The 56,590-nt window shown below is 74.8% G+C and carries 54 protein-coding genes (2 of these 54 only partly in view); 13 read left to right on the plus strand and 41 right to left on the minus strand.

Features of this window, described 5'->3' with window-relative positions; genetic code table 11:
- The 6 genes from HDA33_RS09335 to HDA33_RS09360 all read right to left on the minus strand — a co-directional run.
- Positions 1-83, minus strand: partial view of a CsbD family protein gene (locus HDA33_RS09335; RefSeq protein ID WP_158493652.1) — the beginning only. Its footprint begins 121 nt before the window's first position; the window shows 83 of its 204 coding nt (coding positions 1-83); the start codon lies at positions 81-83; its stop codon lies beyond the left edge, outside the window.
- Between the two features lie 244 nt (positions 84-327).
- The gene (locus HDA33_RS09340) at positions 328-2,883 is read right to left on the minus strand and encodes an ATP-dependent Clp protease ATP-binding subunit (protein WP_184172738.1); all 2,556 of its coding nucleotides are present in this window, start codon (positions 2,881-2,883) and stop codon (positions 328-330) included.
- Positions 2,884-3,065: 182 nt separating this feature from the next.
- Positions 3,066-3,368, minus strand: coding sequence for a histone-like nucleoid-structuring protein Lsr2 (locus tag HDA33_RS09345; RefSeq protein WP_158491927.1), 303 nt, complete (start codon positions 3,366-3,368; stop codon positions 3,066-3,068).
- Between the two features lie 167 nt (positions 3,369-3,535).
- On the minus strand, positions 3,536-3,769 hold the full coding sequence (locus HDA33_RS09350) for a hypothetical protein (RefSeq protein ID WP_158491928.1): 234 nt from the start codon (positions 3,767-3,769) through the stop codon (positions 3,536-3,538).
- A gap of 1 nt (position 3,770) precedes the next feature.
- Entirely contained in the window at positions 3,771-5,294 is a 1,524-nt protein-coding gene (gene lysS, locus HDA33_RS09355; protein WP_184172740.1) for a lysine--tRNA ligase, read from the minus strand.
- Positions 5,295-5,372: 78 nt separating this feature from the next.
- Positions 5,373-6,362 carry a 2-hydroxyacid dehydrogenase gene (locus HDA33_RS09360; RefSeq protein ID WP_158491930.1) on the minus strand — a complete coding sequence of 330 codons (990 nt, stop codon included), beginning with the start codon at positions 6,360-6,362 and terminating at the stop codon, positions 5,373-5,375.
- 178 nt (positions 6,363-6,540) lie between these two features.
- On the opposite strand from HDA33_RS09360, the gene HDA33_RS09365 reads away from it, so the two are divergent.
- Together HDA33_RS09365 and HDA33_RS09370 are read left to right on the plus strand one after the other, a co-directional pair.
- Complete coding sequence (locus tag HDA33_RS09365; protein WP_246416929.1) at positions 6,541-8,550, plus strand: MDR family MFS transporter; 2,010 nt, start codon at positions 6,541-6,543, stop codon at positions 8,548-8,550.
- Positions 8,543-9,088, plus strand: a complete 546-nt coding sequence (locus tag HDA33_RS09370) for a MarR family transcriptional regulator (protein WP_184172742.1) — start codon at positions 8,543-8,545, stop codon at positions 9,086-9,088. Before HDA33_RS09365 ends, HDA33_RS09370 begins: the two co-directional genes overlap by 8 nt.
- 98 nt (positions 9,089-9,186) lie before the next feature.
- Here HDA33_RS09370 and HDA33_RS09375 read toward each other — a convergent pair whose 3' ends face one another.
- The 9 genes from HDA33_RS09375 to HDA33_RS09415 all read right to left on the minus strand — a co-directional run bounded on the left by HDA33_RS09375 (position 9,187) and on the right by HDA33_RS09415 (position 18,845).
- Positions 9,187-11,250 (minus strand): M13-type metalloendopeptidase, encoded by a 2,064-nt coding sequence (locus HDA33_RS09375; RefSeq protein WP_184172744.1) that lies wholly within the window; start codon positions 11,248-11,250, stop codon positions 9,187-9,189.
- 152 nt (positions 11,251-11,402) lie between these two features.
- Complete coding sequence (locus HDA33_RS09380; protein ID WP_158493656.1) at positions 11,403-11,885, minus strand: SRPBCC family protein; 483 nt, start codon at positions 11,883-11,885, stop codon at positions 11,403-11,405.
- Positions 11,886-11,932: 47 nt separating this feature from the next.
- Positions 11,933-12,622, minus strand: coding sequence for a DNA-3-methyladenine glycosylase (locus HDA33_RS09385; protein ID WP_184172746.1), 690 nt, complete (start codon positions 12,620-12,622; stop codon positions 11,933-11,935).
- On the minus strand, positions 12,619-13,632 hold the full coding sequence (panC, locus tag HDA33_RS09390; RefSeq protein ID WP_184172748.1) for a pantoate--beta-alanine ligase: 1,014 nt from the start codon (positions 13,630-13,632) through the stop codon (positions 12,619-12,621). Before panC ends, HDA33_RS09385 begins: the two co-directional genes overlap by 4 nt.
- 69 nt (positions 13,633-13,701) lie before the next feature.
- Positions 13,702-14,400: a DUF3618 domain-containing protein gene (locus tag HDA33_RS09395; RefSeq protein WP_184172750.1), complete on the minus strand. Its 699-nt coding sequence runs from the start codon at positions 14,398-14,400 to the stop codon at positions 13,702-13,704.
- Positions 14,397-14,864 (minus strand): phage holin family protein, encoded by a 468-nt coding sequence (locus tag HDA33_RS09400; RefSeq protein ID WP_184172752.1) that lies wholly within the window; start codon positions 14,862-14,864, stop codon positions 14,397-14,399. Before HDA33_RS09400 ends, HDA33_RS09395 begins: the two co-directional genes overlap by 4 nt.
- Positions 14,861-15,664 carry an ATP synthase subunit B family protein gene (locus HDA33_RS09405; RefSeq protein ID WP_158491936.1) on the minus strand — a complete coding sequence of 268 codons (804 nt, stop codon included), beginning with the start codon at positions 15,662-15,664 and terminating at the stop codon, positions 14,861-14,863. The genes HDA33_RS09400 and HDA33_RS09405 overlap by 4 nt, the downstream gene beginning before the upstream one ends.
- 246 nt (positions 15,665-15,910) lie before the next feature.
- Complete coding sequence (locus tag HDA33_RS09410; protein WP_184172754.1) at positions 15,911-18,160, minus strand: alpha/beta fold hydrolase; 2,250 nt, start codon at positions 18,158-18,160, stop codon at positions 15,911-15,913.
- A gap of 226 nt (positions 18,161-18,386) precedes the next feature.
- Positions 18,387-18,845, minus strand: a complete 459-nt coding sequence (locus tag HDA33_RS09415) for a DUF3806 domain-containing protein (RefSeq protein ID WP_184172755.1) — start codon at positions 18,843-18,845, stop codon at positions 18,387-18,389.
- Between the two features lie 285 nt (positions 18,846-19,130).
- Here HDA33_RS09415 and HDA33_RS09420 point away from each other — a divergent pair, with 285 nt between their 5' ends.
- Together HDA33_RS09420 and HDA33_RS09425 are read left to right on the plus strand one after the other, a co-directional pair.
- Positions 19,131-19,610 (plus strand): low molecular weight protein-tyrosine-phosphatase, encoded by a 480-nt coding sequence (locus tag HDA33_RS09420; protein ID WP_184172757.1) that lies wholly within the window; start codon positions 19,131-19,133, stop codon positions 19,608-19,610.
- 64 nt (positions 19,611-19,674) lie between these two features.
- Positions 19,675-20,532 (plus strand): fructosamine kinase family protein, encoded by an 858-nt coding sequence (locus HDA33_RS09425; RefSeq protein WP_184172759.1) that lies wholly within the window; start codon positions 19,675-19,677, stop codon positions 20,530-20,532.
- A 118-nt stretch (positions 20,533-20,650) separates the two neighbouring features.
- On the opposite strand, the gene HDA33_RS09430 is transcribed toward HDA33_RS09425, so the two are convergent.
- The 14 genes from HDA33_RS09430 to HDA33_RS09495 all read right to left on the minus strand — a co-directional run bounded on the left by HDA33_RS09430 (position 20,651) and on the right by HDA33_RS09495 (position 34,312).
- Complete coding sequence (locus HDA33_RS09430; protein WP_184172761.1) at positions 20,651-21,586, minus strand: Rossmann-like and DUF2520 domain-containing protein; 936 nt, start codon at positions 21,584-21,586, stop codon at positions 20,651-20,653.
- Positions 21,583-23,385 carry a PH domain-containing protein gene (locus HDA33_RS09435; protein WP_184172763.1) on the minus strand — a complete coding sequence of 601 codons (1,803 nt, stop codon included), beginning with the start codon at positions 23,383-23,385 and terminating at the stop codon, positions 21,583-21,585. The genes HDA33_RS09430 and HDA33_RS09435 overlap by 4 nt, the downstream gene beginning before the upstream one ends.
- Entirely contained in the window at positions 23,382-23,894 is a 513-nt protein-coding gene (locus HDA33_RS09440; RefSeq protein WP_184172765.1) for a PH domain-containing protein, read from the minus strand. The genes HDA33_RS09435 and HDA33_RS09440 overlap by 4 nt, the downstream gene beginning before the upstream one ends.
- Positions 23,875-24,408, minus strand: a complete 534-nt coding sequence (locus HDA33_RS09445; RefSeq protein ID WP_184172767.1) for a DUF3180 family protein — start codon at positions 24,406-24,408, stop codon at positions 23,875-23,877. The genes HDA33_RS09440 and HDA33_RS09445 overlap by 20 nt, the downstream gene beginning before the upstream one ends.
- Positions 24,405-25,064, minus strand: a complete 660-nt coding sequence (folK, locus tag HDA33_RS09450) for a 2-amino-4-hydroxy-6-hydroxymethyldihydropteridine diphosphokinase (protein ID WP_184172769.1) — start codon at positions 25,062-25,064, stop codon at positions 24,405-24,407. The genes HDA33_RS09445 and folK overlap by 4 nt, the downstream gene beginning before the upstream one ends.
- Positions 25,061-25,441 (minus strand): dihydroneopterin aldolase, encoded by a 381-nt coding sequence (folB, locus tag HDA33_RS09455; RefSeq protein ID WP_184172771.1) that lies wholly within the window; start codon positions 25,439-25,441, stop codon positions 25,061-25,063. Before folB ends, folK begins: the two co-directional genes overlap by 4 nt.
- Complete coding sequence (folP, locus tag HDA33_RS09460; RefSeq protein WP_184172773.1) at positions 25,438-26,352, minus strand: dihydropteroate synthase; 915 nt, start codon at positions 26,350-26,352, stop codon at positions 25,438-25,440. Before folP ends, folB begins: the two co-directional genes overlap by 4 nt.
- A 26-nt stretch (positions 26,353-26,378) precedes the next feature.
- Positions 26,379-27,074, minus strand: coding sequence for a GTP cyclohydrolase I FolE (gene folE, locus HDA33_RS09465; protein WP_221432990.1), 696 nt, complete (start codon positions 27,072-27,074; stop codon positions 26,379-26,381).
- Between the two features lie 17 nt (positions 27,075-27,091).
- Complete coding sequence (gene ftsH, locus HDA33_RS09470; RefSeq protein ID WP_184172775.1) at positions 27,092-29,182, minus strand: ATP-dependent zinc metalloprotease FtsH; 2,091 nt, start codon at positions 29,180-29,182, stop codon at positions 27,092-27,094.
- A gap of 245 nt (positions 29,183-29,427) precedes the next feature.
- Complete coding sequence (gene hpt, locus HDA33_RS09475; protein ID WP_017488941.1) at positions 29,428-29,979, minus strand: hypoxanthine phosphoribosyltransferase; 552 nt, start codon at positions 29,977-29,979, stop codon at positions 29,428-29,430.
- Positions 29,980-30,030: 51 nt separating this feature from the next.
- Complete coding sequence (tilS, locus tag HDA33_RS09480) at positions 30,031-31,215, minus strand: tRNA lysidine(34) synthetase TilS (protein ID WP_184172777.1); 1,185 nt, start codon at positions 31,213-31,215, stop codon at positions 30,031-30,033.
- On the minus strand, positions 31,202-32,377 hold the full coding sequence (locus HDA33_RS09485; protein WP_158493671.1) for a zinc-dependent metalloprotease: 1,176 nt from the start codon (positions 32,375-32,377) through the stop codon (positions 31,202-31,204). Before HDA33_RS09485 ends, tilS begins: the two co-directional genes overlap by 14 nt.
- Positions 32,378-32,489: 112 nt before the next feature.
- Positions 32,490-33,863: a D-alanyl-D-alanine carboxypeptidase gene (locus HDA33_RS09490; RefSeq protein ID WP_184172779.1), complete on the minus strand. Its 1,374-nt coding sequence runs from the start codon at positions 33,861-33,863 to the stop codon at positions 32,490-32,492.
- Entirely contained in the window at positions 33,860-34,312 is a 453-nt protein-coding gene (locus tag HDA33_RS09495; protein ID WP_221432991.1) for a helix-turn-helix domain-containing protein, read from the minus strand. The genes HDA33_RS09490 and HDA33_RS09495 overlap by 4 nt, the downstream gene beginning before the upstream one ends.
- A 100-nt stretch (positions 34,313-34,412) precedes the next feature.
- Here HDA33_RS09495 and HDA33_RS09500 point away from each other — a divergent pair, with 100 nt between their 5' ends.
- The 3 genes from HDA33_RS09500 to HDA33_RS09510 all read left to right on the plus strand — a co-directional run bounded on the left by HDA33_RS09500 (position 34,413) and on the right by HDA33_RS09510 (position 36,861).
- Positions 34,413-35,297, plus strand: coding sequence for a vWA domain-containing protein (locus HDA33_RS09500; protein ID WP_184172783.1), 885 nt, complete (start codon positions 34,413-34,415; stop codon positions 35,295-35,297).
- Between the two features lie 164 nt (positions 35,298-35,461).
- Positions 35,462-36,049 carry an inorganic diphosphatase gene (locus tag HDA33_RS09505; RefSeq protein ID WP_184172786.1) on the plus strand — a complete coding sequence of 196 codons (588 nt, stop codon included), beginning with the start codon at positions 35,462-35,464 and terminating at the stop codon, positions 36,047-36,049.
- A gap of 179 nt (positions 36,050-36,228) precedes the next feature.
- Entirely contained in the window at positions 36,229-36,861 is a 633-nt protein-coding gene (locus tag HDA33_RS09510; RefSeq protein ID WP_184172788.1) for a hypothetical protein, read from the plus strand.
- 37 nt (positions 36,862-36,898) lie between these two features.
- Here HDA33_RS09510 and HDA33_RS09515 read toward each other — a convergent pair whose 3' ends face one another.
- The 5 genes from HDA33_RS09515 to HDA33_RS09535 all read right to left on the minus strand — a co-directional run bounded on the left by HDA33_RS09515 (position 36,899) and on the right by HDA33_RS09535 (position 41,561).
- Entirely contained in the window at positions 36,899-37,372 is a 474-nt protein-coding gene (locus HDA33_RS09515) for a hypothetical protein (RefSeq protein ID WP_184172790.1), read from the minus strand.
- Positions 37,373-37,413: 41 nt separating this feature from the next.
- Complete coding sequence (locus HDA33_RS09520) at positions 37,414-38,256, minus strand: HAD family hydrolase (RefSeq protein ID WP_184172792.1); 843 nt, start codon at positions 38,254-38,256, stop codon at positions 37,414-37,416.
- A gap of 115 nt (positions 38,257-38,371) precedes the next feature.
- Complete coding sequence (serS, locus tag HDA33_RS09525; RefSeq protein WP_184172794.1) at positions 38,372-39,667, minus strand: serine--tRNA ligase; 1,296 nt, start codon at positions 39,665-39,667, stop codon at positions 38,372-38,374.
- A 188-nt stretch (positions 39,668-39,855) separates the two neighbouring features.
- On the minus strand, positions 39,856-40,539 hold the full coding sequence (locus tag HDA33_RS12760; protein ID WP_338104323.1) for a PKD domain-containing protein: 684 nt from the start codon (positions 40,537-40,539) through the stop codon (positions 39,856-39,858).
- Positions 40,540-40,817: 278 nt separating this feature from the next.
- A complete protein-coding gene (locus HDA33_RS09535) occupies positions 40,818-41,561 on the minus strand; it encodes a DUF6318 family protein (RefSeq protein ID WP_184172796.1) in 744 nt (247 codons plus the stop codon).
- Positions 41,562-41,915: 354 nt separating this feature from the next.
- On the opposite strand from HDA33_RS09535, the gene HDA33_RS09540 reads away from it, so the two are divergent.
- Complete coding sequence (locus HDA33_RS09540; protein WP_184172798.1) at positions 41,916-43,094, plus strand: diacylglycerol/lipid kinase family protein; 1,179 nt, start codon at positions 41,916-41,918, stop codon at positions 43,092-43,094.
- Positions 43,095-43,212: 118 nt separating this feature from the next.
- On the opposite strand, the gene pheA is transcribed toward HDA33_RS09540, so the two are convergent.
- Complete coding sequence (pheA, locus tag HDA33_RS09545) at positions 43,213-44,166, minus strand: prephenate dehydratase (RefSeq protein ID WP_017488721.1); 954 nt, start codon at positions 44,164-44,166, stop codon at positions 43,213-43,215.
- Positions 44,163-44,489 carry a rhodanese-like domain-containing protein gene (locus HDA33_RS09550; protein ID WP_184172800.1) on the minus strand — a complete coding sequence of 109 codons (327 nt, stop codon included), beginning with the start codon at positions 44,487-44,489 and terminating at the stop codon, positions 44,163-44,165. The genes pheA and HDA33_RS09550 overlap by 4 nt, the downstream gene beginning before the upstream one ends.
- A 124-nt stretch (positions 44,490-44,613) precedes the next feature.
- Here HDA33_RS09550 and HDA33_RS09555 point away from each other — a divergent pair, with 124 nt between their 5' ends.
- Positions 44,614-46,038, plus strand: a complete 1,425-nt coding sequence (locus tag HDA33_RS09555; protein ID WP_184172802.1) for an amidase — start codon at positions 44,614-44,616, stop codon at positions 46,036-46,038.
- A gap of 48 nt (positions 46,039-46,086) precedes the next feature.
- On the opposite strand, the gene HDA33_RS09560 is transcribed toward HDA33_RS09555, so the two are convergent.
- The 3 genes from HDA33_RS09560 to HDA33_RS09570 are packed head-to-tail and all read right to left on the minus strand — an operon-like array spanning position 46,087 to position 49,988.
- Complete coding sequence (locus HDA33_RS09560; protein WP_184172804.1) at positions 46,087-46,650, minus strand: DUF4190 domain-containing protein; 564 nt, start codon at positions 46,648-46,650, stop codon at positions 46,087-46,089.
- A 42-nt stretch (positions 46,651-46,692) separates the two neighbouring features.
- Positions 46,693-48,810 carry a PIG-L family deacetylase gene (locus HDA33_RS09565; RefSeq protein ID WP_184172807.1) on the minus strand — a complete coding sequence of 706 codons (2,118 nt, stop codon included), beginning with the start codon at positions 48,808-48,810 and terminating at the stop codon, positions 46,693-46,695.
- Positions 48,807-49,988, minus strand: coding sequence for an acyl-CoA dehydrogenase family protein (locus tag HDA33_RS09570; RefSeq protein ID WP_184172809.1), 1,182 nt, complete (start codon positions 49,986-49,988; stop codon positions 48,807-48,809). Before HDA33_RS09570 ends, HDA33_RS09565 begins: the two co-directional genes overlap by 4 nt.
- Before the next feature lie 161 nt (positions 49,989-50,149).
- Between HDA33_RS09570 and HDA33_RS09575 the strand changes: the two genes are divergently transcribed.
- Both HDA33_RS09575 and pgm read left to right on the plus strand, forming a co-directional pair.
- Positions 50,150-50,596 (plus strand): Fur family transcriptional regulator, encoded by a 447-nt coding sequence (locus HDA33_RS09575; RefSeq protein ID WP_184173910.1) that lies wholly within the window; start codon positions 50,150-50,152, stop codon positions 50,594-50,596.
- A gap of 48 nt (positions 50,597-50,644) precedes the next feature.
- Positions 50,645-52,363 carry a phosphoglucomutase (alpha-D-glucose-1,6-bisphosphate-dependent) gene (pgm, locus tag HDA33_RS09580; protein WP_184172811.1) on the plus strand — a complete coding sequence of 573 codons (1,719 nt, stop codon included), beginning with the start codon at positions 50,645-50,647 and terminating at the stop codon, positions 52,361-52,363.
- Positions 52,364-52,552: 189 nt separating this feature from the next.
- On the opposite strand, the gene HDA33_RS09585 is transcribed toward pgm, so the two are convergent.
- Positions 52,553-53,467: a VOC family protein gene (locus HDA33_RS09585; protein WP_184172813.1), complete on the minus strand. Its 915-nt coding sequence runs from the start codon at positions 53,465-53,467 to the stop codon at positions 52,553-52,555.
- A gap of 212 nt (positions 53,468-53,679) precedes the next feature.
- Here HDA33_RS09585 and HDA33_RS09590 point away from each other — a divergent pair, with 212 nt between their 5' ends.
- Both HDA33_RS09590 and HDA33_RS09595 read left to right on the plus strand, forming a co-directional pair.
- A complete protein-coding gene (locus tag HDA33_RS09590) occupies positions 53,680-55,242 on the plus strand; it encodes an aldehyde dehydrogenase family protein (RefSeq protein WP_184172815.1) in 1,563 nt (520 codons plus the stop codon).
- Between the two features lie 180 nt (positions 55,243-55,422).
- Positions 55,423-55,764: a hypothetical protein gene (locus tag HDA33_RS09595; protein WP_184172817.1), complete on the plus strand. Its 342-nt coding sequence runs from the start codon at positions 55,423-55,425 to the stop codon at positions 55,762-55,764.
- A gap of 110 nt (positions 55,765-55,874) precedes the next feature.
- On the opposite strand, the gene HDA33_RS09600 is transcribed toward HDA33_RS09595, so the two are convergent.
- Positions 55,875-56,590 carry the 3' portion of a glycerophosphodiester phosphodiesterase family protein gene (locus HDA33_RS09600; RefSeq protein ID WP_184172819.1) on the minus strand. It continues 136 nt past the right edge of the window, so the window shows 716 of its 852 coding nt (coding positions 137-852); the start codon falls outside the window, past its right edge; the stop codon is at positions 55,875-55,877.

The raw sequence follows: 56,590 nt of genomic DNA on the forward strand, positions 1-56,590 counted from the left end.
AGGCGGTCGTCGCCGGTGGCCTTGCCCAGGCCCTCCTTGGCGTCGCCCTTGAGCTTGTCGAACTTGTTGCCCATGTCGGCCATGATGCACTCCTTCGCTCGTCTCCTCGGCGGTCCCGCCCCGATGGCGGGGGCCCGGATGGTCCCCCAGTCAACGAGCGCCGGATCCACCGGTCAAGGGGTCGACGCCGCCGGCGGCCGCGGGCCCTGCGCCCGTCGGGGCGCGCCCGGACCCCTCCCCGGCGGGGACGACGACGGCCCGCCGCCTCCTCCCGGCGGGAGGGGACGGCGGGCCGTCGGGCGGCCGCGGCGCGGCGGCCTGCGCGGGTCAGGCGGAGCGGTCGGCCTCCACCGTCTCGCCGGAGCCGGGCTCGAGCTCGGGCAGCTCGGCGCCCTCGAGCGCCTCGCGGCCGCCGCTGAACCCGAAGGTCAGCTCGGCGCCCTCGCCCTCGCCCGTGGCGTCCACGGTGATGAGGGAGCCGGCCGGGATCTCGCCGAAGAGGATCTTCTCGGAGAGCTGGTCCTCCACCATCTGCTGGATGGTGCGGCGCAGCGGGCGGGCGCCCATGGCCGGATCGTAGCCGCGGTCCGCGAGCAGGTCCTTGGCCGCCTGGGTGAGCTCGATGGACAGGTCCTGCTCCGCCAGGCGCTTGCCGAGGCGGGAGACGAACAGGTCCACGATCTCCACGATCTCGTGCTTCTGCAGCTGCGGGAACACGATCACGTCGTCCACACGGTTGAGGAACTCGGGGCGGAAGTGCTGGCGCAGCTCCTCCTTGACCTTGCCCTTCATCCGCTCGTACCCGGTGGTGGTGTCCGTGGCCGACTGGAAGCCGGTCATGACGCCCTTGGAGATGTCCCGGGTGCCGAGGTTCGTGGTCATGATGATCACGGTGTTCTTGAAGTCCACCACGCGGCCCTGCGAGTCGGTCAGGCGACCGTCCTCGAGGATCTGCAGCAGGGAGTTGAAGAGGTCCTGATGGGCCTTCTCCACCTCGTCGAACAGCACCACGGAGAACGGACGGCGGCGGACCTTCTCGGTGAGCTGGCCGCCCTCCTCGTAGCCCACGTAGCCGGGAGGGGCGCCGAACAGGCGCGAGACGGTGTGCTTCTCCTGGAACTCGGACATGTCCAGGGTGATCAGCGCGTCCTCGTCCCCGAAGAGGAACTCCGCGAGGGACTTGGCCAGCTCCGTCTTTCCGACGCCGGTGGGGCCGGCGAAGATGAACGACCCCGAGGGGCGGTTCGGGTCCTTCAGGCCGGCGCGGGTGCGGCGGATGGCACGGGACAGGGACTTGATGGCCTCGTCCTGGCCGATGACGCGCTTGTGGAGCTCGTCCTCCATGGTGCGCAGGCGGTCCGTCTCCTCCTCGGTGAGCTTGAACACCGGGATGCCGGTGGACTTGGAGAGCACCTCGGCGATGAGCTCCTCGTCCACGGTGGCGACGTCGGAGTCCGCGCCGGTGCGCCAGGCCTGCTCCTTCTGGCGGCGCTCGTCCTCGAGCTGCTGCTCCTGGTCCCGCAGGCGGGCGGCGCCTTCGAAGTCCTGGCCGTCGATGGCGGCCTCCTTCTGGGTGCGGACCTCCGCGATCCGAGACTCGTAGGCCTTGATCTCCGGCGGCACGGTCATGCGGCGGATGCGCAGGCGCGCGCCGGCCTCGTCGATCAGGTCGATGGCCTTGTCCGGCAGGTGCCGGTCCGAGACGTAGCGGTCCGCGAGGGTGGCGGCGGCCTTGAGGGCGCCGTCGGTGATGGACACCCTGTGGTGGGCCTCGTAGCGGTCCCGCAGGCCGCGCAGGATCTCCGTGGCGTCCTCGACGGACGGCTCGGGCACCTGGATCGGCTGGAAGCGGCGCTCGAGCGCGGCGTCCTTCTCGATGTGCTTGCGGTACTCATCCAGCGTGGTGGCGCCGATGGTCTGCAGCTCGCCGCGGGCCAGCATCGGCTTGAGGATGCTGGCGGCGTCGATCGCGCCCTCGGCGGCGCCGGCGCCGACCAGGGTGTGGATCTCGTCGATGAACAGGATGATGTCCCCGCGCGTGCGGATCTCCTTGAGCACCTTCTTCAGGCGCTCCTCGAAGTCACCGCGGTAGCGGGAGCCCGCCACGAGGGAGCCGAGGTCCAGCGAGTAGAGCTGCTTGTCCTTGAGCGTCTCCGGGACGTCGCCGCGGTCGATCGCCTGGGCCAGGCCCTCGACGACGGCGGTCTTGCCCACGCCCGGCTCGCCGATGAGCACGGGGTTGTTCTTGGTGCGGCGGGAGAGCACCTGCATGACGCGCTCCATCTCGCCGGCGCGGCCGATGACCGGGTCCAGCTTGCCGTCGTGCGCGGCCGCGGTGAGGTTGCGGCCGAACTGGTCCAGCACCACCGAGCCCGCGTTCTGGCCGGACTCGCCGCCCTGGCCGACGCCGGCTCCGGCGGTCTCCTTGCCGCCCTGGGCGCCGCCCTGGTAGCCGGAGAGCAGCTGGATGACCGTCTGGCGCACCCGATTCAGGTCCGCGCCGAGCTTCACGAGCACCTGGGCGGCGACGCCCTCGCCCTCGCGGATCAGGCCGAGCAGGATGTGCTCGGTGCCGATGTAGTTGTGGCCGAGCTGCAGCGCCTCGCGCAGGGACAGCTCGAGCACCTTCTTGGCGCGCGGGGTGAAGGGGATGTGGCCGGGCGGGTTCTGCTGGCCCTGGCCGATGTCCTCCTGGACCTTCTCGCGCACGGCGCCCAGGGAGATGTCCATGGACTCGAGGGCCTTGGCGGCGACGCCCTCGCCCTCGTGGATCAGGCCGAGCAGGATGTGCTCGGTGCCGATGTAGCTGTGGTTGAGCATGCGCGCCTCTTCCTGGGCGAGCACCACCACGCGCCGGGCACGGTCGGTGAATCTCTCAAACATGGGCACACTCCTTGCGTACGGTCGTGACCGAGACTACGCACCGCTCCGCCCGTGCCGCGCGGCTGTTCGCCGCTGGGAGAAGCGGCCCGGTCGCCGTCGTCACGGGTCCGGAACGCCGCCGGGGGACGCCGATTCCTCGGCGTCCCCCGGCGTGCGCGCTCAGGCGTGCGGCGCGCGTGTGCTCACTTGCGGCGGGCGTTGCGGTAGGCCTCCACCACGTCGCGGTGCAGGCGCCCGCGGCTGGAGACCTCATAGCCGTTCTCGGCGGCCCACTTGCGGATCTGGGCGGCCTCCACCTTCGGAGAGGGCGGCGCCACCGCGCGGCCCTTCTTCATGTAGGGCTTCAGGAACTCGCGGAGCTCGTCCGCGTGCTCCTTGGACAGGTCGATCTCGTAATTGCGACCGTCCAACGCGAAGTTCACGGTCTCATCTGCTGCCGAACCATCAAGATCATCCACGAGGATTACTTCTACCTTCTGTGCCAACGGTGATTCCCACTCTCTTCATCGCGTGCCCGTGTCCCTCGGCTCCGGTCCGCATGTTCGGGGTCATTCCCCGATGGCTCATGCGGCCGGCCGTGCACTTGTGGTCCTCTGAGAATACCGCACGGAAATGCGCATGACGAAGTCCTTCTTCGGGAATCCCAATCAGCTCAGCGAGAGTCGTCGCCCCGACGAGGGACGTCGTCGCCCCCGCGCCGGCGGGCCCACTCCCTCGCGTCCGCCTCCTCGCGGGCGGCGCGGGCGTCCTCGCCGGTGGACCGACGGCCCATGCTCTCGCGCTCGGCAGTGTCCGAGCGCAGCAGCGAGCGCATCACGAGCCAGAAGATCAGCCCGAGGCCGATGGACGGAGCCAGGACGGAGAAGTACTCCCAGAACGTGGCCATCTCAGGCCTCCGGCTTGAGCAGCGGGAACAGGATGGTCTCGCGGATGCCGGCGTCGGTGAACAGCATCACGAGGCGGTCGATGCCCAGGCCGATGCCGCCCATGGGCGGGGCGCCGTACTCGAGGGCCCGCAGGAAGTCCTCGTCGAGCTGCATGGCCTCGTCGTCGCCGGCGGCGGCCATCGCGGACTGCGCGGTGAGCCGCTCGCGCTGGATCACGGGGTCGATCAGCTCGGAGAACGCGGTGCCGCGCTCCATGCCTCCGATGATCAGGTCCCACGCCTCGATGACACGGCCGTCCTCGCGGTGCGGGCGGGCCAGCGGCTGGGCCGCTGGCGGGTAGTCGTGGACGAACGTGGGGTTCATCAGGGTGGGCTCCACGATCTCGCCGAACAGCTCGATCACGAGCTTCTGGGCGTCCCACGCCGGGTCCACCTTCACCTCGTGCTCCGCGGCGATCGCGCGCAGCGTCTCGGCGTCGGTGTCCGGGGTGATCTCGCGGCCCACGGCCTCGGACAGGCCCGGATACACGGAGACCCACGCCCACTCGCCGTCCAGGTCGATGACGCCCTTGTCCGTCTCGATCCGCCGGCCGGCGCCCACGGCGTCCGCGGCGGCGAGGATGATCTCCTGCATGCGCTCGGCCATCACGTGCATGTCCGCCCAGGCCTCGTAGCTCTCGAGGGTGGTGAACTCCGGCGAGTGCGTGGAGTCCACGCCCTCGTTGCGGAACACGCGGCCGATCTCGTACACCCGGTCGATGCCGCCGACGACGGCGCGCTTGAGGTAGAGCTCGGTGGCGATGCGCAGGGTCATCGGCTGGTCGAAGGCGTTCAGGTGCGTCTCGAACGGGCGCGCCAGCGCGCCGCCGTGGATGAGCTGGAGCATGGGGGTCTCGACCTCCACGTAGCCGTGGCCCTCGAGGGTGCGGCGCACGGCGGAGGTGACCTTGGCGCGGGTGTAGACCATGCGGCGGGCCTCGTCGCGGACGATCAGGTCCGCGTAGCGCTGGCGGACCCGGGTCTCCTCGTTGAGGTCCGCGTGCAGCACGGGCAGCGGGCGCAGGGCCTTGGAGGCCATCTCCCAGGCGGAGGCCATGATGGACAGCTCGCCGCGGCGGGAGACGATGACCTCGCCGGTGACGGAGAGGAAGTCGCCGAGGTCCACGGCCTTCTTCCACTGCGCGAGCGAGTCCTCGCCGACGGCGGCCAGGGAGACCATGACCTGCAGGCGGACGGCCTCGCCGTCCACGCCGGACTCCTGGAGGGTGGCGAAGCAGAGCTTGCCGGTGTTGCGCAGGAACACCACGCGGCCGGTCACGGAGACGGTCTCGCCGGAGGCCCAGTCGGGCTCGTGCCCGTCGAACTGCTCGCGCACCTCGGTCAGCGTGTGGGTGCGGGGCACCTGCACGGGATAGGCCTCGCGGCCGGCGGCGAGCAGCTGCTCGCGCTTGGCGGCGCGGACGGCCTGCTGGTCGTGGTGGTCGACGGCGGAGGTCTGCGGGTTCGCGGAGTTCTGGGAGGTCACAGTGGGCCAGTCTACCGAGGTCCCGCGGGCCGGGACGGGGGCCGTGGGGGCGCCGTGACGACCCTCACGGCGCCCCGCTCAGCGGCGCACGTCCGGGTTGACGAGCGCGGGGACCTCCCCGCCGGTGGCCATGGCGATCGCGTTGCGGGCGGTCAGCTCGGCCATGGCCGCGCGGGTGTCCCGGGTGGCGGAGCCCAGGTGCGGCAGGAGCATGACGTTGTCCAGCTCGGCGAGGCCGGGGGCCATGGCCGGCTCGTCCTCGTAGACGTCGAGGCCGGCGCCGAAGAGCCGGCCGGCGCGCAGGGCCTCCACGAGGGCGGCCTCGTCCACGACGGGCCCGCGGGCGGTGTTGATGAGCACGGCGTCGTCCTTCATGCGCGCCAGCACGTCCGCGTCCACGAGGTGCTCGGTGTCCGCGGTGAGCGGCACGTGCAGGGAGAGGAAGTCGGAGCGCTCCACGAGCTCCTCCCAGCGCACCTGCTCCACGCGGCCGGCGAGCTCGCCGAGCTCCTCGGGGGCGACCTCGCGGTGCGCGGGCGGGCGGGGCGCGAAGACGACGTCCATGCCGAAGGCGAGCGCCCGCTCCGCCACGGCCTTGCCGATGCGGCCGAACCCGGCCAGGCCGAGGGTCGCGCCCTTCACGTCCTTGCCCACGAGCAGGTCCGCCCTCCAGCCCGTGAACTCCCCGGCGCGCATCATCGCCTCGCCCTCGTGTGCGCGGCGGGAGACGCCGAGGATCAGCAGCAGGGCGATGTCCGCGGTGGCGTCCGTGAGCACGTCCGGGGTGTTCCCGACGGCGATGCCCGCCTCGGTGGCCGCCGCGACGTCGACGTTGTTGTAGCCCACGGCGTAGTTGGCGATGCCCTTGAGCCTCGCCTGGGCGAGCACGTCGGCGTCGAACTTCTGGGCGAGGGCGCAGACCACCACGTCGTAGTCGCCGGAGGCGGCGAGCGCGGGGAGCGCGTCGTTCCCGCCGACCTCGGATCCGAGGGTGACCTCGCCCGCCTCGCGCAGCATGCCCAGGCCGGGCTCGGGGATCTCGGTCATCAGCAGGAAGCGGGGGCTCACGAGGGGTGTCTCACTCTCCGGGTCGGGGTGCCGACGGCGGGGCGCCGCCGGGCATGACCAGGCTAACCGCCGGGGACGGGTGCGGGGCGGGTGCGGGGCGGGGCGCCGACACCTATGATTGACCATCGTCAATCATTGACTGCCGTCAACCACTCCGACGACCCCGCCGAAGGACCCCATGAGCCCCACCTCCCCCGCCGTTGCGGGCACCGCACCGGCCGGCGCGCCCTCGCTGGAGCGCGCCGCCGCGGACGCCGCCCGCCACCGCGCCGTGCTGCAGGCCCTCACCGGCCTGCTGCTGGGCATGTTCGTCTCGATGATCGCCAACACCGTGGTCTCCACCTCGATGCCGGTGATCATCAGCGACATCGGCGGCAACCAGAACGACTACACCTGGGTCATCACCGCGGCCCTGCTGGCCACGGCCGTCTCCACCCCGGTGTGGGGCAAGCTCGCGGACCTCATGGACCGCAAGATGCTGTTCCAGGTCGCGCTCGTGATCTTCGTGGGCGCCTCCGCGGCGGCCGGCTTCACGAACGACCCCACGTTCCTGATCGTGTGCCGCGTGGTCCAGGGCCTGGGCGGCGGCGGCCTGGCCGCGCTCAGCCAGGTGATCATGGCGGACATCATCAGCCCCCGCGAGCGCGGCCGCTACATGGGCCTGTTCGGCGCGGTCATGGCGGTGGCCACCGTGGGCGGCCCGCTGGCCGGCGGCGTCATCACGGACCTGTGGGGCTGGCGGTGGAACTTCTTCGTGGCCGTGCCCTTCGCGCTCGTGGCCCTCGTGATGGTCCAGCGCACCCTGCACCTGCCCGCCCGCGAGCCCCGCAAGGTGTCCATCGACTACCTCGGCATCGTCCTGCTCGGCGTCGCCACGTCCCTGCTGCTGATCTGGGTCACCACGGCCGGCCAGCAGTTCCCGTGGGCGTCCTGGACCACCGCGTGGATGGTCGGCGGCGCGGTGCTGGCGGCCGCCCTGTTCGTCGTCGTCGAGCTGAAGGTGACCGAGCCGCTCATCCCGCTGACGCTCTTCCGCAACCGCACCTTCACGCTGGCCACGATCGCCTCGATCGCCACCGGCCTGGCCATGTTCGGCGCGGGCGTGTACCTGGCGCAGTACATGCAGCTCGCCCGCGGGGCCACGCCCACGCAGGCCGGCCTCATGACCATCCCCATGATCGCGGGCCTGCTGATCACCTCCACGGTGATCGGCCGCGTCATCACCCGCACGGGCGTGTGGAAGCGCTGGCTGATCGTCGGCGCCGTGCTGCTCACCGCGGGCATGGCCCTGCTGGCCACCCTGCACTACGACACCCCGTTCGTGCTCGTCTCCCTCCACATGCTCCTGCTCGGCGCGGGCGTGGGCATGACCATGCAGAACCTCGTGCTCGTGGTGCAGAACACCACGGACCCCCGGCAGATGGGCGTCGCCAGCTCCGGCGTGACCTTCTTCCGCTCCCTCGGCGGCAGCGTGGGCGTCGCCGCCATGGGCGCCGTGGTGGCCAACGTGGTGCCGAGCCGGTTCGAGGCCCGTGGCGCGGACCTCGCCGCCGCCCTGCAGTCCCTCGGCGCGGACGGTCCCGTGTGGGCGCAGCGGCTGCAGTCCGGCACGCTGCCGCGCGTGGCCGAGATGCCCGAGCCTCTGCGCGTGGTCGTGGAGGACGTCTACGCCACCGGCATCTCCCAGGCGTTCCTGGTGGGCGTGCCGCTGGCGGTCGTCGCCGTGGTCGCCATCGTGTTCCTGCCGAACATCCCCCTGGGCCGCATGACCACCTCCGAGCGCCTCGACGCCTCCCGCGCGGACCTGGCCACCGTGACCGCGCCCGCGGCCATGCAGAAGGTCCCCGCCACCGGGGAGATCCCCGTGGTCGCCCCGGCCGCGGGCGGCGCAGGCGGCACCGACGACGCCTGCACGGCGGAGGATGCCGACGGCACGGAGGGTGTCCCGGCCGCGCAGGGCCCGACGACGGCGCCCGCAGAGCCCACGGCGGAGCGGGCGGAGCGGCCGGCGGTCCAGCCGGCCGCCGAGTCGGTCCCGGCCCGCGTGGTCGCGCCGGCCGCGGCAGCCCCGTCGACTGCGGCAGCCTCCGGCCGCTCCGGCGGCGCCCGTCCCGGAGCGCGCGCCGCGGCCGCCGTCGCCCTGCTCACCGCGATCGCCGTGCTCATGCGGCAGGCCCGCCGTGGCTGAGCGCGGGCACGGGGACGACCGAGGCCTCGACGGGGTCGGCGCCGAGCGTGGGGACGCGGGAGGCGAGATCGACGGGTTCGAGGCGGCCGTGCGCGGCCTCGAGGACGCGTTCGCCCGGATGGTCCGTCAGCACCGTCAGGTGGTCACCCGCCAGGCGGCGGCACTGAAGCCGGGGCTGTCCGCGGGCGCCATGAAGGCGTTCATCACCCTGTGCAACGCCGGCACCATGACGCCCTCCACGCTGGCCGAGCACCTGCTGCTGGACCGCGCCCAGGTCTCCCGCATGGTCCGGGACCTCGAGGACGAGGGCCTCATCACCCGCGAGCCGGACCCCGTCGACCGCCGCTCCGCCCTGCTCACCGCCACCGAGGAGGGCCGGGCCCGTCTGGACGCCGTGCGCGGCGGACCGGCCGGCGAGGGGCTGCGCGCCGACCTGGCGCACTGGGACCGCGCGGACATCCACACGCTCGTGCGCCTGCTCGGCCGCCTCGTGGAGGAGCAGCAGGCCCGCGTGGACCGCACGCCCGACGCCGGCTGAGCGGCGCCCGGGCACCGGCCCGGGTCCGCGCGACCGGAAGGCGCGCGCGACCAGAGGGCAGGCGCGACCAGAGGGCGGGCCCCCGGCGCGCGCCCGGCTCACCAGATGGTGACGCGCTCCTCCGGGGCCAGCCACATCGGGTCGCCCTCCTGGGTGCCGAACGCCTCGTGGAAGGCGTCGATGTTCTTCACCACCTGGTTGCAGCGGAACTCGTTGGGCGAGTGCGGGTCCGAGGCGATGCGGGTGACCATGGTCTCCGGGCGCGTGAGCTGCCGCCACACCGCCGCCCAGGCGGAGAAGAACTCCCGGTCCCCGGCTGCGGCGTCGAGCGAGGCGCCGTCGCCCTCGTCCCGCCAGATCTCCAGGGCGCGGTGCGCGATGCCCAGCCCGCCGAGGTCGCCGATGTTCTCCCCGAGGGTGAACTCGCCGTTCACGCGGTGGTCCGGGGCCTCGGCCGGGGAGAGCACGTTGTACTGGGCCACGAGCCGCGAGGTGAGCTCGGTGAACGCCGCCCGGTCCTCCTGGGTCCACCAGTCCTCCAGGCGCCCCGAGCCGTCGTAGCGCGAGCCCTGGTCGTCGAAGCCGTGGCCGATCTCGTGGCCGATCACCGCGCCGATCGCGCCGAGGTTCGCGGCCATCGACTTCTCCGGGTCGAAGAACGGGGGCTGCAAGATGGCGGCCGGGAACACGATCGCGTTCTCCAGCGGCGAGTAGTAGGCGTTCACCGTCTGCGGGGTGATGTGCCACTCCTCCGGGTCCGGGCCGTCCTCGATCTTGCGCAGGTCCCGCTCCCACTCGAACTCCGAGGCGGCGCGGGCGTTGCCCAGCAGGTCCCCGGCCTGCACCTCGAGCGAGGAGTAGTCCACCCAGCGGACCGGGCGGCCCACCATCGGCCGGAACATGGACAGCTTCTCCAGGGCGCGCTGGCGGGTCTCCTCGCCCATCCACTCCAGCTCGTCGATCGAGCGGCGGTAGGCCTCCTGCAGCAGGTTCACCAGCTCGTCCATCGCGGCCACGTGGCCCTCGGGGAAGTGGCGGTCCACGTAGAGGCGCGCCACGTCCTCGCCCGCGGCGCCGTTGACGAACGCGACGGCGCGCTTCCAGCGGTGGCGGACCTCCTCCGTGCCGGCCAGGCGGCGGCCGTAGAAGGAGAAGTTCTCCTGCACGAAGGCGTCCGGGAGGAACCCGGCGAAGGAGCGCAGCACCTGCAGGATCAGCCAGTGGCGCCAGTCCTCGAGGTCGGCCGCCTCGGGGCCCTCCAGCAGCGCCTGCACGCCGGAGAGGAAGTCCGGCTGCCACACCACGACCTCCCGCGAGCGCTCGCCCGCGGCGTCCACGCCCTCGAGCCAGGCCTCGGCGAGCGGGAACAGCTCCACCAGCTGCTCGTGGGTCATCAGGTTGTAGCGGGCCACGGCGTCCCGCGAGCGCACCACGTCCCAGTGCAGGGCCGCGATGCGCTTCTCCAGCTCGACCACGCGGACGCCGGCCTCGGCCGCCTCCGCGGAGTCCGCCCCGATCCCGGCCAGGCCCAGCAGGCGCCCGGCGTGCTCGGTGTACTGCTCGAGGATCTCCGCGTAGGCCTCGTCCCGGTAGTAGGACTCGTCCGGCAGGCCCAGGCCGCCCTGCAGCAGGTGCAGGAGCATGCGGTCCGGGTTCCCGGCGTCGTTGAGGGCGCCGGTGTTGACCAGGCCGGACACGCCCTGGCGCTGCAGCCGCCCGGACAGCTCGAGCAGCTCCGCCGGGGTCTGCACCGACGCCACCGCCGCCATGTCCGTGGCCACGGGCTCGAGCCCGCGGGCCTCCACCGTCTCGTCGTCCATGAAGGACGCGTAGAGGGCCGCGATGCGGCGCTTGACCTCGGGCAGCTCCATCCCCTCGGTCTCCTCCGCGTCCAGCGGCTCCAGCGGCGTGTGGTGCTCCGCCCCGGCCGCGGCCGTGGCGTCCACCCGGGCCTGCGCCGGGTCGAAGCCGGCACCCACCTCGCGCACCGCGTCCTCGCACAGGTGGCGGACGGCGAGCTCGGCGGCGTCCCGCAGCTCCAGGAACGCGCCGTAGGCGCCCTGGTCCGCGGGGATCTCGTGGGTGTCCAGCCAGGCGGCGTTGACGTGGCGGTACAGGTCCTCGCGCGGGGCGGGGACGCGGGGTTCGGCGGTGGCGGTCACGGCTGGTCTCCTGGACGTCGGGTCGTGGCGGTCTCGCACCGCACTCTAGCCGTGACGGCGGACACGCGAGCGGGCGCGCACCCCGGGAGGGTGCGCGCCCGTCGTCGTGGGGCCGGTCCGCCGGCGATCCGGCGTCCGGCGAGGGCCGCCGGTCAGGCGACGGCGGAGGCCAGCTTCGCCAGCGACTCCTCCATCTGCTCCTCGGAGACCATCGGGAAGAGGTTCTTCTCCAGCAGCTCCGGATCGGTCACGGCGGTCCAGTCGTAGGTGAGGGACACGTCCGTGCTGCCGGAGCCGTTGTCCTCGAGCCGGTAGACCCACTGCCAGCCCTTGGGCTCGGTGCCGGCGGGGGCGGTCTTCCAGCCGACCAGCTTGTTCGGGTCGTAGGCGACCACGTGGTTGTCGGTCTGGTAGTCGCCCCCCATGTGCTCCGCGTGCATGTTCATGGTGAACACGTCGCCGACCTTCTGGATGCGCTGGGTCTTGTCGTCCGACTGCACCATGCCCGATCCGTCGAACTTTGCGTGGTTCGCGGGCAGTGTCAGGAAGTCGAACACATCCTTGGCGGACGCGTCGATGGTCCGGGTGACGGTCTGCTGGGTCTCACCGTGGGCGGTCTTGTTCATCTCGGTCATGGGATCAACCTAGGCGCGGGGCCGGGGCGGGCGACAAGGTCTGAGGCTCAGTCCGGCACGTTGCGGCCACGACGGAACGCGGACACGCTGCGGTGGCCGGCCACGTTGAACCGCCACGGGAAGCGCACGGAGCCGCCCTCCCCTGAGACGCCGACGCGCGGGCCCGTCACGACCTCGATCGGCGGCTCGGCCGGATCGCGGGACGCGGGCGGGGCCAGGAGGAAGCGGGCGGGCGCGGCGAGGCGGGCCGGGGTGCCGCCGTCGTCGGCCACCTCCGGCGGCGCGGCGACGATCTCCACGGGCGCGTGGCCCATCTCCAGGGTGATGCCGAGGCCCTGGCCGAGGTTGCCCGGCCCGGAGAGCAGCTTGAGGCCGGTGTCCCGGCCACGGCGGGCCACCGCGAGGTCCCCACCCGCGAGCACCTCGGCCGCACGCAGCAGCACACCGCCGGCCTCCCCCTCGGGGTGGCCCACCAGGTTCAGGCAGCGGTGGATGCCGTAGTTCAGGTACACGTACGTGCGCCGCGGCGGCCCGAACAGCGCGGCATTGCGCTCGGTGCGACCGCGGAACGAGTGGGCGCCGGGGTCCTCGCCCGCGTCCCCGTACGCCTCGGTCTCGGTCAGCCGCACGGTGACGGCGCCGTCCGGGGCGACGACGGTCAGCCGGCACCCCAGCAGCGTCGCGGCGAGCGCGGGCGAGGGGCCGTCGAAGGCCGCGGCGAGACGCTCCGGGGTCACGGCAGCGGGCCGGCGGCGGGCAGGACCCGGTTGTCGATGAGGCGGACCGGCGGCACATGCGCGGCCACGAGTGCCAGGGCGTCCCGGCGCAGGGGCTGGCACAGCAGCTCGGCGCCGAGCTCCTCCAGCGTCTCCCGGTCCACCACCACGAGGTGGTCCAGCGTGACGCCCGGCTCGGCGGCCACCTCCTCGCGGGCGGCCTGCACGTCCAGGACGCGGCCGGCGACGGCGGCCTCCTCGAGGCGCGTGAGGGCGCGGTTGAGCACCAGCGCGGCGTGCAGGCCGGCCTCGTCCAGGCGCGTGTTGCGGCTGGACAGGGCCAGCCCCTCGGGCGAGCGGACGATCGGCACCGCCCGCACGTCCACGGCCACGTCCAAGTCGTGCGCCAGACGGCGCAGCACGGCCAGCTGCTGGGCGTCCTTCTGCCCGAAGTAGCTGCGCAGCATGGCGGGGGCGGGCGGCATCGAGAGGTTCCAGAGCTTGGCCACCACGGTGCACACGCCGTCGAAGTGGCCGGGACGGGAGGCGCCCTCGAGCACCTCGCCCATGCGGCCGGCGCTCACCGAGACGATCGGGGCGTCCGGGTGCCCCGGATACATCTCCTCCACGGACGGGGCGAACACCACGTCCACGCCCACGGCGCCCAGCAGGTCCAGGTCCGCCTCGAGTGTGCGCGGGTAGTACTCCAGGTCCGCGCGGTCCCCGAACTGGAGCGGGTTCACGAAGATGCTCGCCGCCACCACGTCGTTCTCCGAGCGCGCCTGTCGGGCGAGCGCGGCGTGCCCGCCGTGCAGGGCGCCCATCGTGGGCACGAGGCCCACGGAGACCTCCTCGCCCGGGTCCTCCGCGGCCGCGCGCCCCACGAGCTCGGCGACGGCGGCGCGGAAGTCCGCCTTCGTCGTCGTCAGGCGGGGGCGCGTGCCGCCGGCCTCCGGCACCTGGTCCTCCAGGGTGAGGCCGGTGCGGGGCGGGACGGGGGTGCGGTCGGGGACGCGGTCGAGCGGGGTCACGGGCCGAGTCTAGGACCCTCTCCCCCGGCCGCTCCCCGTCCTGCGTCCCGTCCCGCCTCCGGCGGAGGGTCAGCCGTCCTGGGCCGCGCCCTTCACCTGGCGGGCGGCGTCCTGGGACTCCGCCTTGAGGTCCTGCGCCTTGTCCGCGCCGTCCGCCTTCACGTGGTCGACGGCCTCGGTGGCCGACTCCTTCACGCTCTGCGCGGCGTCGCGCGCGACGGGCTCGAGGTCCTCGCGCAGCTGCTGGGCGACCTGCTTGGCCTCGTCCACCAGCGGGGCGGCCTGCTCCTTGAGGCCCTCGGCCGCACGCTGCTCCACGCGCGAGGCGGGGATCAGCGAGCTGACGAGCAGGCCCGCGCCGAACGCGATGAGGCCGGCGGCCAGCGGATTGCCGGCCGTGCGCCCGCGCAGCTGGGCCGGGGCCTGCTGCACGGCGTGCTGGGCGTCGTCGGCCCAGCCGGACACGCGGTCGCCCGCGTGGCCCATGGCGTCGCGGGCCTGGTCGGCGGCGCCGTGCATCGAGGCGCGCGCGTCGTCCGCCGCCGCGTGGGCGCGGTCGCCCATCGACGGCTGGCGGCCGTGGTCCTCCGGGGAGCCCATGATGTTCTCCTTCACCGAGAGCAGTCCGTCCTTCATGCGGTTCGTCTGGCGGCTGACGGCCTTGGTGGGGCTGACCTTCTCGGCCAGCGCGTCCACGTCCTGACCCAGCTGGTGACGGGTGCGCTCGATCTCGGCGCGGATCTCGTCGGGATTGTTGCTCGTGGTCATCGCGTCTCCTTCGCGGGGTTCAGGGTCTCGGGGATCTCCTGAAGCGTCTCCTGGGTCTGCGGCAGACCCTTGATCTTCTCGAGGTGCTTCTTGCCCATCAGGGCGAGCACCGCGGCGCACACGCCCCACAGGACGGCCACGATCAGCGCGGCCCACCCCAGGTGCATGGCGGAGCCCAGCGCCCACATCAGCGCCAGGGACAGGAACATCAGCAGGAAGAAGCCGCCCACGGCGGCGCCGGCCAGCAGGCCCGCCCCCGTGCCGGCCTTCTTCGCGGACTCCGTGGCCTCGGCCTTGGCCAGGGCGATCTCCTGGCTGACCAGCGTGGAGAGCCGGGACGAGAGGCTCTTGAACATCTCGCCGAGGCTCTCGTGCTCGGCCCGGAACTCCGCCTGCGTGGGCGGCGGGGTGTGCGCGCCGGCGTGCGGCGTCGCGTCGCGGATCGACTCGTAGGGCGTGCTCACGCGCGGCCCCCGGGCTGGGACCGGTCGAACGGACGCTCGGCGGTCAGGCCGTGCTGCTCCGGCGCCTCGACGCCGTACGGGGTCTCCCCCGGGGCGACGGCGCGGCGCGGGGCGCCGCCGGCCACGCGGCCGTCCGCGTTCTCCAGCGAGTCGCTGGAGTAGGCCGGGGCCTGGGACTGCAGGTGGTGCGGGGTCACGTCCGCGTGGACGGCCTCCGGGCGCACGCCCTCCCGACGACGGCCGGCGAGCTGGTCCCCGGAGTCCGGGCGGCCGGCGTCGCGCATGCCGCGGGTCAGGCGGCCGGCCACCAGGCCGGCGCCCAGGGCGATCGCCAGGAACGTGCCCGGACGGCGGGCCGCGAAGCCGCGCACGTCCTGCAGCAGCTCCTGCGGGGACGCGGTCTCGAGGCGCTGGGTGAGGGCCTCGGCGCGGTCCGCCACGGACGCGAAGCCCTGGCGCACCAGGTCGGTCTGGGGCTGCTCGCCGGAGACCACGCGGTGCAGGTCGTCCGTGTAGGTGCGGGCCTGGCCGGCCAGGCGCTCCCGCTGGGCGTGGGCCTGCGAGCTCATCTGCTCCTGGGCCTGGCCCGCCAGGGACTTCACCTGGTGCACGGCCTCGTCCTTGACGTGGCCGGCCTCCGCCTGGGCGGTGGAGGCCAGGTCCTGCGCCTTGGCCTTGGCGTCGTGGGCCACGGCCTGCGCCTGGCCCTGCGCCTCGCCGGCGACCTGCTCGGCCTTGTCCTTCGCGGTGGACTCCTCGGCGGAGGAGCCGCGGTGGGCGTTCGACGGATTCGTCGTCATGCTGTGCCTTCCTCGTCTGCGTCGGCGGGCCCCTGGCGGCCGGCCCTTCTGGCCGTCCGCGTCGCCGGGGTCCACCGGGCTTGGGCGCCACCCTAAGCACGGGAACGCGCGCGGAGACAGGGCTGAGCGCCACTGCGTTCCCACCGACCTCCGAGCATCCGTGCAGGTCACCGGCGGGTCGAGGACGACGACGGCGCCCCCCGGAAGCCGAGGGACGCCGTCGTGAGGTCAGGCCGGGCAGCGAGCTCAGGCCGGGTCCGGCGCGGTGAGGCCGAGCGTCTGCGGCGCGGTCGGCGCGCCCTCGCCGAGCACGTGCTCGCCCAGGAAGCCGAGGACGACCTCGTACCAGACCTTCGCGTGCTGCGGCGCGAGGATCCAGTGGTTCTCGTGCGGGAAGTACAGGAACCGGTGGTCGGTGGTGCCGTCGGCCGCGGCGGGCCGCCCGGACTTCGCCAGCAGCTCCGACCACAGGCGCAGCCCCTCGCCGATCGGCACGCGGTAGTCCTTGTCGCCGTGGATCACGAGCACCGGGGAGACGATGTCCCCCACGAAGCGGTGCGGGGAGTTCGCCTCCTGCATCTCCTCGTCCATCTCGCGCGCCCAGTAGAAGGCGGCGTCCGTCGTCGGGCCGAAGCCGTCGAGCGCCCACAGCGAGGCGTGCGTGACCACGGCCTTGAACCGGTCCGTGTGGCCGGCCACCCAGTTCGCCATGTACCCGCCGAACGAGCCGCCCATGGCGGCGGTGCGCTCGGCGTCGACGTCGTCCCGGGCCACGACGGCGTCCGTGAGCGCCATCAGGTCCGTGTAGGGCGCCTGACCCCAGCGGCCCCAGCCGCGCTCGATGAACTCCTGCCCGTAGCCCGTGGACAGCGCAGGGTCCGGCAGCAGCACCGCGTAGCCGCGCGCGGCCATGATCCACGGGGTCCAGCGCCAGCTCCACGCGTTCCACGAGCCGAGCGGCCCGCCGTGGATCCACAGCAGCAGCGGGTGGCCGCCGGCGGGGGCCTGCCCCTCGGGGAGCACGAGCCAGCCGCGCACGCGCGTGCCGTCCTCGGCCGTGGTCTCGACGTCCTCGAGGGTGCCGGGGACCACGGGGCGCTCCACGGGGTTGGGCAGGCGCACGACGTCGCCGGTGGCCAGGTCGATCCGCGCGACCTCCGGCGGGAACAGGTAGGAGGAGCGCACGCCGTACGCGGTGGCGCCGTCCGGGGCGAGCACGACGTCGCTCCACGCCTCGTCCTCGGCGGTCACCTGGGCGACCTCGCCGGTGGCGACGTCGATGCGGAACACGGGGCGGCGTCCGTCCGAGTCCGCGAGCGCGATCACCGCCGAGTCGTCCGGCAGCCAGGCGACGACGTCGGCCCACCGGTCCCAGTCGTGGGCCAGGGGCGTGGTCTCGCCCGTGGCGGTGTCCATGACGTACAGGCGCGGGTGCGCGGCGGCGTGCGGGGTGGAGTCAGGGGTGCGGACGACGACGGCGCGCGAGCCGTCGTGGCTGACGGGGCCCACGTGAGCGTCCTCGCCCGGGACGTCGTGGAGGACTCGGTGCTCGCCCGTGGCCAGGTCCACGCGCACGATCGTGCCCTCGCGGACGTTGCCGCGCGCCTCCGCCGTGGCGGCCGTGGTCAGCAGGAACGAGCCGTTCGGGGACACCTGGGCGCCGACGCCGAACGCGTGCGAGCGGGGGAACCCGGAGACGTGGCGCAGGTGGTGCGGGACGTCGTCGGCCTCGGGGGCGAGGCCGGAGGCCGCGGTGGTGGCGGACGAGGAGGCGGGCGTCGAGGCGGAGGCGGCGGTCGAGGCGGAGCCGGCGGCGCCGTCGTCGTGCCCGGACTGCGGGGTCGACTCCGGATCCGCGGCGTCCGCGTCCGAGGCGGGCTCGCCCTGCGGATCCACGCCCTCCTCGAGGACGAACAGCTCGGGGCGGGCGGGGCCGAGGTCGTGGTCCCAGAAGCGCACCGGGTAGCCGGTGTGCAGGATCGCGTCCACGCCGGCGTCCTTGCGGGCCTTCGCGAGCGCGGCATGCTCGGCCTCCGTGGACGCGCCGAGCAGACGGTCCGCCGTCACGACCACGCGGTCCGCCGCCGACGCGCAGGCCACCGAGGCGACGCCGCCGGGGCGGGAGAGCAGCACGCGGGCCTCGCCGCCGCGGGCGGGCAGGGCCCACAGGGCGCTGCGCTTCTCCGCCTCCGCGTCCGCCGGATCGGGGCGGGCCGAGGTGAAGTACAGGGTGCCGTCCGCGGCGAACTGCGCGCCGGCCTCGCCCTCGCGGGAGCGGGTCAGGCGGTGGGCCGGCCGCTCCCCGGCCGGGTCGACCTCCCACAGGGCGGAGGCGTAGCCGGTGCCCTTCGCGTCACGGGTGGCCACGGTGGTGACCAGGCGCGTGCCGTCCGGGCTGAGGGTGAGGCCGGAGACGCGGGGCAGGGCCGTGAAGGCGTCGAGGTCGTGGAAGGGGGTGGCGGGGGTCGGAGCGGGGGTGTCCGCGGTGGAGGTCATGCGGACGTTTCTATCGGTCCCCGCGTGATCCGGGCAACACGGGGTGGCGGGCGGTGGGCGGTGGGGAGCGCCGCGCGACGAGCGGCGAGCGGCGGGCGGTGGGCGGCGGGCGGCGGGCGGCGGTGCGCCAGGGCTGGCAGACGCGCCGCTGCGAGTTCCACGTAGCGGCGCGTCTGCCAGCCCTGGCGAAAGGGGGGGTGGGGTGAGCGGGCGAGGCGGTGCGCGCTCAGTCCTGCGGCGCGACGCCGTCGGGCCGGTCGCCCGCGCGGATCCCCTGGAGCTGCTCGCCCAGCCAGTCGACGTACTCGCCGAGCCACGCGCCCGTGACCTGCTCGTTCCACGCCTGCCCGACCGCCGGCTGCGGGAACACGACGGCGTCCGAGAGCGTGTCCCGCAGGGCCAGGGCGGGGCCCTCGTCGTCCGAGACCGTCACCCACTGCATACCGTGGCGGGCGCCCAGGTGCTCGCCCAGCAGCACGGCGACGACGTCCAGCAGCACCGCCAGCTCGTCCGGGTCGAGCGCCTCGGCCTCGGAGACGGACCGGGCGAGGATGCCGTCGTAGTACGCGGCCACCGCGTCCAGGTCGAGGTGGTCCACGCCCTCCTGGGCGGCGAACTCGCGGCGGACGCGCACCCACTCCTGCTCGGGCTCGGACAGCGGGTGCATCTCGGGCTGCTCGGTCATGGCCTCCATCCTGCCAGGCCGGCCCGCTCCCGTTTCCCGCAAGGAAGGGGCAGGGGAGGCTCCCGTTTCCCGCACGAAAGCGGCGGGGTCAGCCGACGCGTCGCGCCAGCGGCACCTGCACCGCGAACGCCGCGAGGCCCAGCACCGCCGCCCAGGGCCACGCCGTCGTCGTGCCGGGATCCGTGCGGTCGGGGACCTCGTCCGGTGCGCCCCTCGCCCCCTCCTGTGCCGATGCTGTGGGCGGACTCACGCTAGCGCGTCCGGGGAAGTTGAGACACTGGGGGCATGCGCATCATGACCGTCTGCCTGGGGAACATCTGCCGCTCGCCCGCCGCCGAGGCGGTGCTGCAGCGCAAGCTCGCGGAGGCCGGGCTCGCGGACGAGGTGACCGTGACCTCCGCCGGCACCGCCGACTACCACGTGGGCGATCGTCCGCACGAGCTCACCCGCGCGGTCGGCGGGGAGCTGGGCTACGCGTTCGAGTCCGTGGGCGTCCACCTCGCCGCCGAGCACCTGGACGAGGCTGACCTGGTGCTGGTCATGGACGAGTCGAACCTCGCGGACGTGCACGCGCTGGCCGCCACGGACGAGCGGCGGGCCAAGGTGCGGATGATGGGCGAGTTCGCCTCGGACGCGGCCACCGCCGGGGTGCTCGAGGTCCCGGACCCCTACGGGCACCCGCGCGCGCAGTTCGAGGACATGTACCGCCAGCTCGAGGACGCCGCCGACGGGGTGGTCGCAGCGATCCGCGACGGCCGCCTCTGAGCTCCGCCGCCGCGCGCCGGACCGCGCCCCCACCGGCCCTTTCGTGCGGGAGACGGGAGGCTCCGTGGCGCTGACCGGACGCACCGGCCGGTGGATCCGCGACGACGGCACGCCCGTCTTCACGAAGGCCCGCGCCGACGCCCCCGCGCACCTCTTCGAGCGCGAGGCCGCGGGCCTGCGCGCCCTCGCGGCGGCCGGGGCCCGCGTGCCCCGCGTGCTGGGGTGGAGCGAGACCGGCCTGGAGATCGAGTGGATCGACGACGGCGGCCGGCGCACCCCGCAGACGGAGGCCGCGTTCGGCCGGGAGCTGGCGGGCCTCCACGCGGGGTCGCGCCCGGAGGCCGGCGCGCCGGACCGGTTCGGCTCGCCCGACGACGTCTCGGCCGGCTGGCTCGGCGCCTGCCCGGTGGACTACACGCCCGCGGACACGTGGGCCGAGTCCTGGGTGGGGCGCCGGATCCTGCCCCTGGCCCGCCGGGCCGCGCGGGCCGGCGTCGTGCCCGCCTCTGCGAGGGCGGACGCCGAGCGCCTCGCCGAGCTCACCGACGACTTCGGCCCGGACGCCCCCGCCGACCACCCGGGCGCGGCGGTGCTGGGGCCGGCCGAGCCGTCGTCGCTAGTGCACGGGGACCTGTGGGCCGGGAACCGGCTCGTGGACGCGGACGGGCGGTCCTGGCTGATCGACCCCAGCGCGCACCGGGGCCACCGTGAGGCGGACCTGGCGATGATGCGGCTCTTCGGCGGGTTCGGCGAGGAGGCGTTCGCGGCGTACCGGGAGGCGTTCCCGCTCGCCGACGGCTGGCGCGAGAGGGTGCTGCCGTACCAGGCGGTCCCCCTGCTGGTGCACGCCGTGCTGTTCGGAGGCGGGTATGGGGAGCAGGCGGCGGCGTCGCTGCGGGCGGCGGTGCGCCTGGCGTCCTGAGCCGGGGCCCGGACCCGGGGGCCGGAAGGCTCCCGTTTCCCGCACGAAAGTGCCCGTGGAGGCTCCCGTTTCCCGCACGAAAGTGCCCGTGGAGCCTCCCGTTTCCCGCGCGAAAAGGTCAGGCGTCGGGGGCGAGGGCCTCGCGGAGCCGGGCGGCGACGTCGGGCCTCAGGGCGCCGCGGGCCTCGGCCCGGTCGGCGGTGGCCCGGGCGAGCGTCTCCCAGACGGCCAGCACGTCCGCGGGCATCCCGTCGGCCACGAGCTCGGCGAGCGTCTCGCGGTGCGCACGCACCGTCTCGACGTCGCCGCGGGCCACCGGGCCGGTGAGGGTGCCGTCGCCGTCCGCGAGCGCGTTCTCCAGCGAGGCCGCCATCAGCGGGCGCAGCAGCCGCTCTGTGTCCGTCACCCCGATGCCGCGCAGCAGCTGCGCGGCCTGCGCCGTCAGCGTGACCAGGTGGTTCGAGCCGTGCGAGAGGGCCGCGTGGTAGACGCCGCGGTCGGCCTCCTTGATGACCACGGGCTCCCCGCCCATCTCCACCGCGAGCGCCTGCGCCACGGGCAGCACCACGGGGTCCGCGGTCACCCCGAACACGCAGTCCTGCAGGCGGGCCAGGTCCAGGCTGAGGCCGGTGAACGTCATGGCCGGGTGCAGGGCGATCGGGATGGCCCCGTGCGCGCGCACCGGGTTCAGCGCGCCCACGCCGTGCCGTCCGGAGGTGTGCACCACGAGGTGCCCGGTCTGCACGTGCCCGGCGGCGGCGAGCCCGGCCACGAGCTCGGGCAGCACGTCGTCCGGGACGGCGAACAGCACCATCTCCGAGCGGCGCAGGATCTCGGGGATCTCCAGGACGGGCGCCTCGGGCAGCAGCGCCTCCGCGCGGGTGCGGGAGGCCTCGGAGACGGCGTGCACGCCGGTGATCGTGTGCCCCGCGTTGCGCAGGGCGGCGCCGAGCACCGCGCCCACGCGGCCCGCGCCCACCACCCCGACGCCGAGGCGTCCGGGCCGCTGCGTGGGGTCGGTGGGGTCCAGGGTCAGGTCGAGTCCGCCGGTCATGGTCGCTCCTCGTGGCTCGTGCGGGGCTCCGGGTCAGTGCCCGCGACACCCCCCGCGGGGGCGGCGGGCCGGGCGACGCCGGCGCGCGCCAGCTCCTCGCGGCCCACCTCGGTGGCGGCCACCTCGCGGGTGCGCTGCTCGAAGCGGGCGAGCTCCTCGGGGCGCATCCAGCGGTCGCGGTCGGCCAGGCGGCGGGAGACGGCGGCGTGCCGGGCCTCCTCCGCGAACAGCTCGAGGGCGACCGCCTCGTCCAGGTCCGGCAGGACGGCGTGGCCGCCGGCCGTGCGCACGTGCACCGTGGCCAGGCGCAGGCGGCGCTGGACGGGGCCCTGGTCCAGGGCGGCGGTCTGCACGCGCTCGTGCTGGAGGGTCTGCAGCACGCGGTTCCAGCGTCCGCTGCGCACCACCAGCAGGGCCCGCGTCGTCGTGAAGCCCCGGCGCCGCCAGGCGAACCAGTTGAACCACCAGCGGCCGCGGTGCGGGATGTGGTGGAAGCCGCCCTCGGTCCCCGAGCCGTGCAGGCCCAGGTGCATGAGGCGGGCGGGGGTGAGGCCCTCGGCCTCGCGGGGGTCGCCGTCGAGGCCCGGGTCCGGGGCGACCACGGTGAGCACCCGCAGCACGTCCTCCCACGTGCCCACGGGCAGCGCGGTGCTGCGCTTGCCGGCGGCGTCCTCGCCGTAGCCGGCCACGGACACCTTCACCCGGTGCCAGCCGAACGGCCGCCAGAACAGCGGCTGGCTCACGGTCACGCCCTGCACGCGGCCCGGCGGGACGGTCTGGTGGGTGGTCTCGGTGAGGCCGTGGCGCAGGCGCAGCCCGTCGGCGGAGCGGCGCACCTGGAAGCCCCAGCCGCCGTTCAGCCCGGACCACGCCTGGCCCACGACGGCGAACGCCAGCGGCAGGCCCCAGGCCACCACGATCGGCGTCAGGGAGGTGTCCTCGCCCTCCAGCCACGTCCCGGGGGCGAGCGCGAAGAACAGGCTCGTGCCCAGCACCACCACGAGGTAGACCGCCACCGTGCCGGCCACGCCGCCGGAGAGCAGCACCGAGCCGATCAGCCGGCCGGAGGGCACCCGGAGCATGAGCTCGCCCTCGTCGTCTGCGCGGCGGGCCAGGCCCGGGCCGGACGACGACGGCGCCGCCCCCTCCGGCGCGTCGGCGCGGGGGGTCGTGGGATCGGCGTCGGCGCCGGGCATGACTCCCGGCATCACTCCGGCGGCCGCGTCCGCGCCCTCGGCGATCCGCGGGGCGGAGGCGGGCCCGACGAGGACCCCGGAGGCACGGTCGAGGATCTCCCGGCGGACCTGCTCCGCGCGGGCCTTGGGCAGGAAGGACAGCTCGAGCGCGGACTCGCCGCCGTCCGCGGCCTCCACCTTCACCACGGCCAGGCCCAGCAGCCGGGCCACGAGCGGGTGCTGCAGGTCCACGGCCTGGATGCGGTCGTACTTCATCTGCCGGCGGGTGCGGAAGAGCCAGCCCTGCCGCAGCTCGATCTGGTCCTCACCGATCCGGAACCGGGTGAACCACCACGAGAAGAAGAAGGCCAGGCTGACCAGCAGGGTCACGCCCAGCAGGATCCCGCCGGCCACCAGCAGGCTGCCCTCGCCCTCGCCGGAGCCCCCGCCCGCGCCCGCGCCGAACCGGCCTGCGGCGAAGTCCTCCACCGCGTTGCGGCCCAGGAAGAACAGGATGAGCAGCAGGAACGTCCAGCCCCGCACCCACGGGGAGGCTGGATGGACGCGGGCCCAGCCGTCGTCGTCCGCCGGGCACGTCGCGGGGACGGGCGCGGCGGCGCTCACAGCCCCGCCAGCCGGGCCTGGCCGCGCGCCATGAGGACCTCGCGCAACTCGTCCGCGGTCTCGCGGGGCAGGCCCTCGAGGGTGACGTCGGACCCGGAGGCCGCGGTATTGAGGGTGAGGGTCTGCAGGCCGAACCGGCGCAGCAGCGGGCCGTCCGAGACGTCCACGTACTGGAGGCGGCCGTAGGGGACGGCGTGCACGCTGCGGAACAGCAGGCCCTCGCGCCACAGGACGTCGTCCTCGCGCTCGGCCCAGCCCATGGCGCGCACGCGGCGCGGGATCAGCACGAGGTCCACGAGCCAGGAGACCACGACGATCGCCGGCAGCCCCCACGCAGTCCACGCCCACAGGCCCTCCCAGGGCCCGAGGAGCTTGAGGACCAGCGGCACGCTGAACACGACCAGCCAGATCAGGTGACCGATGCTCGAGGAGATCAGCTTCACCGGGGTGAGCTTCGGCGAGGCCGGCGCGAACGTCACGCCGGTCAGGTCAATCCCGGGCACGGGCATAGCCTCCTTCGGTCTCGGGGCGGGGCGCTCGTCCGCGGCCCGCGGTCCCATCCTCCCCGCGGCCGCCCTCGGCCGCATCCCCCTCCGGGGGGATCCGGCACCAGCGCTCCACCACGAGGCCCACGGCCAGCAGCACCAGGCCGCCCGCCGTCTGCAGGGCCGCCTCCCGCACCGTGGGCGCCCCCGCGCCGGCCCGGGCCGCCACCTGCAGGGCCACGCCCGCGTGCCAGCCGGCCAGGGCGGCGCCCGCGAAGCCGGCGGCCTGGCCGAGCACCAGGGTGCGCGCCGCCGCGATCGGGTCCATCCGCGCGGCCGGCGGCTTCTCCCGGTCCCGGCGCACCCGCCAGCCCAGCACCAGGCACAGCACGGACACCGCGGCCACGGTGATCAGGCCGCTGCGGCCCACCACGGGCGCGCCCCAGCCCAGCGACGGCGCGGCGAGCCCGGCCAGCCAGCCGAGCAGCACGGCGGCCGCCACCGCGACCACGGTCCACCACGAGCGCAGCGCGATCACGGGGCCGACCCGTCGATCGCGTCCCGGCCCGGCGCGCGCGGGGCGCGGGGACGCACGGGGACGACGTCGTCCCGGCCGGCGAGCAGCCGATGCCGCTCCGGCTCGGCGCGGCGCACCCCGGGGGAGTCCGCGGCGAGCGCGGCCAGCTCGGCCACCGGCCGGCCCGCGAGCACGGCGTCCGGGTCCAGCCACAGCCAGGGCAGCAGCACGAACCCGCGCTCGGCGGCGCGGGGGTGCGGGAGCGTGAGGTCCGGGTGGTCGCTGACGAGGTCCCCGTAGGCGATCACGTCCACGTCCAGCGTGCGCGCGCCCCAGCGGACCTCGCGGCGGCGGTGGTGCTCCTGCTCGAGGCGGTGCGCCACGGCGAGCAGCTCCCACGGCGCGAGGTCCGTGCGCAGCGTGACCACCTGGTTGAGGTAGTCGGGCTGGCCCGGCGGCCCGCCCACGGGCGCGGTGACGGCCCGGGGCGAGGCCTGGACGTCCGTGACGTGCGGCAGCGCGGACAGGGCGGCGACGGCGGCGTCGAGGGTCTCGGCGGGCTCGCGCAGGTTGGCGCCGAGGGCCAGCACGGCCGCCACGGGCTCCGCGGGACGGGCACCGAGCGCCGGCGTGGGCGCCGGGTCCTCGGCCGGGTGCCGCCAGTCCACCCCGCTCACGCGAGGTCCCCCCGGGTGCGGTGCACGGTGACGGCTGCGTCCGCGAAGTCGTGCGGGATGGGCGCCTGGGGCTTGTGCACGGTGACCTCCACGGCCTCCACCACGGGCTGCTCCGCGAGCACCGCCCGCGCGATCCGCTCCGCCAGGGTCTCGATCAGGTCCACCGGCTCCCCGGTGACCAGACGGACCACCGTGTCCGCGACCTCGGCGTAGTTGGCGGTGCGGGCGAGGTCGTCCCCCGCGGCGGCCGGGCCGGCGTCGAGGTGGAGGACGACGTCCGTGACGAACGGCTGCCCGTCCCGGCGCTCGTGGTCGAAGACCCCGTGGTGCCCCACGGCGGACAGCCCGGCCAGGCGGATGCGGTCCCGGGCGCTCACGGCAGCACGTCCTGGGAGACGGGCTCACCCGGGGCGTGCGCCCCGGCCCAGGCCGCGGCGGTGCGGACGGCGTCGGCGCTGGCGCGCACGTCGTGCACGCGCACGCCCCACGCGCCCTGGGCGGCGGCGAGGGCGGAGATCGCCGCGGTGGCGGCGTCGCGCGCGGCGGGCGGGGCCGGGGCGCCGTCGTCGTCCGCCAGCAGGGTGCCCAGGAACCGCTTGCGCGAGGCGGCGACGAGCACCGGGTGGCCCATGGCGCGGAGCCACTCGAGGCCGCGCAGCAGCTCCCAGTTCTGCTCGCCGGCCTTCGCGAAGCCCAGGCCCGGATCCACGATCAGCTGCGCGGGCTCGACGCCCGCGGCGAGGAGGCGGCCGGCCACGTCCCGCAGCTCGCACACGACGTCCGGGACGGTGTCCTCGTAGACGGCCAGCCCGTCCATGGTCTGCGGGTTCCCGCGGTTGTGCATGAGGATGTACGGCGCGCCCGACGCGGCGATCAGCACCGGCATCTCCGGCTCGTGGGCGAGCCCGGAGACATCGTTGACGATCACCGGCCCCAGCGCCAGGGCTGCCCGGGCGGTGGCGGTGTGGCGCGTATCCACGGAGACGACGACGTCCTCGGCCAGCAGCGCCTCGATCACGGGCAGGATGCGCGCCTGCTCCTCGGCCGGCGGCACGGCGCGGGCCCCGGGGCGGGTGGACTCGCCGCCCACGTCCACGATGTCCGCGCCGTCCGCGACCATGCGCCGGGCGTGCTCGACGGCCGCGCGGACGGTGGCGTGCTCCCCGCCGTCCGAGAACGAGTCAGGGGTGACATTGAGGATGCCCATGACCAGGGTCCGGTCCGCGGGCAGCCGCCCCAGCAGGGCGCGGTTCGCCTCCCGCGCCGCCGCGTCGATGCTCTCGTCCACGTGTCCTCCTCCGCCGTCGGTGGTCCTCAGCCTTGCATGATGAGGCTCATCGCCTCGGAGCGCGTGGACGGATCCCGCAGCTGGCCGCGCACCGCCGAGGTGACGGTCTTCGCGCCCGGCTTGCGCACACCGCGCATGGACATGCACATGTGCTCGGCCTCCACCACCACGATCGCCCCGCGCGGGGCCAGGTGCTCCATGAGCGCCTCCACCACCTGCGTGGTCAGCCGCTCCTGCACCTGCGGACGCCGCGCGTACAGCTCCACCAGCCGGGCCAGCTTGGACAGGCCCGTCACCCGGCCCTCGGCCGAGGGGATGTAGCCGATGTGCGCCGTGCCGTGGAACGGCACCAGGTGATGCTCGCACGTCGAGTAGAACGGGATGTCCTTGACCAGGACGAGCTCCTCGTGCGCGATGTCGAACGTGGTGCCCAGGACCTGCTCCGGGCCCTGGTGCAGGCCCGCGAAGAACTCCGCGTACGCCTTGGCCACCCGCTTCGGGGTGTCCTGCAGGCCCTCGCGGTCAGGGTCCTCGCCGATCGCCAGCAGGATCTCGCGCACCGCCGCCTCGATGCGGGGCCGGTCGATCGCCGTCGAGTCCGGGTCGAACGTCCCGGGCACCCCGGCCGCGGGCGTCGACGCCGTGGGGGCCGCCGCGCTGCCGTCCGCCGCCGCGGGCACCGGGCCGCGGGCGGCGTCGTCGTGGTGGGTCTGCTCCGTCATGCCAGCCTCCTCGGCGCTCAGTACGTGGGTCCCTCGCCGGCGCCCGGCGAGCTGCTCGGGCCGCCGTGCGGCGGCAGGCCGGGGGTCGGGGCGTCCCCGCCCACCGACGACGGCGGCGCGCCCTCCGGGTGCACCGGCACCGTGGTGCCCTCCACGCCCACCGGGGTCTGCTCCCCGCCCTCATGGCGCGAGCGGCGCTCCGACGGCGAGAGCACGGGCGGGATGTCCTGCGGCAGGCGCTCGTCCGAGGCGAGCCACACGTCCCGCTCCGGGCGCTTGCGCACGTCCCGGAAGATCTCCGCGATGGCCTCCTGCGTGAGCGTCTCCTTCTCGAGCAGCTCGTAGGCCAGGCGGTCCAGCACGTCCCGGTTCTCCGTGAGCACCCAGTGGGCCTCGGCGTGCGCGCCGTCCAGCAGGCCGCGCACCTCCGCGTCCACGAGGTAGGCGAGCTCCTCGGAGTACTCCCGGGAGGAGCCGCCGCCCCCGCCGCCCACGAACGGCTCCGAACTGCCGCCGCCGAGCTTCACGGCGCCCACCTTCGCGGACATGCCGTACTCGGTGACCATCTTCCGGGCCGTGTCCGTGGCCTTCTGGATGTCGTTCGCGGCGCCCGTGGAGGGGTCCTTGAACACGATCTCCTCGGCCACGCGACCACCCAGGGCGTAGGCCAGCTGGTCCAGCAGCTCGTTGCGGGTGACCGAGTACTTGTCGTCCTCCGGGACCACCATCGTGTAGCCCAGGGCGCGACCGCGGGGCAGGATCGTGATCTTCGTGACCGGGGCCGAGTTGCGCAGGCCCGCCGCCACGAGCGCGTGCCCGCCCTCGTGGTACGCGGTGACCTTGCGCTCGTGCTCGTTCATCAGGCGGGTGCGCTTCTGCGGGCCCGCCATCACACGGTCCACGGCCTCGTCCAGGGCGTGGTTGTCGATCACGTTGTTGTTCGAGCGGGCCGTCAGCAGCGCCGCCTCGTTGATCACGTTGGCCAGGTCCGCGCCCGTGTAGCCGGGGGTCCGCTTGGCCAGCGAGCGCAGGTCCACGTCCAGGGCGATCGGCTTGCCCTGCGCGTGCACCTCGAGGATCTTCGCGCGGCCCTCCAGGTCCGGGGCCTCCACCGGGATCTGCCGGTCGAAGCGGCCCGGGCGCAGCAGCGCCGGGTCCAGCACGTCCGGACGGTTGGTGGCGGCGATCATGATGACGTTCGTGGACGCGTCGAAGCCGTCCATCTCCACGAGCATCTGGTTCAGGGTCTGCTCGCGCTCGTCGTTGCCGCCGCCGATGCCCGCGCCGCGGTGCCGGCCGACGGCGTCGATCTCGTCCACGAAGATGATCGCCGGGGCGTTGGACTTGGCCTGCTCGAACAGGTCGCGCACGCGCGAGGCGCCCACGCCCACGAACATCTCCACGAAGTCCGAGCCGGAGATCGAGTAGAACGGCACGCCCGCCTCGCCGGCCACGGCCTTCGCGAGCAGGGTCTTGCCGGTGCCGGGCGGGCCGTAGAGCAGCACGCCCTTGGGGATCTTGGCCCCCACCGCGCGGAAGCGGTCCGGGACGGTGAGGAACTCCTTGATCTCCTGGAGCTCCTCGACGGCCTCGTCCGCGCCCGCCACGTCCTTGAACAGGACGTCCGGGTTGTCCTTGTTGATGAGCTTGGCGCGGGACTTGCCGAACTGCATCACCTTGCCGCCACCGCCCTGCATGCGGGACAGGAGGAACCAGAACAGCAGCGCGATGAGCAGGAACGGGATCATGAACCCGAGCAGCGAGAGGAGCCAGTTGCTGCGCACCGGCTCGTCCGTATAGCCGTCCAGGGCGGAGTCGTCCACGGCCGTGACCACGTCCGACGCGCGGGCCGTGGCGAAGTGGAAGTAGACCTCCTTGCCGAGGTCCCTGCCGTCCTGCGAGTAGTCCTCGCGCAGGGTAAGGTCCACGCGCTGGTCCCCGTCCACCACCCGGGCCTGCGCCGCCTTGTCGTCCTGCAGCATGGCCATGCCCACGTTGGTGTCCACCATGGTGCGGCCCGTCTGCGACGTGGCCAGCGGGATCGCGACGGCGAGCACCAGCAGGCCCAGCAGGATCCAGATGTAGGGCTTGTTGAACAGCTTCTTCACGGTCCCTCTGCTCTCCCGGTCGGACTGTCGTCGTGGGGTCTCGCCCCACCGGACGGACCGTCCCGTGGAACACCTCTGCGACCCGGTGCCGTGGCGCGCGGGGGCGCCGTGCCCGGGGTCACTGCCCCACCGTACCGGCCGAGCGGACACGCGAGGCGACCGGGCCGCCGTCGTTCGCCGCCGGTGGACAGTGCCGCGGGGCGCGAGGGGGCCCGTCCGCCGCAGACGCGCGGCGAGGGGGTCCGTCAGCTGTAGACGTGCGGGGCGAGGGTGCCCACGAAGTCCAGGTTGCGGTACTTCTCCGCGTAGTCGAGGCCGTAGCCCACCACGAACTCGTTGGGGATGTCCCGGCCGACGTACTTGACGTCGATCTCCACCTTCATGGCGTCCGGCTTGCGCAGCAGGGTGCAGATCTCCACGGACGCCGGGCCGCGGGACTCCAGGTTGGCCTTGAGCCAGGAGAGGGTCAGGCCGGAGTCGATGATGTCCTCGACGATCAGCACGTCGCGCCCGGTGAGGTCCGCGTCGAGGTCCTTGAGGATCCGCACCACGCCGGAGGACTTCGTGCCGGAGCCGTACGAGGAGACGGCCATGAAGTCGATCTGCACGTGCGAGTGCAGGGCGCGCGTGAGGTCGGCGACCACCATGATCGCGCCCTTGAGGACGGCGACGATGAGCAGGTCCTTGCCCTCGTAGTCGCGGTCGATCTGGGCGGCCAGGTCCTTGACGGTCTCCTGCACCTCCTCGCGGCTCATGAGGACGTGGGTGAGATCGTTCTGGACATCCTGTGCGTCCATGCGGCGCCGCTCCTGGGGGTTCTGCTGGGGATGGGTCCTCCGCCGGCGGCCTCAGGGGCGGGCAGCCCGACGGACGATCTCAAGCATGGCACACCCCCGCCCGCCGCGCAGGGCCGATTCCGGCCCCGCGAGACCACCGTCACCCCCCTCGCCTGGGCCCCCGCTGTGACGACGCCTCACTTCCACCCCACCGGGCAGCTCCACGGGCCCCGCGGACCCCCCGGCGCCGGGGTCGGCGGGCACGGCGAGGGCGTCGACGGCGAGGGTCCGCTCGCGGGTGGGCCGGGGTCCGCCCGCCTCGACGACGGCCAGCCCCAGCACCCGGTGCCGCACCGCCGGGGGCAGGGCGGCGAACGCGGCCAGGTCCAGGCGCACGACGGCGTCGCCCCGGCCCGGCGCCCGGCACTCCGCGAGCGCGCGGGCGGCCCACTGCTCCAGCGCCGCGGCGTCCTCCGCGGCGATCGCGGCCGTGCGCACGAGCCCCTCGCGCACTCCCGGCCCGAGCCCGTCCGCGGGGTCCTCGAGCGCGGGCAGCACGCGGGTGCGGACCCGCGAGCGCAGCAGCGCGGGGTCGGCGTTGTGGGGGTCCTCCCACCACCGCACGCCGGCCCAGCGGCAGATCGCCTCGGCGTCGGCGCGGGTCAGCCCGAGCAGCGGCCGGGCGAGGGCCGCCCCTCCCGGCAGCGCGCCCGCGGCGGGGATGCCCGCGAGTGAGCGGGTCCCGGAGCCCCGGGCCAGGCCGAGGAGCACCTGCTCGGCCTGGTCGTCGGCGGTGTGGGCGGTGAGCACCACGCCCGCGCCGGCCTCTCGGGCGGCGTCGGCGAACGCTCCCCGACGGGCCCGGCGGGCGGCGGCCTCGGGCCCGTCCCCGGCCTCGCGCACGGCCACGCGGCGCACGAGCACGGGCTCCAGCCCCAGGGTGCGGGCCACGCGGGCGGCTGCCTCGGCCACGTCGGCGCTGCCGGCCTGCAGCCCGTGGTCCACGACGACGGCGCCCACCGGCCCCAGCGCCGCCCCGGCCCGGGTGCCCCGCAGCGCGGCGGCGGCCACCGCGAGCGCGCAGGAGTCCGCGCCACCGGAGAGGCCGATCAGGGCGCCGCCGTCGTGCGCGGCGAGGACGGGGCGCAGGGCGGCCACGGCCCGGTGCAGGGGCTCCGGCCAGCGACCCCGGGGCGGCCAGGACTCCAGGGCGGGCGGCGCGGCCGACCCGCTCGGCACCGGCTCAGGCCTGGGCACGGACGCGGGCCGTCCAGCGCTCGGGACGGTGCAGCTCGTCCTCGGTGGGCAGCAGCTCGGGGGCGTCCCACACCACGTTGAACCCGTCCATGCCCAGCTCGGCCACGGCCGCGGACACGAACCTCTGCCCGTCCCGGTACTGGGCCATCTTGGCGTCCATGCCGAGCAGGCGGCGGAGCATGCGGTCCAGCGGGGAGCGGCGGTCCGCGCGGTCCTCGAAGCGGCGGCGGATGGTCTTCACGGAGGAGACGACGTCGGCGTCCACCCCGTCCATCACCACGTTCGCGTGCCCCTCGAGCAGGGACATCACCGCGGTGACGTGGGACAGCCGCGCCCGGTCCTCCTCGTCCTGGAGCGCGCCCAGCAGGCCTGCACCGCGGGCGGGCACGACGTCGCCGCCCGCCTGCGCCGGACCGGGCCGGCCGTCGTCGGGCCCGGAGGCCGGCCCCGTGGACGCGGCCCCCGCCCCGGACCCGCGGCCCAGGGGGTTGGCGGCGGCGAGGGCGGAGCGCAGGCGCTCGGGGAGGGACTCGGCCTTGTCGAAGAGGCCTGAGGCGAGGGCGGTGATCTGCTCCTGCAGGTGGCCGCGCAGCCAGGGGGCGGCGGCGAACTGTACGCGGTGCGTCTGCTCGTGCAGGCACACCCACAGGCGGAAGTCCTCCGGGTCCACGTTGATCTCGGTGCGCACCTGCGCCACGGAGGGGGCGTTGAGCAGCAGGCGGCCGCCGGAGGGGCCGGCGAACGGGTCGTACTGGCCGAGCACCTTCCCGGAGAGCCAGGCGAGGATGCCGCCCATCTCCAGGGCGGTGGCGTGCCGGGCCACGGGCGTGAGGGCGGCCTGGTACTCCTGGGGCCGGGTGGCCTGCAGGTGCGCGAACGTGGGCTCGAGCATCGTGGCGAACGACTGCGTGGCCGAGGCAGACCACGTGGGCCGGTCCACCACGAGCACCTGGGAGTCCCGCAGGTCCTCGGCGGCGGCCAGGCCGGTGAGGCGGTGCACGTGCGGCACGGAGGCCTCGGCGGCGGCGCGCAGCCCGGCGGCCTCGCGGGCGGCCTCGCGCGCGGTGAAGCGGGGGCCGGCGGGAGCGAGGGCGGCGGCGGTGCGCGCGGCGAAGGCCCAGTCCACGGGCTGCGGGACGCGGTCGGCGGGGGCGGTGTCCATGGGGCCATGAGACCACAGGGGGCGGACGCGCTCACGGCCTGCGGGGCGCGTTCGCCCTGCGCTCAGCGGCGCGGGGCCCCGCGCGGCGGGCGGCGGACCCGCGCGGCGGCGCTCAGAGCCCGGCCATCGCGGTGACGGCGGCGTCCACGGCCTCCCGGGCCTCGTCGAGCTTCCAGTCGAGGTCCGAGGCCACGATGCTGAACGCCAGCACCCGCCCGTCCTGCGTGGTCACGGTGCCGGTGAGGGACACGGTGTGGTCCAGCGTGCCGGTCTTCGCGGCGACGGCGCCCTCGGCCGCGGTGCCCCGGAACCGCTCGTCGAGGGTGGAGTCCTCCCCCGGCCGCGGCAGCCCGTCCAGCACGGGGGCCAGCCACGGCACGCGGGACGCGGCGGACACCACGGCGGCCAGCTGGGCGGGGCTCACGAGGGACCCCTCCGCCAGCCCGGAGGCGTCCAGGACCGCCATCCCCGCCGTGTCGGCCCCGAGGTCCGCGGCGACGTCCTCGAGCAGGTCCGCGGCCCCCTCGTGCGTGGCGGGACGGCCGACCGCGTAGGCGGACAGGCGCCCGAGCGCCTCGGCCACCTGGTTCTCCGAGTGGGCCAGCATGTACGCGGCCACCTCCGCCACCGGCGCGGACTCCACCTGGGCCGTCGGCTCGGCGGCGACGACGTCGTCCCGCACCGCCGTCGTGGCCGGGATGGTGTCCCGCAGCCCCAGGTCCAGGTCCGCCCCCGTGCGCTCGATCTCCTCGTCCAGCAGGCGCTGGAACACGAGCGCGGTGTGCCCGGCGGGGTCCTCGATGCGCTCCTCGTCCACGCCCGGCGCCTCGCGCCCGCCCCACGTGGCCAGCGGCTGCACGGCCGAGACGTGCCCGTCCTCGAGCAGGTCCGGCGTCCACGCCGGGTTCACGGCGGCGCCGTCGAACAGGCGCAGGTCTACGGACACCACGACGTCGCCGCTCACCCCCGCCTCGGCGAGGCCGGCGACGGTCCGCTCGGCCAGGGTCCTCAGCCCCGCCCGGCCGGCCACCGCGTCCGGGTCCGAGGCGCCGTCGCCCAGGAGCACGTCCCCGCCGCCCACGAGCACGAGCTCCGTGGCGCCGTCGTCGGCCGCGGGCGCCGCGACCACGCGCGTGCGCAGGGTCCGCTCCGGGCCGAGCGTGCGCAGCGCGGCCGCCGCCGTGAGCACCTTGAGCGAGGACGCCGGGGCCGCGAGGGAGTCCGCGTCGCGCGCGTGGAGCACCTCGCCGGTGGCCGCGTCCCGCACCTGCGCGGCGACGCGGCCGGGCGAGGCGTCCAGGGCGGCGTCCACGGCGGAGGCGAGGGCCCGCGCGTCGGGGGACGGGGCCGCCATGGCCTCCGCCGTCACCGGGTTGCCGGGGGCGAGCGCGGCCGGGCCGGCCAGGGGCGTGAGCACCGGGGCCGCCGAGAGCAGCGCCGCCGCGAGCGCGGCGAGCAGGGAGGCGAACGGCGAGCCGGGGGTCACCCGCGGGCCCCCGCCTCCGCCGCGGCCGCGAGGACGTCGGCCAGTCGGGCCTCCCCGGCGGCGCGGGCCGCCGACTCCGCCGCCCGCAGCCCCGCGGGCCCGGCCAGGCGCGCGAGCCGGGCGGGCAGGTCGGCCTCCGGGGAGGCGGCGAACGACTGCGAGGTCAGCACGGGCTCGGAGTCGCGCACCTCGGCGAGGACGGCGGCCGGGTCCGGCTCCCCCGCGCGTTCCTCGAGCATCACGAGACGGGCGTAGACGGCCGGGCTGCCGATCTTGATGCGTTGCCCGCTCGCGAGCTGGGACAGCATGGGGGCGGACAGGCCCAGGGTCTGGGCCAGGGCGCGCTGGCTCAGGCCGTAGGCCTCGCGCACGCCCGTGAACCGCTCGGCCAGGGGGGCGCCGTACAGCGTCCTCTGCTGCTCCAGATGCTCGTCACTCACGGGGGACATCCTCGCATGTGTTTGCAAACGCGAACACATCGGGTAGCTTTGCGATTGCAAACGCACGAGGTCCGGCCCACTCGGACCCCGCCCCAGCGGGAGAGAGACAATGACGCACCCTCGCACCGCCCCCGCCCCGCTCGCCGCCGTGGCCGGATCACTCGGCCTCTGCCTGTCCGCCGCCGTCCTCGCCGGGGCGCCGGCGCTGGCCGCCCCGACGTCGACGCCGGCGGCCGACCAGGCCCGCCAGCAGCCCGTCGTCGTCATGGACCACTCCGGCTCCATGCTCAACGCCGACGCGGACGCCTCCGGCACCACCCGCGTGGACGCCGCCAAGGCCGCCACGAAGGACCTCATCCAGGCCGCCCCAGAGGGCGCCGAGCTCGGCCTCGTGACCTTCGGCCACCGCCGCGCCGAGGACTGCACGGACATCGAGACCATCCAGCCGGTCGGACCGGTGGACAAGGCCGCGCTCACCGCGCAGGTCGACGCCCTCGGCGCCCGGGGCGAGACCCCCATCAGCGCGGCCCTCCAGCAGGCCGCCGACGCCCTCGAGGAGAAGGAGAAGGGCACCATCGTGCTCGTCTCCGACGGCCAGCCCTCCTGCGACACCCCGCCCGCCTGCGAGGACGCCGCCCAGCTCACGGAGCACCTCACCACCCGGACCACGCGCGCCCTCCATGGCTACGAGGCGGCCGGAACCCCGATCACGGGCGGGTCGAGCCTCGCGGAGGCGCCCCTCCTGCTCCCCGGCCCCGCCACGGACACGCTCGCCTCGCACGCCCGCCCTGAGCAGATCGGCCACCGCCTGGGCACCGACGACTTCGCCGACGGGGACGTGACCGGGCTGCCGCAGGAGGCCGGACCCGGATTCCTCACGACGGCGGCCCAGTTCCGCGAGCGGTTCCCCGACGAGGCCGCCGCGGCGCCTCCCCCTGGGCCTGGGCCCTGGACGCCCTCGGCCTGCTCGCCGTGGCCGGCGGCGCCGTCCTGACCCGTCGCACGGGCGCCGAGCGGGGCTGACCCGGGCCGCGCGTCGTCGTCGTCCACGCGGCGGCAACGCGGCGGCGCGCCGGTAGGCTGGGACCCAGTCCCGCCGTGCCGCGCACCGCCGCGGTCCGGCGCCCTGCCCAAGAGCAGTCCCACCGAAGGAGAGTCATGCCGCACGACGTCACCATCGAGATCCCCGCGGGCTCCCGCGTGAAGTACGAGTTCGACCACGAGACCGGCCGCCTGCGCCTGGATCGCGTGCTCTTCACCTCGATGCAGTACCCCACCCACTACGGCTACTTCGAGAACACCCTCGGCGAGGACGGCGACCCGCTGGACGCCATGGTCCTCCTGCCGGGCTTCGACCTGGTGCCGGGCTGCGTCGTGGAGGCCCGCCCCGTGGGCGTCTTCAACATGACCGACGACGGCGGCGGCGACGCCAAGCTGCTCTGCGTCCCGGCCGACAAGCGGTTCGACCACATCACCGAGCTGGAGCACATCGAGGAGTCGCTCAAGCAGGAGATCGAGCACTTCTTCACCCGCTACAAGGACCTCGAGCCCGGCAAGTGGGTCAAGGCCGAGGGCTGGCAGGGCCGCGCCGACGCCGAGGCCGAGCTGGAGGCGTCCATCGCCCGCTTCGATGCCGCCGGCGAGCACTCCCCTGCCGACGAGCCCCAGGGCCGCGACGTCGAGACCGAGGACCCCAGCCCCGCCACCGAGGAGGGCGAGGAGAAGGACGTGCCGCAGGGCCGCTGACGCCCGGCGCCTCGGGGCCGCCCCGAGCCGGCGGTGCCGTGCTCGCTGCGCCGAGCCGCCGCCCGCTCACCGGAGCTGTCCTGCAGATGGCCGGTATGACGCCGATCCACGGCGCCATACCGGCCATCTGCGTTCCCGCTCGACGTCGGGGCCACTGAGCCCTGGCAGAATCGGGCACCATGCTCGTGCTCACCATCAACCAGCGGGACACCCTCGACGCCGGGGACCGCGTGGACGCGTTCCTGCGCTCCCTCGGCGACGCCCCGGGGCTGGCGGGCGCCGTCGCGCTGCCGTTCCAGCGCGCCGTGGGCGACGAGCTGATCGGCGCCGTGACGGACCCGGCCGCCGCGGTGGAGGTGGCGCTGCGGGCGCTGCGCGAGCGCCGGTGGAACGTGGGGATCGGCGTGGGCGCGCTGCGCGGGGCGGACGGGACGGACGGGGCGCCGTCGTCGGGATCGCTCGACGACGCGGCCGGCCCCGCCCTCGCCCACGCGCGGCGGGCCGTGGAGGCGGCGGCCGTGTCCACCGCCCGGATCCCGCTGGCCGTGCGCGGCGCCGACGCGCAGGCCGCGGCGGAGGCCGAGGCCGTGCTGCGGCTCGTGGGGCAGCTGGTGTGGAGCCGCACGGACGCCGAGTGGGCGGTGCTCGACCTGCTCGTGCCCGGCGTGCGGGGCCAGCAGAAGCCGGCCGCGGACGCCCTCGGCATCACGGCGCAGGCCGTCTCGCAGGCCGTGCAGCGGGCCTACTGGAACGAGGAGCACGCCTGCCGGCCGGCCGCGGCCCGGCTCCTCGCCCTCGCCGAGGAGGGCTGAGCGGGCGGGGCCAAAACCCGCGCGAGGGCCGGGCGGGTCAGCGCGGGTCGGGCAGCGTCGCGTGCCCGGCCACGAGCTTGGTGAACCACACCGGCCCGAGCCAGCGCTGGCGCGGACCCGCCAGGGCGACGTCGGCGGCCGTCAGCCCGGCGGCGAGCACGAGGCCCGCCGGGCGCCGATGCGCCGCCGGCACGGCGCACTGCAGCAGCGCGGTGGACGCCACGACGCCCGCCCAGCGCCCCGCGGCGGCACTCCACGTGCCCTCCCCCACGATCGGCAGAGCGAAGCACTGCACGTGCGCCGCGGCCAGCGCCATGCGCCGCGAGAGCGACGTCCGCGCGTAGTGCTCCCGCGTCGGCCGCAGCTGGAACGCGACCATCCCGCCCACCAGGTCCACCGCCGTCACCCCGACGAAGGCGCCCACGCCCGGCCCGCACCGAGCGGCGGTCTCCGTGCCCGCGACCAACCCGGCCGCCGTCGCGGCACCGACCACGCCCGCCGAGCGAGCCACGCCCAGCGGTCCCACGAGGCCGGACCAGGCCCGCCTCAGCATCAGGCCGCCGCCGGCTCCTGGACGCGCACGTCCGCCGGGCGGTCCGCCTCCGGGACGAGCGACCAGAGGACGTCCGCGAGGCCGTGGTCGTCCACCGACGCCGTCACCTCGTCCGCGGCCTCCTTCACCTCGCGCACGGCCTGGCCCATGGCCACGCCGCGGCCGGCCCAGGCGAGCATCTCGAGGTCGTTGCGACCGTCGCCCACGGCCACCGTGTGCTCCGGGGCCACGTGCAGCACGGTGCGCAGCGCCTCGAGCCCGGACGCCTTGGTGACTCCCGCGGCGGCCACGTCCAGCCAGGCCGTCCAGCCCACGGAGTAGGTCACGCCGGACAGGCCGATGCCCTCCACCGCGCGTCCGAACTCCTCGGCGGAGGAGTCCGTGGAGAACACGACGAGGCGCACCGCCGTCGTGTTCTTGAGCTCCTCGAAGGTGGTGCCCTCGGCGGCCACGCCGAAGCTCATGTCCTGGAACCGCTCGGTGGACAGGAACGAGCCGTCCGGCACCTCCACCGCGTACTTCGCCCCGGGCAGGCGGCTGCGCAGCTGGGAGAGCACGGAGCGCGGGTCGAAGGTGCGGCAGTCCGTCACCTCGTAGCCGTCCTCGAGGGCGGGGTCCAGGCGCAGGGTGACGCCGCCGTTCGAGCAGACCATGTACCCGGCCTCGATGCCGAGGGACTGGGCGACGGGCAGCGTGGCCCCGCGCGAGCGGCCGGTGGCGATCACCACGTGGTGGCCCGCGGCGACGACGGCCTTCACGGCCTCGCGCACCGGCTCGTGCAGGTGGCCGTCATGGTCCACGATCGTTCCGTCCACGTCGAGGCACACGAGCTTCTTCTCCATGGGTCCAGTAGACCAGAGTCCCCGGACACGACGGCGACGCGCGGGTGAACGGGCGGGGCGCAGCGGGGCCGGCCTCGACGGCGACGCCGACGGCTCCGGCCTCGGGCGGGTCCGCTCAGACCAGCTCGAACCGCTCCATGCCGCCGAGGTACGGGCGCAGCGCGGCCGGCACGGTCACGGAGCCGTCCGCGTTCTGGTGGTTCTCCAGGATCGCCACGATCCACCGGGTGGTGGCCAGCGTGCCGTTGAGGGTGGCCACCATGCGGGTGCCGCCGCGCCGGGCCCCGCCGTCGCCGTCCTCCTGCCGCACCCGCTCACGGATGTTCAGGCGGCGCGCCTGGAAGGTGGTGCAGTTCGAGGTGGAGGTCAGCTCGCGGTAGGTGCCCTGCGTGGGGACCCACGCCTCGCAGTCGAACTTGCGGGCGGCGGAGAGGCCGAGGTCACCGGCGGCAATGTCGATCACGCGGTACGGCACCTCGATCGCCGCGAGCATCCGCTCCTCCCACTCCAGCAGGCGCGCGTGCTCGGCCTCGGCGTCCTCCTGGGTCGCGTAGACGAACATCTCGAGCTTGTTGAACTGGTGCACGCGGATGATGCCGCGGGTGTCCTTGCCCGCGGAGCCGGCCTCGCGGCGGTAGCACGTGGACCAGCCGGCGTACCGGACCGGGGCGTCGACGTCGATGATCTCGTCCGCGTGGTAGCCGGCGAGGGCCACCTCGGAGGTGCCCACGAGGTAGAGGTCGTCGCGCTCGAGGCGGTAGATCTCGTCGTCGTGCTCCACGTCGAAGCCGGTGCCCTGCATGGTCTCGGGGCGCACCAGCGTGGGCGGGATGACGGGCACGAAGCCGTTCTCCAGCGCCAGGTCCATTCCCATCTGCATGAGGGCGAGCTCGAGGCGCGCGCCCACGCCCTTGAGGAAGCTGAACCGGGCGCCGGAGACCTTCGCGCCGCGCTCCATGTCGATCGCGCCGAGCAGCTCGCCCAGCTCCAGGTGGTCGCGGGGCTCGAAGCCCTCGGCCGCGAAGTCGCGCGGGGCGCCGACCTCCTTGACCACCACGAAGTCGTCCTCGCCGCCGGACGGGATGCCGTCGACGATGAGGTTCGGGAAGCCGCGCTGCAGCTCGGCGACGCGCCCCTCGGCGGCGCCGGCGGCGGCCTCGGCCTCCTTCACGCGCGCGGCCAGGTCCTTCACCTCGGCCAGCAGCGCCTGCTTCTCCTCGCCCTGGGCCTTGGCGACCTTCTTGCCGAACGCCTTCTGCTCGGCGCGCAGCTCCTCGAAGGCCGTGATCGACGCGCGGCGGGAGGCGTCCGCCTCGACCATGCGGTCCACCAGGGATGCGTCCTCCCCGCGGGCCTCCTGGGAGGCGCGGTACTTCTCGGGCTGCTCGATGAGGTCCTTGACGTCGATCACGGGTTTCAGCCTAGCGGCCGGGCGGACACGAAAGGTGAGCTGGGCTCCGGAGACGGGCACCATCGCTTTCGGGCGGGAAACAGGAGCCCATCACTTTCGTGCGGGAAACGGGACCCCATCACTTTCGTGCGGGAAACGGGAGCCTCCCAGCAGAGCACGACGAGGACGGCACCGGCCGCCTGGCCCGATCAGGGCGCGTCCGGGGCCTCGATGGGCCCGGTGCAGCCCCACGCGGACGGGTCGGCCGCGCAGTCCTCGGCGACGTTGCGGGTGACGGTGCGCCAGATGTCCGCCGTGACCGGGGCCGCGTCCAGGGTGATGGTGCCCGGAATCAACACCCAGTCCCCGTCCGCCTCGCGGTACTCACCGATGTAGACCGTGGTCAGCGTGACCGTGTACTCCCCGGTCTCCTCGTACACGTGGCTCGTGGGCGTGGGCGTGTTGAACTCGGCCTGGGCGTGGCCGCCCACGTGCGTGACCCGCGGTGCCGTGCCGTCTCCGTAGTTCCAGTGGAAGGACACCGGGGTGGCGCGCAGCTCCACCGGCACCCCGTTGATGGTCGTGGAGAGCGTCTCCACGCCGGCATCCGTGTAGAAGTTCGTCTCCGCGTTGCGCACGCCGCGGCCGGCGTTGTCGGACTCGATGGTCGGATCCAGCAGCAGGAGGGTGCGGACCTCCTCCAGGGTGAACGACGGCGCCCCGCCGGCCCCGGCGGCGGCGTCGGACGTGCAGGTGGGCCGCCCGTACAACGGATCGGCATCCGGGCGCGTGATGTCCACCGTGCGCGCCTGGACCCATTCCCCGTCCGGGCAGAAGGACTCATCCTGGTTCAGGCAGCTGCCGTAGTCAGGGTTGATGAGCTGATGGGGCACGCACGCGCTCACCGTCGAGTGACGGAGGTTCGGATTCTCCGGAGGAGGCTCAGAAATCTGCGAGAGGCCTTCATCAGTCTCGGCGTCTTTTCGATTTCCATGGCAGTCTATGGCGCCCGCAAGTCCTCGATCCTTCAATCCGAAGACCGGCTGGTCCCATGGACAGGTGCCCGGTGTAAACGTAGTCTCAGCAGAGGCCACCGATGGATTCACACTCACCAAGAGAGCACATAAGAGCGATAATCTAATCATGCGAGAAGATCCAAGTGTGAGGGAAGTCATCGAGACCCCTCGTAACTCATCTCATCGACAGTCCACACACCTCTGGTGGCATCAAAGGAGAGTTCAACAATCCACGGCATCTTCTCTTCGGCTGGAGTTTCACTGCCGGGAGCAACGTCACCACTGGCGAGGTAGCCAGTTGCCGACTGCGAGTCCACCAGAAGCGTGCCGATATATCCATTGGCTGACGGACGCAGGATCATGGATTGATTCCTTGGACTCGTGCCGGTAAACCATCCTCCATCGTCATAGATTTGCTCCATGCTGCTGGAGGTCAGTGAGCAAAACTCGCAGTACTGGCTGTACGACTCTCGATAGACCTCGACATCTCCAGTGCGCTCCGCGTAGTACATCGCATCCCAGAAGTACTCCACCGCCGCCTCGGCGCCCTCCTGGGTCTCCTCCTTCATCACCGCCGGCATCTCAGGCTTGGGCACGTTCTGCGCAGGACCCTCCGCAGACGCCGGCACATAGGCGCCACCACTGCCCGAGGACCCTGCAGCGGCCGTCGAGCCGACAGACCCGCTGGGCGACGTCGTCGGGCTGGACTCACCGGACGGGCTCGGCGTGGTCGCCTCGGCAGAGCTGGACGACGACCCGGCCGGCGTCGACGAGGAGCTCTCGGCCGGCTCCGACCCGCCGCCGCAGGCCGTGAGCAGCAGCGCCAGACCGGCCCCGAGGGCCCCGACCTGGGTCAGACGACGACGGCGCAGGACGCGCCGGGGTGCAGTGAAGGACATGAGCCCCCTCCTCCAGAAGGTTCCGTTCTGCGAACCGTCGGGCCCCGCGCTGATCCCGCAGCGCGCCCTCCCATGGGCTCAGGGGGCCGACCTGCCCGAGTGTACGCAGACACCCCCACCCCGCCACAGACTTCTCCACAGGCCGCCGAGACGGCCGCCCACACCGGCCCGCACCGCCACCTGATCGCGCGATGCAATCGAAATGCGCGGCTTTTCGATTGCATCCGTCCCCGGGGACCTCCCCCGGGCGGGGCCGGCGAGGCCTTCTGTCGAGGGGCGCGGGGAGAATCCCCGGCTCCACACGCTGCGCCCCGGAACGGGTCCCGCGTCCGCCCCGGACCCTAGACTGAAGGCATGACTGCTGAGTGGTGGATGGCCATGGCCGCGCTGGTGCTCGGCGCCGTGCTGGCGGTCGCCGTGATCGTCCTGGCGGTGCGGCATCGCGGCCTCGCCAAGCGCCACGAGCGCACGCGCGGGCAGCTGGACGCAGTCGAGCACCGGCTCGACGCGGCGCAGCGCCGCCTCGGCGAGCTGCCGGGCGTGGACCGGCCGCGCCAGGAGATCGCCCTGGTGCTCAACCCCGTCAAGACCCGCGCGGACGAGGTCCGGCGCGCGCTCGAGGCGATGGCGGACCGCGAGGGCCTCGGCTCCGTGCTCGTGCTGGAGACCGAGGAGGACGATCCGGGGACGCAGATGGCCAAGGACGCCCTCGAGGCCGGGGTGCGCCTGGTGATCGCCGCGGGCGGGGACGGCACGGTGCGCACCGTGGCCGAGCAGCTGACCGGAACGGACGTGGCCCTCGGAGTGGTCCCCCTCGGCACGGGCAACCTGCTGGCGCGCAACCTGGACCTGCCGATCAACGACATCGAGGAGTGCCTGCGGATCGCCCTGACGGGCCGCCAGCGTCGCATCGACACGGTGGACGTGCGCTTCACGCACGAGGAGGGTGAGGTCACCCGTCAGACGTTCACGGTGATCGGCGGCGCCGGCTACGACGCGGACATCATGGGCGACACCAAGGACGAGCTGAAGGACGTGGCCGGCTGGCTCGCGTACAGCGAGGCCGGCATGCGCCACCTGCGCGGCAAGCGCCACGAGGTGTCCATCTCCCTCGACGGCGGCGCGTCCCGCCGGTTCAAGGTGCGCACGGTGATGGTGGCCAACTGCGGCATGCTCACCGGCGGCGTGGAGCTGCTGCCGGAGGCCAAGCTCGACGACGGCCTGCTGGACGTCCTGGTCCTCTCCCCCCGCCATGCCCTGGACTGGGCGCGGATCGCGGCGAAGACCGTGACGCGCCACGGCGCGAAGATCCCGGTGATGCACACCGAGCAGGCCCAGCGCGTGAAGGTGGAGTTCGCGGACCCCATGCCGTCCCAGCTCGACGGCGACGCGACCGGGGACATCGTGGCCCTCGACGCCCGCGTGCAGCCGGACTCGCTCGTGGTGATGCTCGTGGACGAGAAGGAGGCCTCGGTGCACGACGACGGCCGCTCCGAGGCCGCCCCCGTCCCGGAGCCGGCGCCCCACATCTGACCCCACCCGCTTTCGTGCGGGAAACGGGAGGCTCCCGTTTCCCGCACGAAAGTGCTCTGCCAGGCTCCCGTTTCCCGCACGAAAACGCCGGGCAGCAGGGGCGCCGGGCAACGCGGGGTCAGCGGGCGAGGAGCCCGTCGACCCAGGCGCGGCCGGCGCGGTAGGCGTCGTCCGAGGTGTGCCGACGCACGGCCACGGGCCGGTGCTCGGCCCGCGGGTAGGACCCCAGGAAGCGCACGCCGGGGAAGATCCGGTGCAGCGCGCCCATCGCGGCGGCCACGCGCTCCTCGGCGAGGTGCCCCTCGAGGTCGATCGAGAAGAAGTACTTGCCCATCCCCTCGCCGGTCGGCCGGGACTCGATGCGCGAGAGGTTGATCCCGCGCGTCGCGAACTGGTCCAGGATCTCCCTCAGCGCGCCCGGATGGTCGTCCGGCAGGGGGACGGTCAGCGTGGTCTTGTCCGAGCCGGTGTGCGCGGGCAGCGGGCCCGGCCGGCCCACCAGCACGAACCGCGTCACCGCGCCCGTGACGTCCTCGATCGCCCGCGCCAGCACGGGCAGGCCGGTCTGCTCGGCCACGAGCGGGGCGCACACGGCGGCGTCGAACGGCTCGGATCCGGGCTCGGCGTCCGCGAGGGCCCGCGCCGCGGCGGCGGTGGATCCGGAGGGGGTGTACTCGACGCCGGGCAGGTTCGCCTCGACCCAGCCGCGCACCTGCGCCCACGCGTGGGTGTGCGTGGACACGCGCCGCACGTCCGCCAGCTCCACGCCGGGCCGGCCCACCAGCACGAAGCTGATCTGCACGAGCTCCTCGCGGAGGATCTGGAGGTCGTCGCCCGAGGCGATGTCGTCCAGGGTGGCGCTCACGCCGCCCTCCACGGAGTTCTCGATCGGCACCATGGCGTGGTCGGCCTCCCCGGCCCGGACGGCCGCGAGCGCGGCCGGCACGGACGTGGCGGGGATCAGCTCGGCCTGCTCGGCACCCGGCACGGCCCGCAGCGCGGCCTCCGTGAAGGTGCCCGCGGGGCCCAGGAAGGTGCAGCGCCCGAGGGGCGCGGCGTCGTCGCGGGTCACTTGACGGTGGGCTCGGCGCCGCCGTCGGCCTCCATGGGCTTGCCGGCCTCCAGCCATGCGCCGGAGCCGCCGGCCACGTTGATGGCCGTGTAGCCGCGGCCCACCATGAACTCGGCGGCGCGGGCGGAGCGGCCGCCGGTGCGGCAGATGACGTAGTAGTCGGTGTCCGGGTCCAGCTCCTCGAGGCGGTCCGGCAGCTGGCCGAGCGGCAGGTGCTGCGCGCCGGCGGCGCGGCCCAGGGTCCACTCGTCGTCCTCGCGGACGTCCAGGATGGCCGCGTCCGCGGGGATCTCGTTCACATCGACGGTCTCGAAAGCGCTCATGGCCTCAGCGTAGCCACCGGGGCGGACGCCGCAGGAAGAGTCCACGGTCGGTGAACGCGGGCGGCGTCCGGCGCGCACCGCCCGCCCCGGCGCCGCGTCCGGCCCGCCCGTTAGGCTCGGCCGCATGCTGACTCCCCACGACGACGCGCCCGCCCCCGCCGCCCCCGCCCGCCTGCTGGACCGCACGGCAGTGCAGCTGCGGGACGCCCTGGCGGCCGGGGAGCTGAGCGCCCGCGAGGTCACGCAGGCCGCCCTCGACGCCGCGGAGCGGCACGCCGGCCTCGGCGCGTTCACGCTCCTGGACCCCGAGGGCGCGCTGGCCCGCGCGGACGAGCTGGACGACGACGGCGCCCGCGCCTCCCTGCACGGCCTCCCGCTGGCCTACAAGGACCTCACGGACGTGCGGGGCCTGCCCACGCGGCACGGATCCGCCCTGCTGGCCGGCGCCCCGGCGGCGGAGGAGGACGCCCCGCTGGTGCGGCGGCTGGTCGGCGCCGGCACGGTGACCCTGGGCAAGACGACCGTCCCGGAGTTCGGGCTGGACTCCTACTCGGAGAACCTGGTCTCCGCGCCGGCCCGCAACCCCCTGGACCCCGCGCGCACGCCGGGCGGCTCCTCCGGCGGGTCCGCGGCCGCCGTCGCCGCGGGGATCCTGCCGTTCGCGCCGGGCTCGGACGGGGGCGGGTCCATCCGCATCCCGGCCGCCGCGTGCGGGCTGGTGGGCTTCAAGCCCGGCCGCGGGGAGCTGCCCGTGGACGAGCCGGCGGACACGGTCCGCAACCTCACGGTCTCCGGGCCGCTGGCGCACACGGTGGAGGACGCGGCCCTGCTCTACGACGAGCTGCTCACCCCCGAGGGGCTGCCCGGCCGCGTGCTGGCGGACCTGCGCCGCACGGTGGAGACCGCCCGGGCCGGCGGCGCCGTGGAAGGGCGGCGGATCGGGGTGACCACCGCCTCCCCGTTCGCCCCGGACGTGCCGATCACCCTGGCCCGGCCGGCGGTCACCGCGCTGACGAAGGCCGCCGCCGCCCTGTCCGCGGGCGGGCACGCGGTGCAGGACTTGCACCCGGCCTACGGCGAGGAGTACCACCGGGACTTCCGCACGGTGTGGACGTCGGGACTGCTGCGCGCCCCGCTGCCGGAGGACGCCGAGGAGCGCGTGGGCACGATCGCCGCGCACTTCCTGCGCACGGCCCGGACCGCGGGGCGAGAGGAGATCGACGACGCGGTCCGGCGGCTCGAGGCGTGGGCACGCGGGGTGCGGGGCCAGTTCGCGGCCGTGGACGTGGTGATGACGCCGGTGCTGGCCACCGCGCCGCCGCCGGTGGGCCACTTCCTGGCGATGGAGCCGGAGGACAACTACACGGCGCAGTGCGCGTTCACTCCGTACACCTCGATGGTCAACGTGCTCGGCCTGCCGGCCGCGTCCGTGCCCGTGCTCCGGGACGAGCGGGGCCTGAGCTGGTCCGTGCAGCTGATCGGCCGCCCCGGCACCTCCGGCGCCCTGCTCGCCCTGGCCGCGCACCTCGAGCTGCTGCTGGCCGGCTGAGCCGCGGCGCCCGGCCGGCTGAGCCGCAGTGCGCCGCCGGGCGCGGCGTCAGTAGGTGGAGTACTCGCTGGCCGCCATGCCGGCGGCCACCAGGATCGTCAGCAGGACGACGCCGAGCAGCACGAACGCCAGGGACAGGTAGTTCATGACCAGGCCGGCGATGGCCATGCCGCGGCCGTTGGGCTCGCGCTTGAGGCCCAGGTGGCCCAGGATCACGCCGACGATCGGCGGGACCACCAGGGTGAAGCCGCCGACGATCGAGACGATGCCGAGGATCATCGAGGCCACCGACCGGCCGGTGCCCTCCGTCTGGCCGGGCGCCAGCGGGGCGCCGAAGCCGTAGGCGGGCCGGCCGTGGCCCGGCGCCGGGGCGTACCCGGCCGGCGCGTAGCCGTCCTGGCCGTGCCCGGCCTGGCCGCCGTACGCGGGCGCCGCCTGCTGCTCGGAGTAGGACGGGGCCTGCTCCCAGCCGGCGCGGTCGGCGTCGGCCGCGGGGCCGTCCGGCCAGCTCGCGGCGGAGGAGCCGCCGCCGGACGCTCCGCCCCCGTACCAGCTCGGCTGGCCGCCGTCGGCGCGGCGGTGCGGGTCGTGGGCGGGGTGCGGTTCGGTCATGACGGTCCTTCCGGTCGGGGGCGTCGCGGTCCTGCCCTGAGTCTACGGGCGCGCCTGCGCGCCCCTCCTCGGCACCGCCTCGCCGCCGACCTCCTGCAGGTGCCCGGCGAACCCGCCCGGGGTGCGCCCGGTCAGCCGGGAGGAGGTGAGCACCCGGGTGGTGTCCGTGGCCCGCACGCGCGCGTCCGGCAGGGCGCGCACGGCCTCCACGAGGCGCACGTCCTCGTGCTCGGCCACGGGCGGGAACCCGCCGGCGGCCTCGTACAGGGACCACGGCAGGCCCAGGTTCGCGCCGTGCACGTGCGGGTGGCCCTCCTCGTGCCGGTAGTCCCGCACCCAGGCGCGCCGCAGCGCCCCCTCGCGGACGTCCACGGTGCCGAGCACGAGCGCCCCGTCCGGCCCAGCGGCCGTGGTCTGGGCCAGGAGCCAGTCCGCGGGCACGCGGCTGTCCGCGTCGGTGGAGGCGAGCCAGAGCCGCTGCGCCGGCACGTCCGGGAACAGCGCGCGGGCGCGGCGGGCGGCCTCGGCGCGGGCCCGGCCGACGCCGGCCTCCCCCGGCCCCGGCTCGCCGAGCTCGAGCACGTGCACGCGCGGGTCCGCGTGCCGGGCCGCCACGGCGGCGGCCACCGTGGCGTCGTCGCAGCGGTCCGCGGCGACCACCACGGCGGCGCTGCCCTGCGCGTGGTGCTCCTCCCAGCGGTCCAGGGCGGCGCCGAGGGCCGCGAGCGCGGCGGGCAGCCGCTCCTGCTCGTCCTTGGCGGGCACGATCACCACGGCGTGCGTGGCGGCGGCGGCCCGCACGTGGAGGCTGAGCCGGAAGTCGTCCTCCACGAGCTCGGTGCGCAGCCGCCAGCGCGGGTCGGCGGCGACGCGCGCGTGCACGGCGTCCCCGTCCAGCGGCCAGCCCTCGATGGGGTGGCGCCAGTGGCACAGCAGCAGCTCCCCGCCGGGGGCGAGCGCGGCGTCGGCGTCGTCGATGAGCGCGTCGAGCTCCTCGGGCTGCAGGAAGTAGCCGATCTCCGAGGCGATCACGAGGTCGGCCCCGGCGACGTCGTCCGGCCAGTGCCCGGGCAGCACGGCCCGGCGCACCTCGGCGTGGGGCGTGTCCGCGAGGCGGGCGGCGGCGCGCTCCACGGCGGTGGGCGAGGCCTCCAGGCCGACCACGCGGTCCGCGCGGGCGGCCACCTCCCCGGTGAGCACGCCGATGGACGCGCCGGCCTCCACCACCGTCCCGTACCGGGGGCGGGGCAGCACGGCGAGGGTGAGCGCGCGCTTGCGGGCCTCGTACGGGGAGCTGAGGTACCGCCACGGGTCCTCGTGCTCGCGGTAGAGGCGGTCGAAGACGGCGGCGGCGCGGTGGGCGTCGGCGTCGTCGGGGCCGGAGAGGCGGTGCGCCTCGAACGGGCGGTCGTGGTGGGCCAGCACCTGCGGCCCGAGGACGGCCTCGTCGCCGGGGGCGTCGGAGAGGGGGCGCACCTGGGAGGCGTGGGCGTCGAGGGCGGCGCGGCGGGTGGCCCGGTCGTCGTCGGTGAGCGCCAGCCGCCGGTAGCGGCGGGCGGGCAGCTCGGCCGGGTCGGCCCAGTGCCAGAACCAGATGGGGAACGCGCACAGCGGCAGGTCCCGCTCGCCGGCGAGCTCCCCCACGGCCCGGCCCACGGCCTCGTGGTCCGCGTGCCCGTCCCCCGGGTCGTGGGAGGCGAGCACCGCGGGGCCGGGGTGGGCGGCCAGGGCGGCGACGACGGCGGCGCGCACCGCGTCCTCGCGCCCGGCCACGCCGGAGTCGGGCAGGCCGAGGGACTCCCAGGTCAGCGCCGACCGGCGGTCCTCCCCCGGCCCGGGCAGGTCCGCGGCGAGCGCGTCGAGGGCGTGCTCCATCTCGGCCCGGCGCAGCCGCACGAGGTCCTCGGGGGCGTGCGTGGGCGAGTCTGGGTGGGAGGCCTCGCCGGCGGTGGCCACGAGCACGTGCACGCGCGCCCCGCCGCGCAGGGCGGAGCGGATCAGGCCGGTGGCGCCGAGCGTCTCGTCGTCGGGGTGGGCGACGGCCACCAGCAGCAGGGTGTCGGCGTCCCACGCGGGCGCCTCCAGCACGGGCAGCGCGCCCACGCCGGCGGCCGCCCAGGCCTCCTCGGACGTGCCGGCGTCGGTGTGGGAGAAGCTCACCACGTCCAGCCGCCGTCGGCGTCGCCGTCGAGCAGCGCGCGGCCGAGCCGGGCGTCGTCGCGGTGGGCGTGGTGCTGGCGCAGGTAGACCTGCAGGTCGGCGACGGCGCGCGCGTGCGCCGCGCTGCCCGTGAGGGGGCCGGGGCCGGTGGCCTGCCCGACGACGTCCACCACCTCGGTGCACAGCTGCGCCACGGTGCCGCGGATGCGGTCGGCCTCCACCATGCCGCGCCCGTGGTCCAGGCGGCCGGCGTCCACGTCCTCGGCGGCGCGGGCCAGCAGGGCGGCCATCGCGTGCAGCAGCCGGTCCACCCGGCCGAGCGCGGCCTGGGCCACCTGGTCCGGGCCCGGGCCGCGGCCCTCGGCCTCGGCGGCCGCGCGGGAGCGGGTGGCGTCCCGCAGGGTGCGGGCGATGCCCACGGCGCCGCCGAACCACACCGCGGCCACGCCGATGCCGCCCCACGCGAAGCCGGGGCGGCGCAGGTACCACTCGGGCCCTCCCACGGCCGTGCCGGGCACGGCGTCGAAGCCCAAGCCCACCGTGCGGATCGGGGCCAGGCCGAGGGCCGGCCACGCGGAGGAGGTCTCCGCGACGCCCGGGTGGTCCAGGTCCACGAGGACGGCGTGGCGGGTCCCGTCGGCCTCGCGCCCCGTGATCACCGCGGCCGCGCACTCGTCCGCGAGCGAGCACCACGGCTTCTCGCCGTCGAGCAGCCAGGCGTCCGGGCCGGCGTCGGGCCGGCCGTCCGAGGCTGAGCCGGCGTCGTCGTCGTGGGGTGCCGGGGTGAGGCGGGGCGTGCGCCCGCCGGACTCCGAGGCGTAGACGCCCAGCAGCCCGGCCGGGGCGGGCACGGACGCCTGGGAGAGGATCGAGAGCGCGTCCAGGTGCGGCTCGAGCACGCGCGCGGCGGAGAGGTCCTGGGCCGCCACCGAGGCGAGCAGCTCCCACTGCTGCCGCGTGCGGCCCTCGCCGGTGAGGGGCAGCTCGAGCGGGGCGGCGTCGGGGGCCGAGGCCTCGGTGTCCGGGGCGCGTCCCGCACCGAGCAGGGCCAGCATCGGGGCGACGTCGCCGTCGCAGGCCGACGCCGCGGCGAGCAGGGCGCGCTCGGCGGAACGGGCGGCGTCGGGCTCCGCGGTGCGCCCCGGGGGTGCGAGGCGGACGGGCTCGGGCTGGGCCATGGGTGCGGTCCTCCTCGTCGGCGGCCCGGGCCGAGGAAGCCCGGGGTCAGAGGATTCACCGTAGTCAGGCGGCGGTCGGCCGGGAATGCCCGGTCCGCCGGGAGCGATCACGGTCCGCGCTTTCTTGACATGTTCCAGAGAACGGGATGGTATCGACGGACATGGACACCACGACGCAGACCCCGGACGAGCGCACGCTGCTGCGCGCCGCCGGCCTGCGCGTCACCCGGCCGCGGGTCGCGGTGCTCACCGCCCTGGACAAGAGCCCTCACGCGGACGCCGCCACCGTGCTCGCCGCCGTCCGCCGCGAGCTGCCCGCCGTCTCCCACCAGGCCGTGTACGACTCCCTGCACACCCTGACCCACGTGGGGCTCGTGCGCTCCATCCAGCCGGCCGGCTCCACGGCCCGCTACGAGATCCGCCGGGACGACAACCACCACCACCTCGTCTGCCGCGACTGCGGCACCGTGGTGGACGTGCCCTGCCACACCGGCCAGGCGCCCTGCCTCGAGGCCCGGACCGACCACGGCTTCCTCATCGACGAGGCCGAGGTCTACTACTGGGGCCTGTGCCCCTCCTGCCACGGGGCCCCCGCCGCCTCGTCATGATGGCCGGGCCTCTTCCCCCGCCCCGCCGCCCGTGCCAAAGTGAGGGACATGACCGAGAACACCGCCGCCATCCCCGCCTCGGAGCGTCCCGGCACCCCCGCCCAGCCGCAGGACCTCATCGACGTCGACGCCCTCCTCGAGGCGTACCGCACCGGCCGGCCGGACGTGACGGACCCCGCCCAGAAGGTCGTGTTCGGCACCTCCGGGCACCGCGGTTCGGCACTGAAGACCTCGTTCAACGACGACCACATCGCCGCCATCACGCAGGCCGTGGTCGAGTACCGGGCCGCCCACGGCATCACCGGCGCGATCCTCGTGGGCAAGGACACCCACGCCCTCTCCGGGCCGGCGCAGGACACCGCCGTCGAGGTGCTGCTCGGCAACGACGTGGAGGTGCTCGTGGACGCCCGCGGCGGGTTCACCCCCACCCCGGCGGTCTCCCACGCGATCCTGCACCTCAACGCCGGACGCGAGCTCACCCCGGCCGGCTTCGCCGCCGACGGGGACAACGCCGGCCTCGTCGACGGCCTGGTGATCACGCCGTCGCACAACCCGCCCGCGGACGGCGGCTTCAAGTACAACCCGCCCCACGGCGGCCCCGCCGACACCGAGGCCACCACGTGGATCGCGGACCGCGCCAACGAGCTGCTCGCCGCCGGACTGGAGGGCGTGCGCCGCGTGGCGGGCGCCGACGTCGCCGGCCACCCGCGCCTGGGCGAGTTCGACTTCCTGGACCGCTACGTCTCCGACCTGCCCCAGGTGCTGGACCTCGAGGCGATCCGCGACGCCGGCGTGCGCATCGGCGCCGACCCCATGGGCGGGGCGTCCGTGGCGTACTGGGGTGAGATCGGGCGGCGGCACGGGCTCGACCTCACCGTGGTCAACCCCGAGGCCGACCCGACGTTCGGCTTCATGACCCTGGACTGGGACGGCAAGATCCGCATGGACTGCTCCTCCCCGCACGCCATGGCGTCGCTGATCGAGCGCATGCGCCCGGACGCCGACGGCGAGGCCCCCTTCGACGTCGCCACCGGCAACGACGCCGACGCCGACCGCCACGGGATCGTCACCCCGGACGGCGGCCTGATGAACCCCAACCACTTCCTGGCCGTGGCCATCGACTACCTCTACCGCCACCGCCGGCGCTGGCCCGCCGACGCCGGCGTGGGCAAGACCCTGGTCTCCTCCTCCATGATCGACCGCGTGGCCGGGGACCTCGGCCGCGAGCTCGTGGAGGTGCCGGTGGGCTTCAAGTGGTTCGTGCCCGGCCTGCTCACGGGCACCGGCGTGTTCGGCGGCGAGGAGTCCGCGGGCGCGTCCTTCGTGAAGTTCGACGGCGGTGCCTGGTCCACGGACAAGGACGGCTTGCTGCTGTGCCTGCTGGCCGCGGAGATCATCGCCGTGACCGGCCAGTCCCCGTCCGAGCGGTACCGAGACCTCGTGGCGCTGCACGGCTCCCCGGCGTACGCACGCATCGACGCCCCGGCCACCGCCGAGCAGAAGGCGAAGCTGAAGACCCTCTCCCCGGACGACGTCCCCGTGACCGAGCTGGCCGGCGAGACCATCCTCGCCACGCTGACGAACGCGCCCGGCAACGACGCCCCGATCGGCGGGCTCAAGGTGGTCACGCAGAACGCGTGGTTCGCCGCCCGGCCCTCCGGCACCGAGGACGTGTACAAGATCTACGCGGAGTCCTTCCGCGGGCCCGAGCACCTCAAGCAGGTGCAGGAGGAGGCGCAGCGGCTGGTGGACGCGGTCATCGGCTGACCCCGGGACGCTGGCCCCGACCCCCAACGTTGTCGTGCGGGAAACGGGAACCTGCCGCGCCGTCGTCGCGCGGAAGCCTCCCCTTTCCCACACGAAATTGCCCCCGAAGCCTCCCGTTTCCCACACGAAAGTGCCCCCGAAGCCTCCCGTTTCCCGCACGAAAGTGGGGACGGGGGGACGCGCCGGGGCTCAGAAGTCCGCGATCACCAGCTTCTTCATCCCCAGCAGCGCCTCGAACGCGCCGGGCCGCTCCATGAGCTCGCCCATCTCCTCCGGCACGATCTGCCAGGACACGCCCCAGCGGTCCTTGAGCCAGCCGCACTGCTCGGCCTCGGGCACGGCGCTCAGCGCCTCCCACAGCCGGTCGATCTCGGCCTGGTCCCGGCACTGCACCATGAGCGAGACGCCCTCGGTGAAGGTGAAGTCCTGCGCCACGGCCGAGTCCATCGCCGCGACCCACTCGCCGCGCAGCCGCGCGTCGGCGAACACGATCGACCCCGCCTCCACGGGCCCGCCCTCCGGCACGTGCCCCATGTCCCCGTAGGTGACGCGCTGGCCGGGGGTGGCGTCGTCGAACACGGCGAGGTAGTGGTCCAGCGCCTCCGCGGCCCGGTTCTGCGCGGGCCCGCAGAACATCAGCTGCGGGATGATCGCCGGCCGCGGGTCCCCGGCGGGGTCCGTGAGCATGAGCTGCCAGCTCACCCCGTGGCGGTCCTCCACCCAGCCGTAGTGCTCGGAGTGCGGGTAGGGGCCGAGGTCCATGAGCACGCGCCCGCCGTCGGTGAGCTCGGCCCACAGGGCGTCCAGCGTGCCGCGCGGGTCCTCCATGCGCGACGGGTCCGCGTTGACGAAGAAGCTGATGGACGGGTTCGGGGCGAACTCGTCGCCGGCGTTGACCAGGATGAAGCGGTGGCCGCCGAGGTCCAGCTCTTGCGTGAGGGTCTTCCCGGCCAGGGGCCTCTGGAAGTCCAGCAGGCCCTCGGTGGGGTAGCGGTCGGTCCGCACGTGGGCGGTGCCGGGCAGCCCGGCGAAGGCGCGGAGGTAGAACTCGGCGGCCGCGTCGGCGGTGCCGTCGCACCAGATGTTCGGGACGATGCGCTGCATGCCGCCGAGGGTACGCCCGGCGGCGGACACGCTCGGCGCGTCGCGGGGCGTCGCCCTCGGGGGCACGACGACGGCGGCCCGCCGGTTCCCGTTTCCCGCACGAAAGCGGTGGGGGGCTGGGCGAGGCTCCCGTTTCCCGCACGAAAGCACCCGGGGGCGGCGACGGCAGCCCGCCCTGCCGCCGGTCAGGCTCGGTCGGTAGCGTGACGGGCATGAGCACGCAGCATCCCGGCATCGCCACGGACTCCCCCGTCTCCTCCGACGACGACCTGCGCCCCGGCCTGGACGCCGCCCCGGTCGGACCGGCCGGCGAGGACGGCGACGACCCCGTGCGCGAGCCGCTGCCCACCGAGGCCCTGCCCCTGGCGCCCGCCGGGCCCCGCCCCGAAGACCCGCGGGCCGCCGTCGTGCGCCTGCGCGCCGCCGCCCGCTCCCGCGCCGCCCACCCGCGCGCGGTCCGCGTGCGCCAGCTCAAGGGCCTCAAGCGGCTGCTGACCGAGGGGCAGGACCGGCTGGTGGCCGCGCTGGGGCAGGACCTCGGCAAGCCGGCTACCGAGGCGCTGATGACGGAGATCGTCTCCGTGCGCTCCGAGGTGGACCACGCCCTGCTGCACCTGACCGACTGGATGGAGCCGCGCCCCGCGAAGCTGCCGCTGGCCCTGCGGCCCGCGAGCGCCGAGGTGCGGCCGCGGCCCAAGGGGCTCGTGCTGATCATCGGCGCGTGGAACTACCCCGTGCAGCTGACCCTGGCGCCCCTGGTGGGGGCGCTGGCGGCGGGCAACGCCGTCGTGGTCAGCCCCTCGGAGAAGGCGCCGGCCACGGCCGCGGCGCTGCGCGAGCTGGTGGCGGAGCACCTGGACTCGGCGCTGGTGTCCGTGGTGGAGGGCGGCAAGGACTGCAACACCGCCCTGCTCGCGGAGCCGTGGGACCACATCCTCTACACGGGCGGCGAGCGCGTGGGGCGGATCGTGTACGAGGCCGCCGCGAAGACGCTCTCCCCGGTGACCCTGGAGCTGGGCGGGAAGTCGCCGGCCGTGGTGACGCCGTCGCGCAACACGGGGGCGATGGCCCGGCGCATCGCGTGGGCGAAGTTCACCAACGCGGGGCAGACGTGCGTGGCCCCGGACTACGTGCTGGCTGTGGGCGACGTCGCCCATCGGCAGGTCGTGGAGGAGCTGCCGGGCGCGCTGCGCGAGTTCTACGGGGCGGACCCCCGCGCGTCGAAGGACTACGGCCGGCTCGTCTCCGCGGAGCACGCGGAGCGGCTGCGGGACCTGCTGCGGGAGGACCTCGACGCCGGCGCCGAGGTGCTCGTCGGCGGGGACGTGGACCCCGCGCAGCGGTACATGGCGCCCACCGTGGTCACGGGCGTCCGTCCCGACGGTGCTCTCATGCGCGAGGAGATCTTCGGCCCGATCCTGCCCGTGCTGCAGGTGGACACCTTCCAGGACGCCCTGGACTTCATCGCCGAGCGCCCCCACCCGCTGGCCGCGTACCTGTTCACGGACCGGCCGAGCTACCACCGCGCCTTCGACGACCAGGTGCAGGCCGGCGGCCTCGGCTACGACGTCGGCCTGCTGCACGCCGGCATCGCCACCCTGCCGTTCGGCGGCGTGGGCGCCTCCGGGATCGGGGCGTACCACGGGGTGCACGGCTTCGAGACGTTCTCCCACCTGCGGGCGTCCATCACGAAGTCCGACCAGGTGGACACGCTCAAGACGGCCTACCCGCCGTACGGCTGGGTCAAGCGGACGATGATCCCCAAGATGCTCTGACGGGCCGGCCGGGAGGGCTTTCGTGCGGGAAACGGGAGGCTCCGTCGGCGTCCCCACCCCCGCTTTCGTGCGGGAAACGGGAGGCTCCGCCGGCCTCCCGCCCGGGCCTTCAAGCGCCCGCGCAACGGACCTAGGCTCGCCTCCATCGACCCCGCCGGGGTCCTCTCGAGAAGAGCCGCCGTGCGACTATCCGCTCCCCCGCGCCGGCCGCGCGTGACCCGGATGGCGGCCCTGACCGCCGTCGTCGTCCTGGGCGTGGCCGGGTGCACCGGCCCCGAGGGCCGCACCCGCACGACGACGACGGGCGGGCCCGGCACGTCGACGTCCCCGCCGCCGGTGGTCCAGCAGTCCGAGGCGGCCGCGCACCCGGCCGACACCCTGCCCCTGGGGGACGAGGCTGCGGTCGCCGCCCTGCGGGAGCTGTTCGACGGGACCGTCCAGGTGACGCCCCCGGGCGGGGCCGACGTCGAGATGCGGCTGCGCCGCGCGGACGTGGAGCTGGTGCTGTCAGAGGAGGGGTGAGGGGCGTCGGGCGGGGCGCCTGCCGCCCCGCAAGCCTCCCGTTTCCCGCACGAAAGCGCCCCGGAAGGCCCCCGTTTCCCGCACGAAAGCGCGGGGCGGCGGGCCGGGAGTCAGCGCTGGGGCCAGATCCCGCGCGTCGTGAAGACGTCGGCGAGGACATCCGCCCGGTCGGTCATGATGCCGTCGACGCCGAGGTCGAGGAGGCGGTGCATCTCGTCCGGCTCGTCGATCACCCACACGTGCACGGGCAGCCCGGCCGCGTGGCAGCGCCGCACGAAGTCCGCGGTGACCACGCGGACGCGGCCGTGGCGCACGGGGACCTGCACGCAGTCGACGTCGAGGGCGTGGCGGGCCAGCCAGCGCGTGAGCCCCACCGGGCCGAGCGCCACCAGCGCCGCGATGGCGGCGGCCCCGCCCGACGTCGCCACGCGTCCCGGGCCGAACGCGCGGTCCTCGTGGCCCAGCGCGGCGAGCGCCCGGCGGAACGCGCGGCGGCGTGAGTCGTGGAACGAGGCGACGAGGACCCGCTCCCACGCCTCGTGCTCCGCGAGCAGGCGGGCCATGGCAGGGGCCGCGGCGCGGTCCTTGAGGTCCACGTTGAGCCGGGCCTCGGGCAGGGCGGCGAGCAGGTCGGCGAAGCGCAGCAGCGGCTCCCCGCCGACGTGGACCTCGGTGAGCCCGTTCCACGTGTGCTCCTGAAGGCGGCCGCGGCCGGTGGTCACGCGCTCCAGCGTCTCGTCGTGGAAGACGACCAGTTCGCCGTCCGACGTCGTGCGCACGTCCAGCTCGAGGTAGGCGAAGCCGGCGTCGTGCGCGGCCTGGAAGG

The sequence above is a fragment of the Micrococcus endophyticus genome (assembly GCF_014205115.1).
Classification (GTDB): domain Bacteria; phylum Actinomycetota; class Actinomycetes; order Actinomycetales; family Micrococcaceae; genus Micrococcus; species Micrococcus endophyticus.

Coding starts and splice junctions, on each gene's coding strand:
- HDA33_RS09365 (WP_246416929.1), top strand. CDS start 6,541: ATGAGCCCCACCTCCCCCGCCGTTGCGGGCACCGCACCGGCCGGCGCG.
- HDA33_RS09550 (WP_184172800.1), bottom strand. CDS start 44,489: ATGAGCGCTTTCGAGACCGTCGATGTGAACGAGATCCCCGCGGACGCG.
- HDA33_RS09440 (WP_184172765.1), bottom strand. CDS start 23,894: ATGCCCGTGCCCGGGATTGACCTGACCGGCGTGACGTTCGCGCCGGCC.
- HDA33_RS09485 (WP_158493671.1), bottom strand. CDS start 32,377: ATGGACACCGCCCCCGCCGACCGCGTCCCGCAGCCCGTGGACTGGGCC.
- HDA33_RS09340 (WP_184172738.1), bottom strand. CDS start 2,883: ATGTTTGAGAGATTCACCGACCGTGCCCGGCGCGTGGTGGTGCTCGCC.
- HDA33_RS09540 (WP_184172798.1), top strand. CDS start 41,916: ATGACTGCTGAGTGGTGGATGGCCATGGCCGCGCTGGTGCTCGGCGCC.
- HDA33_RS09350 (WP_158491928.1), bottom strand. CDS start 3,769: ATGGCCACGTTCTGGGAGTACTTCTCCGTCCTGGCTCCGTCCATCGGC.
- HDA33_RS09505 (WP_184172786.1), top strand. CDS start 35,462: ATGCCGCACGACGTCACCATCGAGATCCCCGCGGGCTCCCGCGTGAAG.
- HDA33_RS09500 (WP_184172783.1), top strand. CDS start 34,413: ATGACGCACCCTCGCACCGCCCCCGCCCCGCTCGCCGCCGTGGCCGGA.
- HDA33_RS09585 (WP_184172813.1), bottom strand. CDS start 53,467: ATGCAGCGCATCGTCCCGAACATCTGGTGCGACGGCACCGCCGACGCG.
- pgm (WP_184172811.1), top strand. CDS start 50,645: ATGACCGAGAACACCGCCGCCATCCCCGCCTCGGAGCGTCCCGGCACC.
- HDA33_RS09420 (WP_184172757.1), top strand. CDS start 19,131: ATGCGCATCATGACCGTCTGCCTGGGGAACATCTGCCGCTCGCCCGCC.
- HDA33_RS09380 (WP_158493656.1), bottom strand. CDS start 11,885: ATGACCGAGATGAACAAGACCGCCCACGGTGAGACCCAGCAGACCGTC.
- HDA33_RS09555 (WP_184172802.1), top strand. CDS start 44,614: ATGCTGACTCCCCACGACGACGCGCCCGCCCCCGCCGCCCCCGCCCGC.
- HDA33_RS09520 (WP_184172792.1), bottom strand. CDS start 38,256: ATGGAGAAGAAGCTCGTGTGCCTCGACGTGGACGGAACGATCGTGGAC.
- HDA33_RS09575 (WP_184173910.1), top strand. CDS start 50,150: ATGGACACCACGACGCAGACCCCGGACGAGCGCACGCTGCTGCGCGCC.
- HDA33_RS09510 (WP_184172788.1), top strand. CDS start 36,229: ATGCTCGTGCTCACCATCAACCAGCGGGACACCCTCGACGCCGGGGAC.
- folE (WP_221432990.1), bottom strand. CDS start 27,074: ATGACGGAGCAGACCCACCACGACGACGCCGCCCGCGGCCCGGTGCCC.
- HDA33_RS09495 (WP_221432991.1), bottom strand. CDS start 34,312: ATGTCCCCCGTGAGTGACGAGCATCTGGAGCAGCAGAGGACGCTGTAC.
- HDA33_RS09560 (WP_184172804.1), bottom strand. CDS start 46,650: ATGACCGAACCGCACCCCGCCCACGACCCGCACCGCCGCGCCGACGGC.
- HDA33_RS09535 (WP_184172796.1), bottom strand. CDS start 41,561: ATGTCCTTCACTGCACCCCGGCGCGTCCTGCGCCGTCGTCGTCTGACC.
- HDA33_RS09415 (WP_184172755.1), bottom strand. CDS start 18,845: ATGACCGAGCAGCCCGAGATGCACCCGCTGTCCGAGCCCGAGCAGGAG.
- HDA33_RS09590 (WP_184172815.1), top strand. CDS start 53,680: ATGAGCACGCAGCATCCCGGCATCGCCACGGACTCCCCCGTCTCCTCC.
- hpt (WP_017488941.1), bottom strand. CDS start 29,979: ATGGACGCACAGGATGTCCAGAACGATCTCACCCACGTCCTCATGAGC.
- HDA33_RS09405 (WP_158491936.1), bottom strand. CDS start 15,664: ATGACGACGAATCCGTCGAACGCCCACCGCGGCTCCTCCGCCGAGGAG.
- HDA33_RS09410 (WP_184172754.1), bottom strand. CDS start 18,160: ATGACCTCCACCGCGGACACCCCCGCTCCGACCCCCGCCACCCCCTTC.
- HDA33_RS09430 (WP_184172761.1), bottom strand. CDS start 21,586: ATGACCGGCGGACTCGACCTGACCCTGGACCCCACCGACCCCACGCAG.
- HDA33_RS09395 (WP_184172750.1), bottom strand. CDS start 14,400: ATGACCACGAGCAACAATCCCGACGAGATCCGCGCCGAGATCGAGCGC.
- HDA33_RS09570 (WP_184172809.1), bottom strand. CDS start 49,988: ATGGCCCAGCCCGAGCCCGTCCGCCTCGCACCCCCGGGGCGCACCGCG.